Below are 43,647 nucleotides of genomic sequence, written 5' to 3'. Positions count from 1 at the left end.
ATCGTGAGCGAGGATGAGAAGCCCTCGGCGCACGCGAGCCGTAACGCGCCGACGTGCCAGCCTCAGGTCACTTTGGTCCCGTCCCAGCGGACCGTGAATTGGAGCGGCCCGAAGCACTGGGACGCAGCCCGGCTGCCCTGCCGGTACTGCGGTACCAGCACGAACCTGCGCGACATGCAACGGCGCCCTTCGTGCAAGGTCTGCCACGAGGAACACCAGTCTGCGTAAGACGACCAGGCCCGGTCGGGGGACGTGAGCGGAATCCGAACCGCCCCCTACCCGGGCGGGGCAGGGGGCGGCACTCAGGTCAGACGCGGCGGCGGTTCCACCAGTCCAGGAACACCGCGGCAACGACCGCAGCGAGGACCGGTGAGACCAGGGTGACGACCAGCGTTGCCCGCTCGGTCGGGGCCCAGACGATCGTCGCGACCAGGCCGAGCGCCACGACGGAACCGATGATGCCCAGGGCCAGCGTGCGCCGGTTCAGACCGGCGGCATACTGGTAGAGGGCGAGAAGTTGCTTCACGTGCGGTATCTCCTCCACGCTTGCCGACCATCTCGGACTCTGACCTCACGGGAATGGTCGGCTTTGCGTTGCGGCAGCTTGGATTTACTTCGTACCGCGAACCTTCACCAAGGCGCGATGGGTGAGCTGGACAGCCCACTCGACCGCCTCGTCGGAAATGAGCGGGCAGTTGACCACGTACTTGTGGCCCTCCTTGACGTCACGGAACTGGATGAAGTCTGTGGCGAGGTCGGCAACATCCTCCCGGGTCAGCCGCAACGTCAGGCCACAGTTGGCCGGCTTGACGTAGGCGACGGCCCCGTAGCGACGGACACCGTCGTCGCGAACCATCAGGTAGTCGGTCTGGCCGTCTTTCGTGCGCGTCGACCGTCCGGTGACGATCTCAACGCCGCGGAGCCGGTCGAGGTACTGCTTGACCCGGGCCTTACCCTCGTCTGTCCGCCCCCTGTCGTTGATGAAGATGGAGACCTCCATCTCATCCATGTTGGTGCTGGATACCAGGACGTCGGCCGTCTCCTCTGCCGCCGTCTCGACGCTGCCGCTGTCGGCGGCCGTTCCCGTGAGACGCAGGAACTCCGCGATCTCTTCGGGCGTGCCTTCCAGGTACCTCATCAAGCGTCCCTCCCCTATGCGCAACGCGCTACTCGCGTGCGAGTGAGAAGAAGATAGCATCACTCACGCATCAGTAGCGTCACTCACGCGTGAACTATCAACTCACACTTCTACTCACGCGTGAGCGGGTGTAGCGGGACGCGCCTCTCAGGAAACCTGCGATTCTCCGTGCATGGCAGACAGCCTCGCTGGGATATTCGGTCTCTTCCTAGGGGGCGGAACCGGCATGATCACTCTCGACTGGACCCGACGCAGCGACCTCTGCGTACGAGCGATCGCGGCTGCTCCCCGCACGCTCGGGGATGGTCCCGAGAACTGCGGGCCGGGCGCCCTCGCGACGCGCTGCTCCCCGCACCCGCGGAGATGGTCCCCACGCCGGTACGTTCGCTCAGAACGCGCACAACTGCTCCCCGCGCCGGCGGGGATGGCCCGACGTTTCGGCGTGGACGTCGCAGCCGATGTACTGCTCCCCGCGCGCGCGGGGACGGCCCCACCTCCGAGCAGCATGCAGTTCGCGTCGCGAAGCGCTCTTGTGCGCGGCGGAGTTGTGAGCCACCTTGGGCGGGTAGAGACGGATCAGGGCACGGCGTCGTGCCCGGGGGTTGGGGGCGGCTCTTGTCGAACGGGCGTGTGCGGCTCAGTGGCGGAACAGCGTGGCAGACCGATTTCCGGCGGCGGACAACAGGCCGCCCGGTTCTGAGCGCTATGGATATCGCGATGATCCGTCGCTCGTTGAACGGCACGCTCACCGAACTGCAGCGTGCGATCGATCGCTTCGACGTGGCCAAGGCGGCGGATCTCTTCGAGTGGGCCTGGCATCAAGCTTCCCAGGCTCCGCCGCGCGAGACCCGGGAGCAGCGGGCGCAGCTCAGAGATCTCAAGGAGGTGTTGGGTTCACGTCGGTGGCGAGAGGAGGAGCGTCGCCTGGCCGCGCAGAAGCTGACTCCGCGTCTGGTCGAGGGCACGCCCGCGCCTGGTCGGAAACCCACGAAGCGGCCGTCCTCCGCACAGGTTCCCGTCCTACGGCCGAGGACGGTGTGGTCCTCCGACACATCTCGGGTCAGCGTTCCAGCACCAGTGCAGGTGCCGGCGCGGAGGGCGCAGTCAGCACCGGCGGCTCGTGACGCTACGCCTGTGCCCGTTACGGAAGCGCTTCCGGTTCTTAAGGACTTTCGGGCGTCGGTGTATCTGGAACCGGGACGGCTCGCAGAACTCGCGACGGACCTGCGGCCGCTGCTGGAGCAGACCGCTCGGGCCGGAACGGCCACTACTTGGAAGGCGATCCGCAAACGTCTGCCCGCCCTGGCGCGTCTGCACCGCGATGACGAGAGCGTCCTGCTGTGGCTCGTCGACGACGAACGCAATCAGGGAGATCCTCTGCTGTCAGCCCTGGTCACGGTCGGCGACCGGCAGATGCACCCGCGATTCCCCACCATCGCTGAGCAGCTCGGCGCTACCGCCGGACGCTATCCGACGCAGCAGCGCTCCACCTGGAGCTACGAAGTCCTGAAGTCCCATCAGCGCTGGCGCCACCGGCGCTGATGCTGGAAGTCCGCTCCCCACGCACGTGAGGATGACCCCATCGCCATGGGCGCGGTCGCGCTCGCCCTCACCTGCTCCCCACCAGGTGGGGATGGCCCTGGGCGGGTACGGGCGGGCTGGTGCACTCCGCACTTCTCCCCCCATATACGTGGGGATGGCCCCTCCGTGACCGCCGGCCAAGAGGCGCGATTACCTGGCGGGACCAGAACTGTTCGCCGGGTGCTGGGAATAGCCTTGCCGTCACGGCAGGAGAAAGCTGATGGTCGATATGTCAGATTCGGTGAAAGTGCTCGAGAATCGCACCCACTCCTTGTAAAGCTGCAGGTCAGGAAGACTGCTCCCCGCGCGTGCGGGGATGGTCCCGACCAGGTCAAGGTCACCGGCAGCATCGAGATCTGCTCCCCGCGCGTGCGGGGAGGGGTCCCTGCTGCACCGGGGTGGTCACGGTGTAGGACCTCTGCTCCCCGCGCGTGCGGGGATGGTCCCGGGCCCGGCTGGTGGTACGAGCCGAAATTCGACTGCTCCCCGCGCCCGCGGGGATGGTCCCTGGCCGCCGAGCGGTGCGTCGATCGTGTCGGTCTGCTCCCCACGCCCGCGGGGATGGTCCCCGCCACGCAGCGTAAGCCCGACACCCGTTCGGCTGCTCCCCGCGCCTGCGGGGATGATCCCTCGCCGTCCTCGTACGCGGACCGGCGCTTCGGCTGCTCCCCGCGCCTGCGGGGATGGTCCCCGGCAGACCGTGCTGGTCCCGGTGTTCGTCATCTGCTCCCCGCGCCCGCGGAAATGGTCCCGTTCCCGGGCTTCATGCCGGCGGTGACGGTGCCTGCTCCCCGTACCTGCAGGGATGGTCCCCGGTGTCGCGCCGGGGCGACACAGGAGGCGAACTGGTCCCTACCCGCGGGGATGGTCCCCTCGTCCGGTTCGACGTCACGGACGTGGACGGCTGCTCCCCGCGCCCGCGGGGATGGCCCCTGCTCAAGGACGCGGCCCGTATCCGGAAGGTCCTGCTCCTCGCGCGTGCGGGGGTGGTCCCATGGGTCGGCAGATCAACTTGTCTGGCTCCTCCTGCTCCCTGCGCCCGCGGGGGTGGTCCCGCAGTGTCGGCGCTGATCACCATCCTGCGGCGTGCTCCCCGCACCTGTGGGGATGGTCCCGAGGGATTCTCGGCGGCCGACCCGGAGCCGAACTTCTCCCCGCGCGCGTGGGGATGGTCCCTCTCTGCTCCCGTACCTGCGGGGATGGTCCCACCCGACCCAGTCCGAGTACGAACCTGCCCTGCTCCGTGGCCGAGTCGCTGCAGGCCCGCTCACGGACTTCTCTCCGCACCATGGAGTGGGAGCCCGGTGGATTCCCGCGTTCTACAGGTCGAGTACCGCCCACATCCTGCGGCCGTCTTCTGCGGTGTCGGTTCCGCACGAGACCGCGCCCAGGCTGGTCAGTTCCGCAAGGACGGCTGTGTCCGCGACCGCGAGACCTGGCCGGTGGGACAGGGCGACGATCAGCGCCTGCCGGTTCTGGTCCGCGAGGTGTAGGGACACTCGCCGGCCGCCATCGGCGACCGCGGCCCGCATCAACGCCTCCGTCAGGTCGCCCGCAGCTTGGTCGGCCTCTCGGTATCCCCAATCGTGCAGCTGGCGCACGACATTGCTGCAGGCCTTCTTCGGCGACCAGGCAGCTGCCTCGAGCGACCAGTTCGCCGACCGCCGGTTCCGTACCAGCATCCGAGCCCGCGCCGTTCCTTCCAGGCTCGTTTCAGGACGCGGCGGCTGTACAGGTCGCTTCGGCGGTGGTGGAGTCTTCGGCGGGTAGTCCGGTGTGTGATCCAGCACGAGTGCTCCCAGGATCGGCGCGGGTACCCATCGTAGAGGCGCGATTACCTGGCGGGACCAGAACTGTTCGCCGGGTGCTGGGGATAGTCTTGTCGACACGGCAGGAGAAATCTGATGGTCGATATGTCGGATTCGGTGAAAGTGCTCGAGAATCACGCTTTCCCGCTGTAACGCTGCAGGTCAGGAAGTCTGCTCCCCGCGCCCGCGGGGATGGTCCCCTCTTCGAGTGGCTGCACAAGGCGGTCGTCTCCTGCTCCCCGCGCCCGCGGGGATGGTCCCGCCCCGCCGGATTACCGGCGGGGCGTTCTTCGCTGCTCCCTGCGCCCGCGGGGATGGTCCCGACCCGCTACCCACCCGAACGCCTGAAAGGCCCTGCTCCCCGCGCCCGCGGGGATGGTCCCACCGACACGTGGTTTCCGGAGGGGCGTACCAGCTGCTCCCCGCGCCCGCGGGGATGGTCCCAACGGGCATACTCCCGCCCCGGCAAGCGAGACCTGCTCCCCGCGCCCGCGGGGATGGTCCCTGGCCACGCTCATGGACGCGATCCAGGGGACGCTGCTCCCCGCGCCCGCGGGGATGGTCCCGTCCTTCAGCGCATGTCGGTGGCGCTCATGCACTGCTCCCCGCGCCCGCGGGGATGGTCCCGGGCAGGCGCTCGGCCCGACCGTCCTGATCCTCTGCTCCCCGCGCCCGCGGGGATGGTCCCGTCGCGGTGGACGCAGCCTTGACCTTCGCTTCCTGCTCCCCGCGCCCGCGGGGATGGTCCCCATGGCCGATGCCAGAGTCGCCCAGATCGTCGCTGCTTCCCGCGCCCGCGGGGATGGTCCCGTCCGCACCGGCCGGGCCGCGATCCGCGCCGACTGCTCCCCGCGCTCGCGGGGATGGTCCCTCGGCTTCCTCGGTGTCCGAGGGGAGCAACACCTGCTCCCCGCGCCCGCGGGGATGGTCCCACCACGTACGGGATGAGATCGCCATCCGAATGCTGCTCCCCGCGCCCGCGGGGATGGTCCCATCCCCACCAACGCTCACAACTGCCGGGCCCGCTGCTCCCCGCGCCCGCGGGGATGGTCCCCAGCGCAGTTCTTCGGGAGCGAAGGCAGGCGGCTGCTCCCCGCGCGTGCGGGGATGGTCCCGTCATGCCTAACCCCTTTCTGGTCCTTCCAGAATGGCGCCACCCTGTTTACCTAGGGTGTTGCCTGAACTGTGCGTGCGGGCACGGGGTTGCGATGCGGTCGGACGCTGCGGTGGAATCGGGCGGGCTGTGCACCTGAGGCCCCGGCGGGAGGGACTGGTTCATGGACGGTATGACAGCTCTGGACAGCGTGCTGCAGCAGGCGCACATGGTCCGGATAAGTCCGGTGAGCGGGTTCGGCGGGGACGGGGAGATCTGGGTGGACCTCGCCGATCCGGCCGAGATGGGTCAGCTCAGGGCGGCCATGGGCGTGGAATCGCTGGTTGGGTCTCGCTGCATGTGTCTCGGGGACGTCCGCTTCGAGGTGCTCGACCCCGGCGGTGAGCGACTTGCAGACGTTGTCCTGCACCACGGGGCGACGCTGAGGTGGGGGCAGTGGGAGAGCGACGCCGTCCTTGTTGACGGCCTCCTGCTTCTGGCCTGGTTGGACGGCCATGGCATGCCTGGCCCGATGCGGCAGTTCGTGGCCGACCGGCATCGAGCGGAGGAAAGAACGGCGGAGGAGCGCACCTGGCTGGCCGCGATTCCCGCCGGACTCGACGGGGCCGCCGACCGGATCCTCGCCCTCTCCCGGACCGGCGGAGCACCCTCCCCCGAACTGCTCGCGGAACTCACGGACCGACTACAGCTGGCATTCCCTGACCCGTTGGAGCGGGTGCTGGCCCTGCTCGACTGGTACGGCTCCGGCAGCGGGCGGTGCTCCGGCTACCCCGTTCACGAGGGCGTACCTGGCGAGCTTCTTCGCAGGGTTCCGATCGCCGAGCTGCTCGCAGGGCTGGCCGACTCACGGGCTGGAGAGCGGCACGACGCCGGGGCTGTGCGGCATCTCGTGGGCTGGAGGACCCGCCCGCATCAGAAGCGCGATGTTGCCGGCCTGCCCGAACCATTGCGCGCCAGGCTGCTGGCGCACGCCCGCCGTTCCGGAGACTCCGACAAGCAGAGCCGCGCAGAACGGTGGTTGGCACCCTCGCGGGCCTGAGAGCCCTGCCCGAACGCGGATGAGACCGAGCAGCGGGCGGCATCGCGTCGTTGAGACCGGTGCCAGAGATAGCCTTGTCGTCACGGCAGTTGAGAACTGAGGGCCGATTTGTCGGATTCGGTGAAAGTGCTCGAGAATCACGCGTTCCCACTGTAACGCTGCAGGTCAGAAAGTCTGCTCCCCGCGCCCGCGGGGATGGTCCCGGCTCACCCAGCACGTACGGCTGCTGGAAGGCCTGCTCCCCGCGCCCGCGGGGATGGTCCCGCCGCCGTACGGGCACGGGCACGGGCCCCCGGCTGCTCCCCGCGCCCGCGGGGATGGTCCCTCCAGCTTCAGATGCCGGGCCTTCACCGGCCTCTGCTCCCCGCGCCCGCGGGGATGGTCCCCTTGAGGACGATGGCGAAGTAGAGGGCTGCTCCCCGCGCCCGCGGGGATGGTCCCGGCAGCTCCGCGACCGGATCCGGGAACCCGAGCTGCTCCCCGCGCCTGCGGGGATGGTCCCCTGTACGGATCGTCCGACACCTTGCCGAAGTACGGCTCCCCGCGCCCGCGGGGATGGTCCCGCCGAGCAGCTCGGCCCCGTGCTCCACACCGCCTGCTCCCCGCGCCCGCGGGGATGGCCCCGAGCGGTACAACGCCTGCCGGCCGACGCTCTACTGCTCCCCCCGCCTGCGGGGATGGTCCCTACGGGGGTCGCGGCCCGTACGTGTACGCCGACTGCTGCCTGCACCCGCGGGGATGGCCCCCAGTCCGGGCCCCGGCCACACAGCTGCGCGAGCTGCTCCCGGCACCCGCGGGGACGGTCCCCCGTAGGTCGCCAAGCCCCTGCGGAACCTGCTCTGCTACCCACTCGCGCGGGGGTGGAAAAGCCGCCTTCGTCCTCGAAGAGGAGCCAGGCTCCACGTGCGGGGCGTCAGGGTCTCCGCCCGCGTCCCGTGCGGTGCAGTAGACGGGCAGCCCGACGGCGGTCGCCTGGTCGTCGTCGGCATCCGGCAGCGGCCCGCCGTGGCGTTCCCCGTAGTCCCGGGCCAGTCCCGCCATCAGCTCGCCGACACCACGCTCCGGCCCTGCTCGCCGGGGTCGGTCTTCGGCGGCAGCAGCCTGAGAGAGTCGAGCGCCCCGGCGGTGGCCATCATCGTGCGACGGCTGGCCGGCGTCGGTTCGGGCTGCTCCTTTTGCGCGCAGGTGTGGTCCTTACTGCCCCACTCCCAGTAGAGCGTGGGGGTGGTCATCCTGCCGAGTTCACGTTCGCCCACGTCGTGGAGGCGGTGCGCCATCTCGGTGGCACCGGGAGTCAAGGTGCCCTCTACGTACGGCTGTTGCGGTGGCGACTTCGGCGGCGCGGTTGAAGCTGAAAGCCCCATCTCGGCGGCCAGCTTCGAGACTGTGGAGGCGCTGCGCTTGATCTGCCGTGCGATGTCGTTGCGGGACATGCCCTCGGCGTGGTGGCGGCGTACCGCTCGCCGGTCTGTATCAGTGATGGGTCGGCCCATGGGCACGGGCCGCCCCCTCGCCGCGGTGGTCTGGGATTGGTCGCCTCGCGGTGGGGGAATGGTCTCGTGTAGGTCACGACCGCACGCATAGACCGATGGTTCTGTCCAAGCTGCGACACGATGAGCACGTGGAAATTGCGGAGTTGGTGCTCAAGTTCGTGCAGGTTCTCGTGTGGCCGGCTGCCACAGTGACCCTTGTGTTGGGTTTGCGTGCCCCGATCAGCAAGGCCATAGGGCGGCTCTCAAGGCTAGAAACCATGGCCGGAACGGCAGAGTTCGCGGAAGAAGCACGTGATGTACGCGATGAAGCTGAAGAGATCACCGCGACACAAGGGATAAATGAAAACAACGGCGAAGAGGGGCCCGTAGACAACGGCCCGGAGCCGGAGCCACGCCCTGATCCGGACTCGCAGCCGCAGCCAGACCCGGAGCCACGTTCGGACCCGGAGCCACTCCCGGAGCCACGTTCGGACCCGGAGCCCCCTCCGGACCTGGAGCCGCAGCCGCGCCCGGAGCCACGTTCGGAGCAGACCGTAGCGGACAGGATGCTCAACCAGCACTGCTCCACCCCTGAGTGGAGGCGTGCTGGAACTCTTCGCAGCGCTGAAGCAGAGTGGTTGGCGTTGCGTGCGCCTATGGACGCATTCTCCGAGCCTCTAGAGATCGCAGCTGTTTCGCCTTCGGGGGCCGTCCTCACGGCTTGGGCGCGGCTGGAAAAGGTCTGCCTGGGAAGCCGAAGCCTGCATGGATCAACTCCTCGGGGCGGCACCAGCACGCTAATGCGGCAAAGGCTCCGCGCGGCAGGGGCACCCAGCGAGATCTTCGATATCTACGATCGGCTCAGGAGACTGCGTAACAGAGCTGCGCATGACCCCGACACCGTCACATCAGAAGCTGCGGTCGACTTCATTTCGAGCTGTCGGACTATTGCCCGGGTCATCAAAGAAGACCCCGGGTTGTTTTAGGCATGCCGGACCATCCCCGCCCCCGCCGGAATGGTCCCGCGGGCCGGGCCTGGCGCGATGCGAAGAAGACCTGCTCCCCGCGCCCGCAGAGATGGTCCCCGCACCACCCGACGAAACCGCCGGACGCATTTTCGCTCCCCGCACATGCAGGGATGGTCCGGAGACACAAAGTGACCGACGCTCAGCCCTACGCTGCTCCCCGCGCCCACGGGGACGGTCCCTGCGCCCGGGACGCACCGGCCTGCGCTGTGGCCTGCTCCCCGCGCCCGCGGGGATGGTCCCCCTTGTGGAGGAGCAACTCTGACACCCTGGGACTGCTCCCCGCGCCTGCGGGGATGGCCCCGCCTGCTGTCCTGCCTCGGCCTCGCGACCCGGCTGCTCCCCGCACCCGCGGGACTGGTCCCTCCCTGGCCACCGACTGGTCGTCGGTGCTCGTCTGCTCCCCGCACCCGCAGGGATGGTCCCCAGCTCATGCAGCTCGCCCAGCTCGGCGGCGACTGCTCCCCGCGCCCGCGGGGATGATCCGGTGCTGCCCGTCACCCGGGCCGCCACGGTCGTGCTGCTCCCCGCACGTGCGGGATGGTCCCCCTGAGCTGACGAACGCGGACGTGGCGGAGCACTGCGCCCCGCACGTGCGGGGATGGTCCCGGGGGCCGATGGTTGTATCCCATCGGCCCCCACTGCTCCCCGCACCCGCAGGGATGGTCCCGACGACCGGCAGACGGCGTACGCCCTGTTTCGCTGCTCCCCGCACCAGCGGAGATAGCCCCATCTACCGGCACGGCCTCAACGCGAAGCACATCTGCTCCCCGGTCCTCCGTGGGCCCCGACTGGTCCCCGCACCCGCGGGGATGGTCCCCAGGGCGCGCGGTCTGATTCACCGTTCCCAGTCTGCTCCCCGCACCCGCGGGGATGGCCCCTGGTCGCGGATCTCCGTGTTGAACGTGGACCCCTGCTCCCCGCGCCAGCGGGGATGGTCCCCGCGCCGTCGCGACGGCCGCGTAGATGTCGCTCTGCTCCCCGCGCCAGCGGGGATGGTCCCGCGAAGTACGTTGTCAACGACCTTCGTGCGGCCTGCTCCCCGCGCGCGCGAGGTGGCTGCCGCTCGGTTCGGTCACGCGATCACCATCGGGTTGGCGTCGTCGTCCAGCGGGCGCGCGGCGAGTTCGGGCAGCCGGTCCCTCCACGGCGCTGCCACGGCCGTCCCGGTTCGGGCGAGGGCCTGCTCGCGTAGCTGCTTCAGCCGTACCGCCAGCAGGTGCTGCGCGGTGCGCTCTCGGGCAGCGTCACCGGCTTTCGTCGCGGCGGCGACGGCGTCCGCGCCGTCCGGGTTGTGCTGGAACCAGCGCCGTCCCCGCTCGGTCCGGTACGCCTGGGCCGCCTCTGTGTCGGCTTCCTTGGTACGCCCGAGCCGTCCCAGGGCACTGCTGCGGTACTCCGGCAGCGCCGCTTCCACGGTCTGGAGCGCGGTGAAGGCGAGTACGGCGTCGACGCCGGCAGGGTCCGCGTCCAGCTCGCCGGGCTCCATCATCGCCATGACCTCGTCCTGCGCCCTCGTGATATCGGTCAGCAGCGAGGTGCGGACCTCGTCAGTGACGGCGCCGACGGTGCCCGGGTCGGTCAGGTCGGCGGACCAGGTGGCGGCGACCCGCCCGGTCTCCACGATCAGCACCTCGGTCCGGCGCCGGTAGCCACACGCCTCGCACAGCCCGCCGGACCGCTGCTGCCCACAGTCCCCGCACGGCAGGATCCGGCGCGCCGCCTCAGCGGCGGCCGCGGCCTGTCGCTCGCGCTCCGCCTGTTCCGCGGATGCCGCACGAGCCGCAGTACGCTCGGCCTTCTCCGCGCGGGCCCGCTCCGTTCGCCAAACGAAGTCCTGCGCTTCGATGGCAGCCTGCTCCCGCAGTCTGCTCTCAAGGAGCCGCCGGCGCTCGTCCTCGGTGAGGGCAGGCAGATCTCGGTCGATCTGCGCCGCGATCTGCGTTCGCTGAGATCGCCGACTGTGGATCACGTTCCCGCAGCTCGCACAATCGCCGCCGGTGTCCAGACGGATGCCGTCGTCGCAACGCGGGTCCGAGCACGCGGGCCGCCGCACCAGGCCTCGGCTCATCAGCCACCCGTACGGCTCGTTGACCAAGGCCTCGCCGCCGGTCTCGGCCAGGCGGTCCGTGAGCCGGCCGGCCAGCAGCTGCGGCGCTCCCTCGGGCGTCAGCCCCAGACCCGCGAGCTGCGCCAACTCGGCCTTCGCCGCAGCCTCCACCTGGTCCTGCTGCCACCTGGACAGCTGCTTCCACAGCCACACCACCGGCCCCAGAGCCACCCGCAGGCGAAGATCCACAGGCAGGTCCACCCTCCGCTGCTGCTGCGCCTTGTCCCAGCCCACGACCGTCGGCCGGACACCGGCACCAGCACCAGCACCAGCAGCACGCTTCTCACCCCCCTCATCGACCGGGGAAACTTTCGGCTTTTCCCCGCGCAGCGGGCCGCCCTCAGCCACCGCAGACACGGAACCGGCAGCGGAGTCCTCGCCGTCGACGGCCTGGTCCTCGCCCGCGCACGCGCGCTCCGGCGGACGGCCCTGCCCCCCACGGCCTTCGCCGGAAAAGCCACCAGAAAGCCGCAGGGGAACAAGCGGAGTACCCACGTGCGGGTGATCAGCGTGAAGGATTCCCGCAAGGTCGGGGTCGGAACTCTCCTCCTCACCGGCTCCTTCCACGTCGCTGACCTGCGCCGACCCATCAAAGTCAGGGAACTCACCAGGCATTACCGGACCGTCGGGGTCTGAAAAACCGGCCCCCTCATCTTCCGCGCCCTGCTCCTGGACCCCTGTCGCGACCTTGCGGCCGTGCGCGGCGGCCACCGCCGGCACTACCAGCCGACCGCGCTGGTTCAGCCGGGAAGCAGTCCTCGCCCGCGGCCGCAGCACCAACCCCACCTTCTCCAGCCGCTCCAGCACCCGCTCCCCCGCCGACGCCTTGCACCCCAGCAGCCGGGCCAGCGTTGCCGCAGCACGACCACGACCGGTATCCACCGCCCCGCCGCACTGCCGCACCCACCCGTTTTCCCGCGCCTCCAGCACCAGCAGCAGCAGCGCCAACCGGTCCGTCGCCGCCCCCCGCCCCGTACGCGCCCCGAGCAGCCCGGCCGGAGTGACCGACCCGTCCCGGTGAACCCACCCCGGTGCCATCACGGCCTCCAACAGCCGCAAGAACGTCGCGAACTCCTTCTTCGCCAGATTCAGCGGATGCCCCGCCACGCCCTGGCCCGCCCACATCGGCAGCACCCGACACACCAGCCCGTCGTCCTGCCCGAACTCACCCTCGTCCGTCACCACCGAGACCAGCCCGGACTTCTTCAGAGCCGGAACAACCGCCGTAGCCGTACGCGACCTCGACAACCCGATCCACCGGCCCAGCTCCGCCGTACGGATCTCCACCTCCCCCGTCTCCGACGGCGTCCGCGACGCCAGCACCAGCACCGCCAGCCGCACCGCGTCCGCCGCGCCGTTCAAGCCGGCCGTGTCCAGCAGCGCCCGCACCGCGCCACCCAACCGGGCGCGCGCGTCCGGACCGAGCGACAGCGGATGACCCGCCGCAAGCTTCGGGACCGGCCCGGCCGGGACCAACCGCAGCCCACGCCGCGCAGCCCCGCCAACGAAAGTACGGGGGCGCGGGAGCGCGGCCGGTGCCGCCACGGCGCTCACTTACCCACCGCGCCAGCAACTGCCAACGCGCGAAGGACGGGCGGTAAAGCACTCGAAAGGATGAAGCTGCCGCGCCCGTTGAGTAGGAACCCGCTGGTGACCTTGGTCACTCCGGGGCTGTTCCGTGGCGCGAGAACGGGCCGGAAGAGAGGTGTGTGGGCATGCCGATGGTGGCAGGCACGCGAAACGTCGTGCACAATGGCTCCCGTGTTGAAGGGGCTCGCCTCTTGGCACGACGAAGCCCCTTAAAGGGCTTCGGTTTCGTGGAGAAACCTGATGTTGAACCGCTCGGCCAGCTGGCACTGGACGGGCAATCCCTTCGGAGAGCCCTGCAAGGCTCTCCGGTGTCAGAAGGGCGCTCCAGCTGAGGTGACTGCAATCACCTCGCGGCTCGGAGGCCCGGGGCGGCAGACCCGTACGGGTGCCGCCCCAGAAGGACCTACGTCATCCCGTCCCCCTCGTCAGAGGCGCGGTACGGGGCGTTTCCGGACTTAGACAGCACGAACGCCCCGTCGAAGGACCAGCGACCAGCAAGGTCGCTGGTCCCACGGCGGGGTGCGGTGTGTGCGCGTGCGGGTACGGGTACCCTGATCACGTCGCCACCTCCTGGTTCCTAGGAGTGCGCGGCAGGCTCAAAGACCCCTGCTACAAGGTCTTTTGGCCCGAGTGGCCCCTCCCGGCTTGTCCAAGGCCGGTAGATGGGGCCACTCCCATTTGATCTACGTCGACGCCACCTTACCGCTCCGGGGTGCCTCGCTCTTCATTGGCGGCAACGTGTTGGACGTCAAGCATGCCCGGGGGCTGACAAGCCGTCACTGCCCTTACGCGTGCCAGTCCGGGGGAGCTGGGCGTGGCACGCCATCAGGAACTGGCGTGCCACATGCCGGGGCGAAGGATGTCTTCCCACACCTCCAACGGGCCTTCGTCGTCGGAGTAGACAGTGCGGAGCACCAGCACGGGTACGGGTACGTCCGGGGGAACGTCGATGCCGAATTCGGCGAGTTCTTGAGTGGCGGCGAACCGGGCGGCGCTCTTCTGCGGACCGGCCGTTAGCTGCTGCCCCGTGCGTTCGGCGTAGAGGTCGTGACGGAACTTCGGCATGGGCCCCGGATCTAGAAGCTCAGGTAGGGCGGCCAACGCACGCATGTGAATGCAGTTGAGGGCCAAGGTGATCGCCCGCTCGCCTCGCATGAAGGTGCGGCTGCGGATCACGATCTCGTCGTACAACTCGACTCCGAGGAGTGCCGAGATTTCTGTATCCGCACAGGAGCGAATCACCGATTGCGCGTTCACATAGGTCTCGCCCGGCGTAAGCGGCTGTCCAGTTCGGCGGAGCCGTTCTAGGCGGGCCGCGCCTGTAACAACAGTCTCAGGCGAGTCGCCCGGGCCGAGAACGACCGTGCCGCTCCCGAAGACCATCCGAACAAGCCCTTCTGCCTCCAGTGCTTGGTAGGCCCGATGAACGGTCGCGGTGGCCCCCTTGCCGGCGGCTACTTGCGCTTGCACCGAAGGAAGCCGCTGATCAGGGGCGTAGTGCCCCTCATTGATCTGCGCTGCGATCTCGTCAGCGATCTGTCGCCACTTCGGCGGCTGCTTGGACGAAGGCATGGCGACTCCTCTTGTTGATGCCTCCAGTGAACACGATTCTAGAAGGGTTGACAACCCTTCTAGAAGGGTTCATTGTCTAAGTCGTACCACCGCGAAACAGCAGGGGTCACCGTCTCTTCGGCGCATGCGACAGCGGGCCGGAACCTTCGGTCTCCTGCGCACCACCAACCGAAAAGCGCAGTACCGCACAGAGCTATGTGGATGCCCGCCTCAAGGGACGGGTTGCCGGGTGACGAATGACGAGGTCCCCGTGCCGGCTCGTGTGGTCGCTCTGACAGCAGTTGCGCTGCCCGTCCTCCACGGCCCCTCGTAAGCCCGTGGAGGGCGGAGAACGCAACCAAGTCCGAACCCGAGCTTCTTCCTCGTTGACCAGGGAGTACCTGATGCGTCCCAGCCGTCGGCCCGCCCTCAAGGCGAGCGAGATCCCGCCCCAGAACCTCAACCTCCGCGACGGCGAGCGCCACTCCATCGTCTGCCCCGACTGCGACACGTGGCACCCGCTCTACCGCAAGATGATCAAAACCCACCACCTGGACCGCGAGGTCCGCGGCGGCCGCGCTCCCCGCTGCCCCGGCAGTGCGCAGCTGATCGACATGGACATCAGCGTCGAGCAGTGGGGCGAGAGGATGCTCGCCGCCGACAGCACAGCGACGGGCCGCCGCTCCGCCCGCCAGCACTACAAGCCGCTGGCACAGCCGCCCGTCCCGATCTACCGCCTCGCCGACCGGGGACCGCAGGGCACGCCGACCCTGCACCGCCTGCTCCCGCTGCTGGAACGCGCTCGCCACGCCGTCGACCAGCACCGCGTTGCCTGCTCCCTCTGTGGGGCCGGCGGAAGGTGCGACGCGGGGCGTGCCCTGGAGGTCCGGCTTGCTGAGACGGACGCCTCCTGCACGATCGCCCGCGAGCAGCTGAAGCACCAGGAGCGTCGGCGGTTCGACCGCGCGGCCGCCCCGAAGCGCCAGTCCGCGTGGGCCGCCGTACTCCCGGCGGTGCAGGACGCCGACACCCGCCGTTCGGTCGTTCCCGTTCCGCCCGCCCGGCCCGAGGCGCCCGCCCAGGCCGAGGTCCCCAGCGTGCCGACGGAGCCGGAGAACCTCGAGGCGTACGACCGGCGGCAGGCCGAGCTGGGCAAGCAGTACGCGCAGCGGAAGACCATGGCGGCTCTGCCTGCCTGACCCGCACTTGCGACGAACGACCGAGGCCCCGGCCGACCCCACGCGAGGGGGTCGGCCGGGGCCTCGGCTGCTCGTACAGCAGTCGACTCCCCGAAGGGGGAGTGAACGGCGACAGCCCCAGGGATTGCGCCCCCGGGGCTGTCCAGGACCTGAACTGGAGGACCTGATGCACAGCATGACACGCACGACCCCCGCCCTGACGGGCGGCGTCTGCCCCACCTGCCAGCTCATCATGGAGGCCTGCACCTGCACCGGCGTTTCGCAGCTGCTGACCGCGCTGGCCCCACGTGCGGGCGTGGCCGACGAGATCGGCGACCTGGACGACCGGAGCGGCGACGACGGCCGCGGATACGAGCGCGACGAGACCGAACGCTTTCACCAGCTGGTCCGTCAGCTGACGGCCGAGGGCGACGACTTGGCGGCCGCCGTCGGCCGCCAGGCCCGCCGGACGTTCGCGGAGATGGCCCCGGGCCAGTCCCGGCAGCCGGTGCTCCACCTGACCCGTCCACTGACCTTCACCCCGACACTCCCGGCCGGGCCGACGGCGGGCGGGCAGTGCGACAACTGGCAGGGCACGGGCGGCAGGACCGTCGACACCAGCGCCGACGGGGTGACCCGCCAGCACTGGCAGTCCTGCGGCCCGTGCGGCGGAACGGGGGTGGCCCGATGAGCACTGCGATCACGAGCCTGACCGACGCCGAGCGCGCCGAGCTCTCCCGGAAGAACGCCGAGCAGAACAAGCAGTCGGAGAGCAACCGCCGCTGATCCCGGCTCAGCCTGTCGCCTCCACCCCCGGAAGCACGGGCGCGGAGGCGGCGGAGAGCGCCGGGACCACCCATCGCTCCGGCCCAACGGCCGCCACCACACGCGAGCGGCCCCGGGGACGCACCCCCGGGGCCGCTCTGTACGGACCTACACGGAGGCCCTGATGAACTCTCTCATCGTGAACGCCGTCTACGCGCCCGCCGCGGACCTGCCGGTCAACACCAACTGGCGGATTCGCGCGATGTGCCGGGACGAGGACCCCGACCTGTTCTTCCCCATCGGCACCACCGGCCCGGCCCTGGCCCAGGCCGAGGAAGCCAAGGCCGTGTGCCGTACCTGCCCGGTCATGGAGGCCTGCCTGGACTGGGCGCTGGAGTCCGGCCAGGACCACGGGGTGTGGGGCGGCGCCGACGAGGACGACCGTCGCACCCTTAAGCGGCGGGCCGCGCGCCTGCGCCTCAAGGAGCAGAAGGCCGCCGCGTGACGAAGCGCAGCCTGTACGACCTCTACATGGACGCCGCCGTAGCCGTCCGGGAGCACGACGCCGCCTGCACCACGTGTTCGCCGGAGCGCCGCTGCGCGCCGGGCCGGCGTTTGTACGGCGATCTCGTCCGGCTCGAGGACGACTACCTCGCTCAGCAGAAGATCAGGCGCACCTGACCGCACCGCTCGCCCGCCCCTCATCGAGGAGAGCCCCATGGAAAGCTGCCGCCCCGCCCTTCCGATCACCAGCCCCGCCGTGCTGCCGGACTCGCTGTGCCAGCACACCCCGAAGTGCCCGAGCGCCGAGAGCCCTGACCGGGAGGCCGCGAAGGTCATCGCTGCCCACGCGGTGCAGGGCTGGAGCCTGTTGTGCAACGCAGTTCTGCTCTTCGAGGACACCGGCGAGGTTCTCCCCGACGGTCAGATCGTCGCCCCGCATCGGCCCACCGACACCCCGGCCTTCACGGCCTGAAAGGAATCCGCACCATGTCCAGCCAGATCACCGAGCTGCTCCTCACCGACGGCAGCACCTTCCGCAGGGGCGATCACGCCCCGCACCGCACGATCCAGACCGGCCACCAGGCCGACATCCCCGTCATCGTCCGCAGCATCGAGGACACCGGGAGCCGGATCGAGGTCCGGCTCAGCAAGGGCTACAGCCTCCAGTTCCCCGCCGCCCGCATCGACCGCCTGGTTCTTCAGGCCAACGCCTGACCCTCCCCCGGGCCGTCTGAACCACCCCCTGTTCGAGCCCTGCTGGGCCACTCCGCGTTTCGTTTCCACCCGGCTTGCGTTTCGTCTCCGCCCGGCAGCGTTTCGGGAGCACCGGCCGCCCGGGGACGGGCGGCCGGTGCTCCCGCCGCGCTGGACCGGTCGGAGACGGAGCTCCGGACCACGAGCGGCAAGCCCGCAAGCCCCGTTTCGGTTCCACCGCACCCCGTTTCGGGAGCAGCCGCCCGCGTTTCGGTGGCAGCGCCCGCCGTTTCGTTCCCGCCCTGAATCCCTCATTCCGGAGGCCCTGATGACGATCACCGAGTGGCCGCGTACCGCGGCCGGACCCGACCCCGTTTCGCCCGCACCGACTGCCGTTTCGGTAACACCCGGCGCTGTTTCGGAGACGCCGGATTTCGTTTCGGGGACGCAGAAGCGGAATCCGGACGAGACCGGCTCCGTCCCGCCCCGGCAGCGGCTGACGGGTATCCAGAAGCTCGCGGTCGGCGGGATCGTGGCCGCTGCGCTGATCCTCGCCGGCATCGGCCTCTACCTGTCGTTCGCGCACGTCGCGAGCTTCGCGCACAAGGAGCTCCGCTTCGGGTCGCTCGACAAGGGCAAGCTGTTCGCCGTCGGTGTCGACGTCGGGATCATGGTGATGATCGCGGTCGACCTGCTGATGGCCTGGCTCAAGCGGCCCATCACCTGGGTCCGCTACCCGGTATGGCTCCTGACCAGCGCAACTGTCGTCCTCAACGCGGCCTCGGCGGTGCCGAAGGACCGGGCGTGGACGCTGGTGGACTACGTCGCCGCGTTCGCGCACGGTGTCGTTCCGGTCCTGTTCATCATGATCGTGGAGGTCGGCCGGGACGCGATCGACCGGATCGTGCGCCCCGGCCGAGCCGAGCGTGATGCGATCCCGCTGATCCGCTGGGTCCTCGCCCCCATCGCCACACCCCGGATCTACCGCCGGATGCGGCTGTGGGGAGTGGCCTCCTACCCCGAGATGGTCCGCCGCGAGCAGGACCTTCTCGCGTACGAGCAGTGGCTCAAGCGCAAGTACGACGGCGACCTGTCCAAGGCCACCGACGACGAGCGGCTGCCGATGAAGATGGCGCCCTACGGCTACACCGTCCGCGAGGCACTCGCCATGCCTGACCAGCAGGAAGCCGAAGCGGAGAAGCGGGAGGAAGAGGCCGAGCGGCGGCGCCTGGAGGCGACGACCCGCCAGGAGCTCGCCGAGAAGCGGGCCGAGGCCGAGCGCCTGGAAGCTGACGGCCAGCTCGAATCGGTCCGGGCACGGGTGGAGGGCGAGAAGGGGATGGCCCGCGCGCACTCCAAGGCCCAGATCAGCGCCGCCGAGCGGGCTGCCGAGCTGAACGAGACGGCGCTGGAGACCGCTGTTCAGGCCGAGGCCCGTACACGAGTGGCCGAGGCCGAGCGTAAGGAGGCAGCAGCCCGCGAGGCCAGGGCCGACGCTGATCTCCGTACGGCCGAGCTGGAGCGCGCGGCAGCCGAGAAGCGGAAGGAGGCGGCGGAGAACGACCGGGTCGCCGCCGCCGAAGCGCAGGCGGTCGAGACCCAGGGCATCGCCGAAGCCCGCAAGGCCACGGCCGAAGCCGACCAGGCCGCTGCCGAAATCGAAGCGGCTGCTGCCGAAACGCGGCGGGCCGCTGCCGAAACGGCCCGCCTGGAGACCGAGGAGATCGAGCGGAAGGCGCGCGCCGCCACCGGTATTGAGCAGGCCCGCAAGGCTGCCGCCGAAACGGCGAAGGCCGCTGCCGAAACGCGGCGGGCCGCTGCCGAAATCGAGCGGGCCGCGGTCGAAGCCGAGGACATCGCGCGGCTGAAGCCGCGCGAGCGGGGGCTGCGCAAGGTCGCCCGGATGATCCTCGCCGTCGGCGGCGACGCCGAACGGCTGCCGCTCGCCGACATCCAGCACGAGCTGCTGCTCAACTCCCCCGGAACCGCCTCCGAGTACCGCGCCGAAGCAGCCCTGCTGCTCGCCGACGGCTACGTACCGGGGCAGTGACCTGCACAAACGAGCTGTTCGACGGTTCCACCGGCCCCCGAGACGAAGACAGCGCCTCGGGGACGCGGTGAAGGCGCCGTAACGCCACGACAAAGCCTCCCAGATCGCCCCCGCCCCAGAAGGAGAACCCCCTCATGGATATCAACGCCCTGTTCACGGACGAGGGCCTGCGGGCCTTCACCGCGACCGTCCGCGACCAGCACGTTCGTGACGCCCAGCAGTACGGGCAGATCGCGGACATCGTGCGCCGCCGCCTGGAGCAGACGCCGATCGAGGGCGACCGCTGGATGGCCAAGAGGCTGCGGGCCTGGAAGGTCGCGCGGCAGCTCAAGGCCATGCAGAGGGCGTCCGGTGAGGCCGCGAGCAAGGCGGAGGCCCTGTATGCGACCTACGTCAACGAGGTCCTGGAGCTCCCGCAGCGCCGGGCGGTCGCGGAGGCCAAGAAGCTGGAGCGCAAGAACGGCCGCCAGGCCGCCGTCGGCGCGGCCGTCGCGGGCTCGCTGAACCGGACGGTGACCGCGCTCAACACCCCCCAGGAGCAGCCCGCGGGCACGGTTCCGCAGGCCAGGCCGGCGGAGTTCGTGACTCCGGAGAGCCCCTTCGGGCAGTGGCCGATGGCGGCCGGTGGTGAGCGTCCGACCAGCACGATCAACGACTACTTCGCCAAGGGAGAAGGGCAGTGACGACGCCTCGGCAGACGCAAAACCGCGCGAAGCACTGGAACGGACGGATCGCGGAAGCCCGGAGCGACCAGGAGCGGGCCGGGGTCTGGTACGACGCGTGCCGGACCCTGGCCCGCCAGGCGGAGCGCGACGGCAAGCCGGATGTGTGGCGCAAGCTCACCGCCACACTGCACGACTTCTACAAGCACAACGGAGGGTGACGAAGTTCTTCTTCTTCACCGCCTCCTACTCGCTGCCCGGAGCACCCCAAGGCGCGCGCGTGTCGTGCGCGCGCGAGAGTGCCCCAGGCGGTGACCGTCTGTCAACTCCGAGAGGGAGACGTCATGGCCGACGACGACGGCCCCAACAATGTGATCAACTTCCCCCGCGTGGGCTACACCGCCCCCGCCGACCCCCCGGCGGAACCCCTCGCGCAGGTCCCCGCCGACGTGCCGTTCGCGGCCTCCGCGGACCCCGCCCCGGCCACTGCGGAGCCGTTTGCACTCGCGACGCGGACCGACCCGATGGATGTCATCGCGGCCCTTCCGGACCCCGGTCAGAGTGCGCCGTTCGCTCCCGCGCCGGGGGCCGTCGCGGCTCCCGCCGGTGCGGGTGCGGTGGTCCCGGCGACCTTCCGTTCGGAGGGTTCCCCGGCGGCATCGCCGCCGGGCCTGGGGTCGCTGTCCCTGGCGGCGATCCTCGCGGTATCCCTCGCGGCGATGCGCGGTATTCACTCCAGCATCGCGGCGGGCCGGGCCAGCAGGGAGCAGCGTGAGGCGGTCGCGAAGACCGCGGGCAGCGGCAGGGGGGGCTCCTCCAAGGGCGGTGCGAAGAAGCAGGTGCCGTCCGGGCCCGAGTACGGCCGCAAGGCCCTCCAGAGCGGCTCTGGCGGCTCGTCGGGGCGGTCTGGCGCCGGTGGTCCGGGCCGGTCCGGGCGGGGCGGCAGCGGGACCCACAGCGGCTCCGGTGGAGGGCGGCGCGGCGGGTCGACGACCAAGTCACCCAGCGGCTCCGGCAGCGGTGCCGGAGGCGGGCGCGGACGCGGTCCTGGCGGCGGTTCGGGCTCCGGCTCGGGCGGCGGCCGTACCAACTCGCCCAACAAGAACGGCTCCGGGATCACCCCGCTCAAGCGCAACTCCCAGGGCGGCGGCCACAGCCTCAAGAAGAACCACAACCCCGGAACGGGCGGAGGATCGGGCGGCCCGGGAGGCTCCGGCTCCGGCAAAGGCCCGAACAACGGCAGCGGGGGCGGCGGGAAGAACCGCGGCCCCGGCGGTGGGTCCGGGGCCTCCGGCGGTGGTTCCCTCCGGAACCGCAAGCGCGGCCCCGGCAGCACCGGGGCCGGAGCCGGCGGTTCCTCGGGTGGCACGCAGAAGAAGAACGGGGCGGGAACCGGCAAGGGCACGGGCGGGAAGACCACACCGACCACGAAGGCCCCCACCACGAAGGGCACGGGATCCGGCAAGGGTGCGGGTGGGAAGACCACGCCCGGAGCGACCAGCCCGAAGGGGCCGGGTACCGGCAAGGGAACAGGGGCCGGCCCTAAGAGCGGCACGAAGAAGTCGCCGCGCGGGACGACCGGCCCGGCCGGGATCCTGCGCAAGAAGCCCGGCTCCACCACGGCGGGCACCGGCCCGAAGACGAAGCCGAAGGGCAAGGGCGGCGGCGCGGGCGCCACCACCGCGCCCGGCAGCAAGCGCGGCGGCGGGAAGAAGGGCAAGACCCGCTCCGGCAAGGGCGGGACCGGCCCGGCCTCGGTGCCCAAGGCGCCGGGCGGGAAGTCCCGAAAGGGCAAGAAGGTCACGCTCACGCCGGGGATCGCACACGGCACCATGGCGGCGTCGGACTCCTACGGCTGCCGCTGCCGCAAATGCCGTCGCTTCGACCGCGAGTACGGCAAGAAGATGGACGCGGCCCGCAAGTCCGCCGCCCGGGGCCGGACCACCTTCGGCGAGGCCGTGCACGAGACCGCCGAGAAGCGGCTCAAGCTCCGCCGCAAGAAGCTCGGCCCGCCCATCGTCACGAAGGTCAAGGTCAGGAAGCCGAAAAAGAAGTCCGGCCCGAAGACCAAGACCACCAAGCCCGGCACCACCAAGCCCGCCGGCCCCGCCGGGAAGGCACCCTCCGGGCCCGCGGCGAAGGCACCGTCGGGTCCGGCCGCGAAGGCCCCGGCCCGCCGTACCCCCTGGTCCACGGCCAAGGCGCGGGCCCGCAAACGCGCCCGGATGCGCACCACCACGGTCCCCGCGCCGACGACCGGCACCACCACCACCCCGCCCGTGCCACCGGTCCCGCCCGGTCCTCCGGCAGCTACTCCGGCCCCGGCCGGCGCGGCTGCCGCGCCCGGCGGGGCGGCCCCCGCCCCATCACCGCCGCCGGGGGCACCTGGTCCTGCGGCAGTGACCCCGGCCCCGCCCGCCGCACCTGCCGGACCCAGTACGGGTCCGGTCCCGGTGGGCGGGGGCACGGTGCCGGGCACCGGTCAGCAGCGCCTGACGCCGTTCGAGGCGATGGGCATGGCGACGGCGGTGCCCGCCCAGGCCGGGCCGATCACGGTCGAGCGGGCCGACTCCCCCGAGCCCAGCCCGGCGACGTCCGGCGCGGGCGGCCCCGCCGACAACCCGAGCACGAAGGAGAACAGCGTGAGCACTGCCCCCGACACCCGCGACAGCTGGCTGGCCCAGTGGGGCAGCGGCGGCATCGCGGACATGGACGCCCAGCACGAGACGGAGGTGACCCTCGACGACTCCCTCGACGTCCTCGAGGAGCTCACCGCTCAGTCGTTCAAGGCACATGAGACCTGCAGCAAGCTCTCCATGAAGGCCCGGCAGATCCGGTACGAGCTCGAGGACCTCGCCGTCGACCTGCGCTCCACGCACAACGTCATCGGCCGCCTGACCGGCGCCGCGATGGCGAAACTCGCGGAGTCCATGGAGCTGCTGGCCCGCAAGGCCGACGAGATGGCCGCCAAGTCCCTGATGGCCGCCGAGCTCTCCGAGAGTGCGGAGAACGCCATGTTCGACGCCTACCGGCCGCTCCAGCAGGCCACCGAGGACACCGGCCTGGCCGTCCCCGCCGCCCGCGTCCACAACCAGAACTGAGAGGAGATCAGCACGTGAGCGACAACCTCCCGGCCATCCCGGGCATGAACCACGGCGTCGCCAGCAGCACCGGCGGTACGGGCGGCCCCCTCGGCTTCCTCGCCCTCGCGGGCCGGACCGCGAAGCTCGCCGCCTCCGCCCTCTTCCTCAAGGAGGGCATGCACCTGCTCCGCTCCCACATGCAGGCCAACTCCACCGCAGCCCTGCGCCTGGCGGAGATGTGCGGCCAGGCCGAAGTCGAGCCCCGCTTCACCTCGATGATCGAGGACGTCTCCACCGCGCTCACCGGCGTCGCGGAGGCCTCCGGCGACATGGTGAACGCCGCCGACTCCGTCGACAACGACGCCCGCGGCTTCAACAACGCCCACGAGAGCGAGTACCGCCCCGGCTACGAAGCCTCCAACGGCTCCGGAGTCCAACAGGCCAAGCCCGGCTTCTACCGGCGCACCGGCCGCCGCCACTAACCCCAACCCACCCACCGCAGCAAGGGGCCGCGCCCACACCGGGCACGGCCCCTCGCTGCACCCTGCCCAGATACGGAGGCTGCGTTGAGCACCACCGACCAGGCCGCACCGGCCGTCGACACCACCAAGTCCGTCCCCGGCCACGTCATCTACCGGCGCGTCCTGGCCGAACGCACCTCCTACGCCCTCGCCGCCGCCGGGATGGCTGTCGGCCCGCAGCTGGACGACAGTGCCTGGTCCTACCTCGCCTCCGGCGGCATCGGGCTGGGCACCCTGGCCTGGCTGTACGCGAAGACGAAGAACACCGAGGGCCAGGGCCTGAGTGCCATCACCCGGGCGCAGCGCGCGATCCCCTTCCTCACGGCCGCCGGCACCTACGTGGCGAACCTGATCACCCCCGGCTTCAACTGGTGGGAGATCGTCGACGCCGCTGCCTGGGCCGGTCTGATGGGCTGGATGGCGCCGCTCACCCGCAGCGCCGGCCTGGTCCTGGAGCTCACCGAGCACCAGGTGCAGCCCGGCACCGGCCTTGCTCCCCGGGAGCTGACGTACACCGAGTTCCTCGCCGCGAAGTGGCAGCAGGCCACCGGCGACGGCACCCGGCTCGTCTCCATCGCCCCGTACCGCACCGACCGGCCCGACTTCGAAGCCGTCGTCGTCGCCCAGGCAGGGAAGGCCGTACCCACCTTCACTGACGTGCAGCTCGCCGCCGCGTTCGACTTCCCAGTCGGCACGGTGAAGATGCGACCCGTTCAGGGCTCGGGGCCCGGCCGGATGCGAGTGGTCGCCCGCCCCACCTCCGAGGATACCGAGGCCGTAGCCGAAGGCATCCGGGGTCTGTGGGAGACCGCGGTCGCCGCCCCGGGCAAGGCCGCCCCCGGCGTCGACCTGATCGACCACCGGACCGAGAAGGACCGCATCGTCCTCCTGGTCGCCTCCCCGCCGGGCAAGACGATCTACCTGCCGCACACGGCGATCTGCTCCGCCTTCGGCATCGACGACCCCTCCCGCCTCGTCATCGAGACCGACGGCATCCGCCAGGGCGTCGTCTCCGTCTACAAGACCAACCCGCTGATGAAGGTCCGCAAGGCCACCGTCGAAGACCTGACGATGGACTCCAAAGGGCGGGTCACCATCGGCGTCTGCCACGACGGCAAGCCCGCCCGGATGCGCCTGTGGGACCCGGGCCAGGGAGCGCTGCGCGGCATCACCGCCGGCGTCACCGGCGCGGGCAAGTCCGTTCTCCAGAACCTGATCCTCGCCGCGGAGAAGCGCTCCGGCGTCGTCTCCTGGGTCGGCGACGTCCAGGGCGGCATGTCCCTGCCGGAGGCGGAAGGCAAGGTCGACTGGTTCGCCAAGGGCCCGGTCGAAACGCTGCTGATGCTCACGGCCGCGCACGCGGTCATGAAGTACCGCGAGCGGATCTCCAACGAGATGGGGCGCGGCGACTTCGCGCTGGGCAAGCCGTGGCCGCTCATCAACATCACGCTGGACGAGATCAACCGGCTGCTGTCCCACCCGGACGAAGCGATGCGCAAGGCCACCGCCTACCTCATCGCCGACATCCAGAAGACCGGCCGCAAGGTCGGCATCGGCATCCGGCTCGCCGTGCAGTCCCTGCACCTCAAGGACCTCGGCGATGACGACGCGATCCGCCAGCAGGGCAAGGTCGGCGCCCTGTTCCTCATGCGCACCGCGAGTTCGTCCACCAAGGAGATGGGCCTGGACGGCATCGCCCCGGCCGGGTTCCAGATGGAGAACATCCCCGCCCGGATCTACGAGAACGGCCAGATCGAAGCGCTGTTCTCCGGCAAGGACGACGAGGACGGCGAGTCCACGGCCGGGATGGCGTACATGTTCCTCGACGGCCGGGCGAAGTTCATGCGCACCTTCTTCGCCGAGAAAGTCGACGGGGTCTACCCCGACCTCATCGCCCTGTACGGCGAAGAGCCGGCCAACGGACTCACCAGGGGCGAGGCGGAGGCCGTCCAGGCCAAGGTCGGCCTCTACGACGTGCGGCACACCAACCCGTACGCCGACTGCGACACCCTCGCCCAGGCCTTCTCCGACGCCCCAGGCAGCACCCCGGCCGCCGCCACCCCGGCCCCCGCAACCGGGACCAACGACGGCGACGGCGGCGACACCTCGGCCGCGCCTGTCCCGTTCGGCGGGCCGTTCGCGGACATCCTGTTCGGCCTCGACAACGACCCCGGCGAGGAGCCCGGCCTCCAGGACCAGATTCTCGACCTCCTCGCGGACGGGCCCAAGCCTCTCAAGGAGCTGCGCGCCGCGCTGCCGGACTTCCAGCCCTCCAGCGTCAGCAACGCCTGCTCCCAGCTCAAGGCGAAGGGCCTGGCCACCACGCGCAAGCGCGGCGTCTGGCAGCTCACCGATAACTGACCCGCACCTGCACCCACCAGCCCCGACTCACCGAAGGAAACGAACCGTGGCCTTGTCGATCTCCCTGGTCGTCCTGCTCGGCATCATCGTCCTCATCCTCGTACGCACCGGCTACCAGCGGATCATGCCGGGCATCGCCGTCTGCCTGTTCGGCTTCTTCCTCGCCAGCACCGGCATCGCCCCCACGGTCAACAGCGCGATCCCCTCCCTCACCGGCTGGATCAGCAGCTTCTGACCAGCCCGATCCCCCCGCCCGTACGCGAAGGAGAGCCCGATGAACAACCGCCCCCTGGTCCTGGTCGTCGACGACGGTGCCGACGTCCTCGCGGCCAGCCCCGAGGCCCGCGCGCTCGTCACCGAGCTGCTGCTCACCGGCCGCCGCAACGGCCTCGTTGTCCGCACCGAGGACCGCTGGCCGCTGACGCAGTACCCGACGCCCGACGCCCTCGACGAGGCCGCCGCCGACCCGCAGTAGCACCGCCCCGCTCCCCCACCCCCTGCGCCCTCCCCACCCACCCGGCGGGGAGGGCGCCCCTCTGCCCCCGGAGATCACCGTGGACTTCGAGCCCATCACCCGCCCGCTCACCGACGCCGAAGCCCGCGCCGAGGCCGAGCGGATCATCACCCAGTCCTTCCAGCCCGAGACGCCGCCCGTGCGGCACTTCCCGACGTCGTTCCGCGACAACACCGAGGTCCCGCCGTACGGCGACACCCCGCCCGTCCATCAGGACGACAAGCGGATCGTCCCGGCCTGGGCCGCCGGGATCGCGGTCGCCTCCATCGGCGTCGGCACCGGGATCACCGGAATCGGCTGCGGGGCCTGGCTCGTACTCCAGGGCCTGGCCTCCGTCACGCTCTACGGCGTCCTGATGGTCACCCTGCCCTTCGCGGGACTCGCGATGGTCGCCACCGCCATCGGCGGCGCGGTCAGCAAGGCCCGCCAGTCGGTGTCCAAGACGGTCTACGAGGGCCCGGTCGTGCAGAACACGCAGATCAACAACACCAGCAACCAGCGGGGGATGTTCTCCCGCACCCGCAACGACGTCCGCTGAACTCCGGGCGCCCTGCCTCGCATCCGACACCGCCCGCCAGCCGGGCCTCGGGTGCGGGACAGGCCGTCCGGCCTCACCGGTCAGTCGTAGTCGATCCAAATCCGGCCGTAGTCATCGACCTCGGCACCCCGGATCTGCCCGTCCACGATCGCCCGGTCGATCGTCACCTCGACCTCGTAGTCGACGTCGATCCACAGCACACCGTCGTCGTCGGTGAACGCGGGCCAGATCGTGTCGTCCGTGTCGATGACCTGGTCGAAGACGATCTCCACCGGCTCATCCCGGGTGAACCACCCCATCGCAGCCGCCCCCTTCACCTCTGTCGATTCCGTCGCTCACCCACAGCTTGGCCCACTCGCACGCTCCGTGAACCCCGCATCACCAACAAGGAGTTGCTCCGTGCAGAACGACAACGCGCCCCGCACCGACCGCCAGGAGCTCGCCCACCTCCCCGTGCCCCTCCCGAAACCGCAGACCAAGGACCGGCCGTTCGCGGCGCTCCGTACTTGGTGGGACAAGGCGTGGGAAGACGACGGCGTTCTGAACCTGATGTGGATGGACATCCTCAACGTCCCCCAGGACGGGCTGCGGCACATGGCCCCCTGGATCAGGGCCGTCCTGATGCTGACCGCAGCGTCCTTCGTCCTGCTGGTGGTGGCGGCCGTCGGCGAAGCCGCCCTCCAGACGCTGCACCAGCTGCTCACCGCCGTGCCCACAGTGCAGGTCGGCGTCGACACCTCCGACAGCGTCCTCGCCATCGTCGACCAGCCGGTCCGCACCTACATCGCCCAGCACTCCGCCGGCCTCCCGATCGCCGCCTCCACCGTCTACACGCTGTGGCTGGCCACCGGCATCGCTGCCCTGGTCCTCGGCTACTTCACCCGCAGCAACGCGCTGCGCGCGATGTGGACCGCGTGGGGCGCGGCCACGGTGTTCATGGTCTGGACGGACACCCCGGACACCAGCCGCACCATCGCCGTCGCCCTGACGGCCCTGGCCTGGACGCTCCTGTCCGCGCTCGCGCTGAACGGCCTGACCCTGCGCCGCACCGTCGGCCGCCCCGCCAACCCCGCGAAGACCCCCACCCGGCCCGACGTCCACATCCACATGCCCGCCCCGGCCGTCGACCAGCACAGCAACTGCCCCTTCCGGGACTGACCTCCGGTCGCTCCGCCTGGCCCTCGCCCACCCCGGTGGGCGAGGGCCGGACAGGCCGACCGGCCTGACCCACACCGAGAAGGGATGCACCCCATGACCGTCGAAACTCGCGACGAGACGATCCGCTACACCGCCGACGTCGTCCTCCTCGCCGTCGGCCACGTCCTGCTCATCCAGCGCCGCTGGTACCCGCACGCCGGATCCTGGGCCCTTCCGGGCGGCCACGTGGACGCCGGGGAGACGTCCCTCCAGGCCGCCGTACGCGAGCTGAAGGAGGAGACCGGCATCACCGTCCCCGTCGACGCCCTGGGTCAGGTCGGTGCGTTCGACGCCCCCGGCCGCGACCCGCGCGGCCGCTACGTCACCGTCGCCTACACCGCGACTCTCCCCGAGCCCGACGCCCCAACCCCGCTGGACGACGCGGCCGACGCCCGCTGGTGGCCGCTGACCGATCTCCCGCCCCTGGCGTTCGACCACGCCGACATCCTCACCGCCAGCACCCGCTGACCCGGCCACCTGCCCGGCCCTCACCCTCTTCCGGATCATCCGGGCGGTGAGGACCGGCCAGGCCGCCCGGCCTGCACCCCAACACACCCTCGCAGGGAGCTTTGCCATGCCCATTCGCACCCTCACCGCCGCCCGTCCCGGTCCCGTCCTGGTCGATGCCCAGCTCCTCGGGGCGGCGGGGACCATCACCGTCCGCACCGCACACGACCGGACGACGGCGGAGATCACCCTCCGCACCGCTGATGAGACCGGGCCCCTGGCCGACGCGGTCGCCAACGCCCGCCTTGACGCGGACAGCACCGCCCTCACCGCCCACGTCCAGGCCGCCGGCCGAGCAGACACCAACGTGGACAGCGGTGTCCTCGTCGGCGGCAACAAGTACGGCGTCGTGCAGAACGTCCGCAACAACTACGGATCGATGATCGCGGTGTCCGGCGGTGACCTCAACATCGGGCCTGGCGGGCTCACCTTCAACGGGCAGTCCCGGCTGGTGTCCGGCTCGACGATCGAGATCCTCGCCCTGGTCCCCGAGGGCAGCTCGCTCACCGCCCGGACCCAGTCCGCCGACGTCACCGCCTACGCCACCCTCGCCACCGTGCAGGTGGCCACCGAGTCCGGGAACATCACCGCCGCGCACACCACCGACATCACCGCCACCAGCCAGGCCGGTGACATCCACCTCGGCCGCACCGACGTCGCCCGCGCCACCACCCAGGCCGGGGACGTCACCGTGAACGACTTCGGCGGCACCGCCCACCTGAAGAGCGTCTCGGGCGACCTGCGCCTCCACGCCGCCGCCGGAGGCGACGTCACCGCGAACACCGTGGCCGGTGACGTCACCATCACCGCCACCGACCGCGCCATCGACGACGGCCTGGACATCCGGGCCCACAGCCGGCCGGCGACGTACGGCTTCCCCGCACCAGCCCGCACCACACCCGTGGCCCCCGCCGCCGCCAGCCCTGACCAACCACTCAGCCCGTCGGGGCCGGGCCACGCTCCCTGCGCGCCCCGGTCCCCGCCAGGCACCCCGGAACCCTGGAGGAACCAACTCGTGCTCGCTCCCCGCCCGCGCCGCCGAACCGGACGGCCCCGCCCGCAGCGCCCCGGGCCCCGCTACCCGCTGCCCCCGCAGCGCTTACCGGGCTCCTGGAGCCGGTGATGCCGCGCACCCGCCGCAAGCGCCCCAACAAGGTGGCGCGGGTGCCGCGCAGCGACGCGACCCTGCCCGAGTTCGATCGTGGCGCCGTACCCGAAGGCCTCCTCACGAGACGGGCTCTTCGGGAGATGGGCCTGAGCCCCGGCGACAACGAGGGCCCGGTCGCGATCCTGCGATGCCGCCTGTGCGCGACCCGGCCCAACTGGTCGTGCCGCCACCCGACCCGGGGGTTCCTGCTCCGGGTCGATCTGGCCCGGCCCAAGCGCACGCCGACGCTGGCCCAGGAGCTGGCACTGGACCGCGCCATCGCCGCAAGTGGCTTTGTTCACGAGTCGCGACAGCGTTTGTTCAGCAGCTCGGGAGGCACCCGGATCCGTTCACGGCCGTTGTTCACGAGAACGGGAGGCACCTGGAGGCGGGGGTTCCCTGTTCGAACAGGGTCAGGTCAGACGTAGGCCAGAAGGGGGCACCAGCCGTGCTCGGGCCGCGGCGCGTACCTCGGACGTCTCCATCGGATCATCGCGCAGCAGGACGATCCGTCCCATGGTCTCCGGGCCCGCGGGTGCAGAGGCGATTCCCAGTAGGCGCGCCGTCTCCTCACAGTCCCAGAGGGACTCGGTGTACACGTAGTCCAGGCCGTCCCTGTTGATGGCGGCGAGTGCCTCCAGGTACGCGGTCCGCTCATAAGAGTGCGGGGTGTGCAGCCAGAAGCGCCGCAGGTAGGGCACTGCGTCGGCGGCGTCGACTCCGAACCGGGCCAGGCGCCGGGCCGTCCGGTCGGGGCCGCACCAGGTCCGCGCCGTCCATTGCTGTGCGAGTTCTTCTACGAGTCCCGGCAGTGCCTCGGGCCCGGGGTGTTCGGCCAGGATGTCGGCTCCCAGCTGGGCCAGCCAGGGGCGTTCGTCCTGCGCCCAGCCGTGGGCTGCGGGTACGGCGGCGGTGCCGAGGCGCTCAACGGCCCGCCTGAGCCGGGGCAGAGGTCGGCGGCCGTCCGGGGTGCCGAGCGAGGGGATCAGCGGGATCAGTTCTGCAGAGGGCTCTCTGCTGTTCAGCGCACGCAGTGCCTCGACCTTCGTGGCGTTTTCCGTACGGGGGTCGGTGAGCAGGGGGAGGAGGTCTGCGGTCCTGAGCCCGGTCAGTGACGGCCGCGTTGAGGACGGCCGGCTCTGTACTTCGATCCCGAACCTCGTCCACGGCTCGGAGAACCACGGAAGCTCCGCTTCTCCGCTGATCCGAGCGCGCGCGATGTCACCGAGGTCTTCCCACCACTCTGCCGGCCATCCAGCTGATACCGACTCCAGCACACGGACCCAGTGCGCGCCTCTCCGGACATACGCCCGAAGCCCCTCCCGGGCCTCGTCCGATCCTGCAAGAGCCAGCAGCTCCAGTACCTCACAGGCCCGCAAGCAGGACTCCTCGTCCCCCGTCAGCAGGTCCACGACCGGCGCCGGGGACAGCTCCAGGTCCCGGACCAGCCGCGCCAGGTACAAAGACCGATCGTCGGTCCCGTCCCATCGCCAGTCACGGCGGATCCCGTCGTACACGAACGCAGCGGCACCCTGCGGGTCCTGGAGCGCGCGTACCGCGCCCAGGCCACGCCCCCGTTGCAGCATGCCCTCGACGGAATCGGGGTGGGCGTATGTCGTCTCATACTCATCGCTCATCACCTGGAACCTTGCCCGACTCGGTCACCACCCCGCCAGGCGATATCGATCGGGTCCCACCGGACAGCGCTCTGGTCGCACACGCCCAGTCCACGACGAGGCGGGGTGCTGTCGGAACCCGTGAACAATCCGCCTCAGCGCCGGCGGCTCTGTGCCGCCCGATCCAGTGACGAACTGCTGCCCGTTCTCGTGAACAGAGCCACCGCAAGGAGCACCTGCCCGAAGTGCGCGCGCCGGTACGTCTACTGCCTGCCTCTGCGCACCGTCGGTTCCTGCGACCCGTGCGCCCAGGGCTACGAACCCAGCTCCGACACCTACTTCACCTCCACGGCTCCGGTGACTCACCGGCTCGCCGCCTGAACGCCCGTCCCCACAGGAGTGAACCGAATGACCGAGATCCTCACCGCACCCGCCACCGGCTCCCCGCTGGCGCTGCTGTTCGACATCGCCGCCAGCACTGCACAGCTCTGCGCCGGCCTCGTCCAGGACGAAGAGCGCGACCTGGCGGAGACCGCGGCCGCCGACCATATCTACACCGCCTACTCCGACACCCTCGGCCGGGCCGTGGACCACGACACGTGGACCGGCTTCCCCGCCCTGCGCGACAACAACGTCCAGCCCAGCGCGGTAGCGCACCTCGACGGCGGGCTGTGGCTGCACCACACGATCACCGCCGACGCCGACTACCGCGACGCCCTCACCCTCCTCGTGCCCTGCGCCTGCGGCCACGGTTACGTCCCCACGCTCCTCGAGGACGAGAGGGACCTCCTGGAGCTCCTGACGGAGCTGCGCGCCACCGGCGGCCGCGCCGTCCACAGCGACGACACCGGCGGCCCGTACTGCGACAGCATCCCGGCCACCTGAACGCCCCTCCGCCCCAGGCCGCACAGGCAGGGGCGGAGGCGCACACGGGGACGGCCGCAGCATCGGCAAAGAGGCCGGCCGCCCCCACTCCCCCTTCACCCGCATTCGAGATCAGGAGACCCACCAGCATGCCCCACCGCCTCACCACCGAGCGCCTGGCCCTCTTCGCCACCCTCCTGACGACCTTCGGCGAGCTGCACCCGGCCTGTGACCACTGGGCCCAGGGCAGCAAGACCGCGTCCCGGAAGCGCATGTACGGCGAGGACCTGGTCCACGCCGACGGCACCCCCGCCACGCCGGACTCGACCCGACCGGCCATGACCACCAGCACCCTCGGCAGGCGCGCGGTCGCCTGCCACGTCGCCTCGTACACCGCCGTCCAGCTGGCCGCGACGATCGGCATCACCCGCGCCTTCGGCTACCGGGTCACCCCGGCGGCGCTCCTCGCCGGAGCGGCCATCAACGTCACGACCCACGCCGCGATCGACCGCGGAGCGCTGCTGCTGTGGCTGGCGAAGAAGACCGGGAAGACCGGCTACATCGAGCACTGCCAGGCCGTCCGTATGGACGACGACGGCACGCTCACCCGCGAGGTGAACGGGCCCGGCACCTCCTGGATGGAACTCGACGCGTCGCTCCACCGAGCGATCGGGATCGGCGCGGCCGCTGTCACCACCTGGCTCACCACCCGCCCCGGCACCCGCTGACATGGCGAACCAGAAGGCGACGAATCCGCCCCGCGGCGAGTGCACGCAGTGCTGGTACCACGCCTACGCCAGCCGTCAGGCCCACGCCGCTCTCGGCCCGCGTGAGGACTGCCCGCAGTGCGTGGACCACATGATCAACGGCCACCCCGACCACATGGTCGTCCGCTGACGACCCCGCACAACGCCGCCGACCCACTCACCCATCACGCCGGGCAGCACCCCGATCCCCGCTGCCCGGCGCCCCTTTCTCCTGAGGAGATCCGCATGACTGAGCTCATCTACCCTCCGATGCCCGAGAACAGTCTGGTGGTCCTCATCGGCCCTTCCGGTGCTGGGAAGTCCACGTTCGCGCGCACCTGGCCCGCCTCGCAGGTCCTGTCCCTGGACGCACTGCGCGAGGTCGTCAGCGACGACGCCGGGGACCAGGGTGCGACCGGTGACGCGGTCGCCGCCCTGCACCTGCTCCTGGAGGCAAGGATGCGCCGCGGCCTGTTCACGGTCGTCGACGCCACCAACGTCACCCGGGAAGCCAGGGAGCCCTTGGTCGCCGCAGCCAAGCGGCACAACATGGTGCCGATCGCGGTCATGGTCACCACGCCTGCGAGCGTCTGCATCGAGCGGCAGGGCTCACGGCCGGCGAACCGCATGGTGCCCGAGGCCACGATCATCAAGCAGCGCCAGGACATGGTCAACTCGCACCAGACCTTTTCCCTGGGGAAAGAGGGTTTCGCGACCGCCTTCTCCGACCGCTTCGACCGGCTCCTGCCGTTCCTCGAACGGCGGAGCGCCGCCCGGCAGGCCGACCTCGGCCTCGACGGCGGCGACGGTCTCGGTGATCTGAACCTGGTGGCCCGGACGTTCGGCAAGGAGATCGTGCCGCTGTGGCGGTGGAAGCCCGGCTCGAACATCGCCGGCGGTGACCGGGTCGCGGAGATCCGCCTCGGCCAGCAGTACCTCACCCTCGCCCTGCGCACCGACATCGACGGCGAGGGCGACATCGGGTTCGACGTCGCCGTGCCGTGCCCGCACGACGACGAATGCACCGGTAGGGCCTGGGCGCCCGCCTACAGCATCACCTGCCTGTTCCGCGCGCTGAACGGCGACCTGGACGACGACGAGGACATCATCTGCACCGTCCACGGCCCCAACCACGCCGACGACCAGGACGACGAGGACACCCCCGGCCTCGATGTGGGCGACCTCGAAGCGGTCCACGGCTGACGGACTCTCCGTGCCGCCCCGGCCCCCGGCTCACTGCCCGGGGCCGGGGCGGTCGCGGTGGTCCCTCAACCGCCGCGACCCGAGAGGAGATGGACGTCATGCCCCAGCCCCCGTACTACGAGGTCGACGTCCCCATACGGAACACCGAGGCACCCGGCCTGGAAGGCGTGCACGTGTTCACCGGCTGGGCGGACAGCCGCGCCGCCGCCGTCCAGGCCGCCCATGCCGCCTACGACGCGGCCCGTACCGCAGCGGAGGCCGGACGCGAGATCCCCCACGGGCGCGCGGACGGCTGGTGCTGCTGCGGATACCGGCCCGGCTGGGAACTCGACTGGTCTGCCGCCACGGCCGGCCCCTGGACGAGCCCGTACAGCTGGCTCAACTCCACGACCTACGAGCTGTAGCTCCACCCCGGGACGGACGCCACGACGTCCAAATCAGCCGCCCGTCCCGGGCCACCCATCCCGTACTAGACGAGAGGGAGCCCTCAGTATGAACTCCGCCGTGCGCTTACCGGGCCGGATCAGCCCGCACGCCCTCCTGTTCACCACCGCCGCCGTTCCGCTGACCGGCTGGGCGGTCCACGCCGTCGCCCTGCACAAGAAGCTCGCGGCGACGAAGCGCGACCCGCTGACCGGGCTGCTGCGCCGCGACACTTACACCGCCCGCGCCCGCCGCATCCTGGCCCGCCACGGCGAGTCCGCGGCTGTGGTGATGGTCGACGCCGACCGCTTCAAGGCCGTGAACGACACCCTGGGCCACGCGGCCGGAGACACGGTCCTCGCCGCGTTCGGCTTCCGGCTCACCGCCTGGGCGGGCCCCCGCTCCGCGGTCGGCCGCCTCGGAGGCGACGAGTTCGCCGTGGTCCTGGAGCTGACCTCCGGCCGCCGCGAACAGCGCCTGGAGCAGCTGGTCCGGATGCTGCACACCCCGGTCACCCTGGACGACGGCCGCACCGTGGCCGTCGCCGCCTCCGTCGGCGCCGCGACGCCGGACGTGCTCGGCACCCGCGACCTGTCCGCCCTGCAGAGGGCCGCCGACGCCGCGCTGTACGCGGGAAAGCACTCCGGCCGTGCCGTTCTCGCGACGGTGGAACAGACCAAGGTGCCGTCCATCAACGGGCGCCGGGCCGGCCGCCCGGGCACCACCGGGTGGGGGCGAGCCGCATGAGCGTCGCACTCCTTCCCGAGGGCGACTGGATCCGGGGCATCAGCATCAAGCAACCCTGGGCGGCCGCGATCCTGACCGGCGCGAAGAGCATCGAGAACCGACCCCGGCCGTGGCGGACCGGCTGGGTACTCCTGCACGCGAGCCAGCAGATCGACCGCCCCGCCCTGCGCCTCCCGCTCGTCGCCCGCACGATCCGCGACCGCCAGCTGGTCACCGGCGCGGTGGTCGGCATCGCCCGGATCACCGACTGCCACCAGGACCCCGAAGGGTCCCCGCTCTGCTCCCCCTGGGCGCACCCGGAGGCCTGGCACCTCGAACTCGCCGACGTCCAGCAGCTCCCCCTGCCCGTCCCCGCACGCGGGCAGCTCGGCCCGTGGAAACCGACCGAGGACCTGGTCGACCAGGTCCTCCAGCAGCTGCCCGACTTCAGGCCGTGACCCGCGCCCGAGCCAAGAAGGCGTCGGTGGAGCCGGGCTTGATCCCGGCCCCCGGCGGCCTCCTCGACTGGCGCGACGCCAGCCACTTCGACCGCTGGCAGGACCGCCCCTGCAACCTGTGCGACCAGCCAACACCGATGCGCTCCCACACGGGAGAGCCGGTCCACAAGAGCTGCGCCGAAAAGTGGATCGCGGCGAACCCCACCGAGGCCCGCCTCGGCCGGTTCGCCTCCGACGCCCAGGCCGGACGCCGCCGCGCCGACGACCACGCCTGACCGGCAGCACCGAACTCACCAGGGTGAACCGGTCACCTCACCACGAACCCGCCCCGAGTCGTGACCCCGTACGAACTCCCGCGGTGAGCAAACCGGTGACCGCACCCCGGTTTCCTCAGCACACGCACCCACCGCCACGAGAACGCAACCCCCGCGACCCTACTCCTGAACTCCTCCCCCGGAGGTCCCTCATGAGCACCAGCCACCAGGACCACGCCTATCCCGAACCCGCAGCCCACCCGAACTGGTCCAGCCGCCACAAGCCCCGGCCCCTCACCCCGGCCCAGCAGAAGCAGAACCGAGACGCCCTCCTCCGCGCCCAGCACACCCCCCGCCCCCGCCACACCCGCAAGACCACCACGAAGGCCACCCGATGAACCCCATCACCCTCGACGGATACCTCGACACGGCCCCGGAACCCGGCCCCCACACCGCAGCCGCCCACTTCGACCTGATCCGCCTCCCCGACCACCTCGACACCACCGAACCGGACTCCTGCGCGCAGGTCTTCGCCTGCACCACCGAAACCCCCGCCGCCACCGAGCTGATCCTGCACCGGGCCCAGCTCGGAGACCTCCTGCTCATCTCCGGCACCGTCACGGAGACCGGCTCCCCCGGCACTCCCCCGCATCTGCGCGTCCACGCGATCGACGTCCTCGACACCGCGCCGCTCACCACCCTGGGAGCCACAGTGCTGGAGCGCTACGGCACCTACGTCCTCGTGTTCGACGCCGACCACGACGAGATCCCCGTCTTCACCACCACCGGCCGCTGGGTCGGCGAAGCCGCCACCCCCAGCACGATCGGCCACCTCATCCACGCCTTCGAGAACACCAACCAGCCCTGAAGACCACGCCCTCCCCCAGCCCGCCGGCCGCACACGATCCCGCGCCACCGAACCCGACCCCAGACCAAGGACGCTCATGCTCACCTTCTTCAACCAGTTCCCCCAGCGGATCTCCGACGTCACCACCCAACTCACCACCCACGGCATCCCGCTCACCGCCCCCACCACCCCGGCCCCTCCCCCGGACCCCGATGCCCCCTGGGCCAACAGCCGGCCCGCCCCACCGGTCGACCGCACCACCCTCGCCTGGTGCACCGCAGCCCAGATGCTGAGCACCCACCACCGCACCCCCCTCAGCACCCAGGTCCTCTCCGCCGACGCCCTGATCCGCGAGCTCGGAGTCCGCGGCCTCGCACAGCTCCACACCGACCTCCACGACGGCGCGCCCATCGACTACCGCTTCACCCGCTGCCCGTACTGCTCCGGCTGCGGCGAAGACCCCCTCCTCCCGTACTGCGCGGAACTCGGCTGTCCCCCGCAGTACGAGTTCATCGGCCACGACCACATCTGCCCGGTCTGCATGGGCGCCGACTACCAGCCCGACTGGTTCGGTGAGGAGCGCATCATCGAACTCGACCACCTAGTCGACGCCCCCGTCCTCGCGTGTACCGCACGGTTCTCCCGGCTCAGGCAGAGGGTCCGCCGCCTCACGCGTCGTTGAGGGGAGCAGGAGAACGCATCAGGCCCCGTAGGTCCCACGGCGTGGGACCTACGGGGCCTTTTGTGTTTTCTGGGCGGATCGCGCACTCGCCTCGCTGGAAGGTGCCGGCCTACCCCTGCGGCAAGCAGTAGCGCTCCTCCTGAGGCTGCCTGCCGCCGATCGTGCTGCCGAGCAGGAGATGCTCGCACAGCTCAGCGCGGACGCGGTAGGTCCGAGATCTGTGCCCCTGGATGCGCGTTGGTCGGGCCCGCACCCGCTGCGGATCAAAAGGTGCTTTCCGAAGAAAAGCCGTCCTCTTGGAGAAAAGCGAACGCCTGGAAGGGGTCTCAGGCGGGCGATCTCAAGAAGCCTGGGGTGAAGGGATGCGGCGTCGCCTCTCAGGTCGTTAGCTGGCCGTACAGCCAGTTTGCCCCTCCTGGAGAGGGAGTTGACTCACCCTTTTGGCCGCGAGAGAGGCTGCTGCGACTGAGTGCTGTACCTGGCCTCTTAGCGCCGTAGTTGGCCTGTCGGAGTGTTCTGTTGCCCTGCGCAGTCTTCGTCCGGCACATTGCCCCCGCAGCGCGGGGCCACAGCACCGCCTTCGAGCCGGGTCACCGTAAGGTGCAGCGTGACCGGACGGAGCTGTGGTCGGCGGCGTTCAGTAGCGAGGTGCAACCGGTCGGTGGGTCCGGCGGCTCGGCGCGTTGTCGTAGGCATGCGCGATCATGCCGTCATCGGGCGTGAGGCCACGGGGAGAGGTTTCGTTGAATGCTCTGGTGAGGGACTTGGGCTGCCCGGACCGGTGCGTCGCGGCGGCGGAGGTACTGGTCAGCGGCGGAGAGGTGGCGGCGGAGGCCATCGTGCGTGAGCTGGCGGATGAGCTGTCGCCGGTGCAGTGGCTGGATGCCGTGCCCGTGCTCCAGCGCATCGGGGACGCGGCGTTCGACCGCCTGGTCCAGGAGCTCCTCGACGCGTCCACGGCGGAGGCCAAGGACAGGGTCGGCCTCGCGTTCACATGGCTGGGCGCGGGTTTTCTGGGCCAGTACATCACGGCGATGTCTCATACCTCGGCGTTCGTCCGCTGCCGGGCGGTGGCCGGGATACGGCTCTGTGATGGGGTCGGCGTGTCGACGATCCCTGCTTTGTTGCCGTTGCTCGGCGACCCCGACCCTGAGGTCGCCCAACAGGCGCAGGACACCTTGGTGATCCGTGGCAAGGAGATCGAAGCCAGCCCTGTTCCTCTGCTCCAGCAGATCCGGCGGGCGGGGCCCGGCCGACAGCGTGCCCGGGCGCTGACTGTCCTCGCGGCGCTCGGCGGGGAGACCGTGCTGCCCGCGCAGGACGTGGCGGCAATCGAGCGCCTCATCCGCGTGAAGCTCCCGGATGACCAGCCGATGGCATCGTGGGCCTGCTGGAATCACTGGATCGCGGTGCCGAGCGGGGATCAGGCCGGGATCATCAGCATCCTGGGCCTCACAGACCCGAGACCGGTGACCTTCGCGCTCGGCAACGACATCGTGGACTCCGACGGACACGACGCCGAACAGGGGAGCCACGGGCGCTTCACCAGGGTCTTCGTCACCCCCGAACTCGACGGCTGGACCTTCGTGCTCGGCGCGTGGTGCGACCCCTGCGACGCGGAACGGAGCGAGGACGTCCTGAAGCTCTGCACCCGCCTCAGCTCACGCTACGGACGCGCCGAGGCGTACTACTACGGCGCTCAAGGCGATGGCTCCGCTTGGCTCGTCACCGAGCACGGCAAGGTGCTCCGACGGTACAGCGAGACCGGCGACGGCGAGGACCATCTGCTCACCCTGGGCGATCCCCTTACGTTCGAACAGAAACGCAGAGAAGAGCTCGGCCTCCAGCCCGTATGGGACGCAGCGCTGGAATCCGAGGACGACGCCGACGAATGGCAATGGGCAGCATTCGAACTCGCACCCCAGATCGCCCAGCATCTCGGGACCAGCCCCCTCCGCATCGGCTCGGAGACCACCTCACGCGGCGTCGGCGTCATCGCCCTCACCCCCTACGGAGTTGCCCACCGGGTGCCAACAGGCACGTACTGCATCTGAAGAATCTGCCGACCGTGGACCACGTCGGCCCTCTCGCGCCCGGCGTCCCCGTGGCGCAAGACTGAGCCCGCAGTTGGCCAGACGGGCAATCTCGAGCACTCGGTCACAGCGGCTGGGGATCTGCTAGCCAACCGCAGCGGTTGACGTGACTGAGCGTCTGAGCTGGCGGCGTTCACCGGCCGAGGACCAGTGGGCTCTGGGGGCGTCGGCCTCGAAGCTGATGCGGCGCTCGTGTTGAGGCGGCCTTGCACGAGTGGCTGGAGTACCTCGTCGGCTGGGCATCACCGGTTCCCGACCGGTCCGCCGGCCGTAGTGCTGGACGAGGGCGAACGACATGGCGTCCGCCCAGTGGTCTGCCAGCACGCTGGAGTTGACCGCAGCTGTCTGGTTGGCCGAGGTGAGCGTTGATGCCAGCCGTTCCGTTCGCAAGGTCCGCTGATAACGGCGTTATCAGCGGCTGGCCGGTGGATTGCGGTACTTCGGCTTTGTCCAGCATAGTTGGCCAGTCTCCCTGAAGCGTGCGCGGTTTCAGCGCCGTTTGACCGGATGGGCGGCTGGTGCTCTGTAGCTGGTCAGCGGGTGGAGCTCTCGGCTGGGGGCCACGGTCCCTCGAAGGCGGGCCCGCAGTCGTTCGGCAGGTGGGCGATGACCAGCGCGGCTGCCTCATTCGGTGTGAGTGAGTCGCCCAGGACACGCGGAGATGCGCCCAGCGGCGCGTACACGATGCACGATTGCGCGTCGCCGACGATGAACGGCAGATCGTTGCTCCAGGGGAAGTGCGTGTTGCGGTGAAGGGTGAGTGCCCCGTGGCTCGGAAACGGGAACAAGGCCCGCAGCCGAGGTTCTGCGTAGGCGGCCTCGATGACTGCGGGCTCTCCCCGTCGCGCCGTGGGATGCCTCTCGAGCATGAGCCGCCACGTCTTCTCGACTACCGTCTCCTCAGCCATCTCGTGATCATGACGTCTGTACTCGGTGAGGACAACCGCTCCATCTTGATGGTCGAACTGTGATGAGACAGGTCGGCAGTTCTGAGTCTGGGCTGGCGCTGGTCCTGGTCTGCTTGATGCGGCTGCGGGTGTCAGAAGCGCGTAGTCCGGCGGGTGCTGTGGTGTCAGGCTCCGGGCGCGCCACGCGGGTTGAGCAGGTGGGTTGGTCCCTTTTCGGTATTGGTTAGTAAGCTGACCTCATGGTCACTCCAAGTACTGCAGGAGACAGAGAGAAGGTCGTCTCCAAGCTGCCGTCCTGGCTGCGCCAGGACCTCAAGGTCCGTGCCGCTGAACTCGGCATCGACATCCAGGATGCCGTGTCCGCCGGCATCACCGCCTGGCGCGCATCAGCGTCCGGCGACTGCCCTGCTGTCGACACCTCAGGTTCCAGCTCCTTCTCCACCTGGCTGCCGCCGGGGCAGTGGGAAGAGCTCAAGAGCACCTGCAATGAGCGCGACGGCATGCCGTTCGTTCAAGGCCTCGCCCAGTCGGTGCAGACCTGGCTGAGGGCCAACCCCTCCCCCAGACACCGTCCTGTCACCGGCATCGTCCAGCGCAAGGTCGTCATAAACCAGAAGGGCGGGGTGGGGAAAACGGCGGTTGCTGCAGGTGTGGCACAGGCGCTGGCCGAGGACGGCATGCGCGTGCTGCTGGTGGACTACGACCCCCAAGGGCACCTCAGCGACCAGCTCGGTGTGGAGCAGCTCCCCCCGGGAACGGACAGCTTGGTGCTGCACATGTGCGGCGAAGGCAAGGGCCAGCTGAAGGACCTGGTCGTCACGCTGGAGTCACCTCGCTTCGAGAAGCGCCTTCATGTGCTGCCGGCCTGCCCGGACGGCTTCCTTCTCGACGCGAAGATCGCGGTCGCGCGGATGCGGAACAAGGAAGCCGCGCTGGAGCGGGCCCTGCAGCCACTGGAGAAGGACTTCGACGCGATCGTGATCGACTGCCCGCCGAGCCTGGGCATGGCGACCGACGCCGCGATCTACTACGGGCGGCGCCGCCAGGGAGAAGCCGAGGGGATCTCCGGCATGGTCATCCCCGTTCTGGCGGAGGACTCGTCGGCGACGGCCTACGCGATGCTGGCCGATCAGATCGAGTCCCTGCGCGAGGACCTGAATTTGGAGATCGAGTACCTCGGGATCGTGGTCAACCTCTACGACAGCCGACGTGGCGTCGTCGCCACATCCTCCCTCCGGGAGTGGAGGAACCTCGGGGACCCGAGGGTGCTCGCGGTGATCGGCGACCTCAAGGAACAGCGAGAAGCCGTACGGAAGCGGATGCCGCTGCTGGAACACGCCCCGCACTGTGACCAGTCGACGGGCATGCGGGAGATCGCGAGGCAGATTTCATGAGTTCCAAGGAAGACCAGCTGGGCGCATCGTCGTCGTTCGCCCGGGCCGGGAAGGCCCGCAGTGTCCGGCGCCAGCTGACCGACCAGGCTTTCGGAACCGTCGACCCCAATGAACTCCCGCTCGCCGAGATCAGCGCCAACCCCGACAACCCCCGCGAGACCCTGGGCGATGTCTCCGGCATGGCCGCCAGCCTCAGCGAGATCGGGCAGATCCAGTCGATCACCATCGCGTCCGTCGAGGCATACCTCCGGGACCGTCCGGAGCGCGCCTCGGAGCTTGAGCCCGGAGCGAGCTTCGTCGTCGTGGACGGGCACCGGCGCCTGGCTGGTGCCCGGGCTGCGGGGCTCGCGACGATAAAGGTCACCGTCGACGACGCGCGGGTCACCACGGACGAGGCTCTCCTGGAGTCCGCGTTCGTCGCGAACGCTCAGCGGGAGAACCTCTCCGATCTGGAAGAAGCCGCGGCGCTGAAGACCTTGGTGGCGTTCTACGGATCCCAGCACAAGGCAGCCAAGAGGCTCGGCGTCACCCAGCCCTACATCTCACAGCGCCTGTCCCTGCTGGAACTGACTCCCGAGCTCCAGGCAGATCTGGAGGCAGGCCGGCGCAAGGTCGAGCACGTGCGCGGGCTGGCCAAGCACGCTCCGCAGGAACAGCGCGCCGTGGCGGACGCTCGGGCTGAACAGGCCGCCGCGAAGAAGGGGAAGCGGAGTTCGCCTGCTTCTCCCCCGCCCGCTGATAACGCCGTTATCGCCCCCGAGCAGCCGCAGGCACAGACTCAGCGGGACTCCCCTGCCGATAGCGCCGTTATCAGCAAGCCCACCGAGGCACCCGAGGCACGAACGCCAACGGCCGAACAGCCGGAGCCGACGACTGATAACGCCGTAATCAGTCCCGCCACGGACCAGACCTCCCCGGAGCACCTCCCGTGGCACAACCCGCACGCGCTGAACAAGCTGGCCCGCCAGCACATGACCGCTGAGGACCGGCGCACCCTCGCCAAACTCCTCACCCAGGAGTGAGGCCACGCGGAAGCGTCCCTGCCGTGCCGACGAAGCACGGCAGGGACGCTCACCGCCCACCGGCCCGCACCCCCGAACACCCCCACAACTTGCTCCACAAGGAGGCTCCCGCGTGGCCGCGATGCAGCTGACACGCACGCACCGCATACTCATCGGGGTCGTCATCGCCGGTGCGGTGCTCATCGCCGCGATCGGTTTCGCGGGGTCCTACGCCGCCGTGCGCGAGCTCGCGGAGGACAAGGGCTTCGGGAGGTTCTCCCTGG

45 protein-coding genes and 1 CRISPR repeat array are annotated in these 43,647 nt (G+C 70.4%); of the genes, 36 read left to right on the top strand and 9 right to left on the bottom strand.

Annotated elements, in window-relative coordinates; genetic code table 11:
- Nucleotides 1-307: 307 nt before the first annotated feature.
- A complete protein-coding gene (locus IE272_RS37635; RefSeq protein WP_190010207.1) occupies nucleotides 308-526 on the bottom strand; it encodes a hypothetical protein in 219 nt (72 codons plus the stop codon).
- Nucleotides 527-610: 84 nt separating this feature from the next.
- A complete protein-coding gene (locus IE272_RS39015; protein WP_229898078.1) occupies nucleotides 611-1,138 on the bottom strand; it encodes a hypothetical protein in 528 nt (175 codons plus the stop codon).
- 705 nt (nucleotides 1,139-1,843) lie between these two features.
- Between IE272_RS39015 and IE272_RS37625 the strand changes: the two genes are divergently transcribed.
- On the top strand, nucleotides 1,844-2,680 hold the full coding sequence (locus tag IE272_RS37625) for a hypothetical protein (RefSeq protein ID WP_190010205.1): 837 nt from the start codon (nucleotides 1,844-1,846) through the stop codon (nucleotides 2,678-2,680).
- A 1,358-nt stretch (nucleotides 2,681-4,038) separates the two neighbouring features.
- Here IE272_RS37625 and IE272_RS39010 read toward each other — a convergent pair.
- Nucleotides 4,039-4,401, bottom strand: coding sequence for a hypothetical protein (locus IE272_RS39010; RefSeq protein WP_229898076.1), 363 nt, complete (start codon nucleotides 4,399-4,401; stop codon nucleotides 4,039-4,041).
- A 296-nt stretch (nucleotides 4,402-4,697) separates the two neighbouring features.
- Nucleotides 4,698-5,642: direct repeats of the CRISPR family, unit length 29 nt; unit sequence CTGCTCCCCGCGCCCGCGGGGATGGTCCC.
- Between the two features lie 162 nt (nucleotides 5,643-5,804).
- Here IE272_RS39010 and IE272_RS37615 point away from each other — a divergent pair.
- Nucleotides 5,805-6,680 (top strand): hypothetical protein, encoded by an 876-nt coding sequence (locus tag IE272_RS37615; RefSeq protein WP_190010203.1) that lies wholly within the window; start codon nucleotides 5,805-5,807, stop codon nucleotides 6,678-6,680.
- Nucleotides 6,681-7,720: 1,040 nt separating this feature from the next.
- Here IE272_RS37615 and IE272_RS37610 read toward each other — a convergent pair.
- The 3 genes from IE272_RS37610 to IE272_RS37600 all read right to left on the bottom strand — a co-directional run bounded on the left by IE272_RS37610 (nucleotide 7,721) and on the right by IE272_RS37600 (nucleotide 14,449).
- Nucleotides 7,721-8,113: a helix-turn-helix domain-containing protein gene (locus IE272_RS37610; protein ID WP_229898074.1), complete on the bottom strand. Its 393-nt coding sequence runs from the start codon at nucleotides 8,111-8,113 to the stop codon at nucleotides 7,721-7,723.
- 2,139 nt (nucleotides 8,114-10,252) lie between these two features.
- Complete coding sequence (locus IE272_RS37605) at nucleotides 10,253-12,676, bottom strand: hypothetical protein (RefSeq protein WP_229898072.1); 2,424 nt, start codon at nucleotides 12,674-12,676, stop codon at nucleotides 10,253-10,255.
- 1,026 nt (nucleotides 12,677-13,702) lie between these two features.
- Nucleotides 13,703-14,449, bottom strand: coding sequence for a GntR family transcriptional regulator (locus IE272_RS37600; RefSeq protein WP_190010201.1), 747 nt, complete (start codon nucleotides 14,447-14,449; stop codon nucleotides 13,703-13,705).
- Between the two features lie 383 nt (nucleotides 14,450-14,832).
- Between IE272_RS37600 and IE272_RS37595 the strand changes: the two genes are divergently transcribed.
- The 15 genes from IE272_RS37595 to IE272_RS37525 all read left to right on the top strand — a co-directional run bounded on the left by IE272_RS37595 (nucleotide 14,833) and on the right by IE272_RS37525 (nucleotide 27,297).
- A complete protein-coding gene (locus tag IE272_RS37595; RefSeq protein WP_190010200.1) occupies nucleotides 14,833-15,627 on the top strand; it encodes a hypothetical protein in 795 nt (264 codons plus the stop codon).
- Between the two features lie 175 nt (nucleotides 15,628-15,802).
- Complete coding sequence (locus IE272_RS37590) at nucleotides 15,803-16,297, top strand: hypothetical protein (RefSeq protein WP_190010198.1); 495 nt, start codon at nucleotides 15,803-15,805, stop codon at nucleotides 16,295-16,297.
- 258 nt (nucleotides 16,298-16,555) lie between these two features.
- Nucleotides 16,556-16,876, top strand: a complete 321-nt coding sequence (locus IE272_RS37585; protein WP_190010196.1) for a WhiB family transcriptional regulator — start codon at nucleotides 16,556-16,558, stop codon at nucleotides 16,874-16,876.
- The gene (locus IE272_RS37580; RefSeq protein WP_190010194.1) at nucleotides 16,873-17,052 is read left to right on the top strand and encodes a hypothetical protein; all 180 of its coding nucleotides are present in this window, start codon (nucleotides 16,873-16,875) and stop codon (nucleotides 17,050-17,052) included. Before IE272_RS37585 ends, IE272_RS37580 begins: the two co-directional genes overlap by 4 nt.
- 94 nt (nucleotides 17,053-17,146) lie before the next feature.
- The gene (locus IE272_RS37575; RefSeq protein WP_308433897.1) at nucleotides 17,147-17,347 is read left to right on the top strand and encodes a DUF5999 family protein; all 201 of its coding nucleotides are present in this window, start codon (nucleotides 17,147-17,149) and stop codon (nucleotides 17,345-17,347) included.
- A gap of 14 nt (nucleotides 17,348-17,361) precedes the next feature.
- Nucleotides 17,362-17,589, top strand: coding sequence for a hypothetical protein (locus tag IE272_RS37570; RefSeq protein WP_190010190.1), 228 nt, complete (start codon nucleotides 17,362-17,364; stop codon nucleotides 17,587-17,589).
- 307 nt (nucleotides 17,590-17,896) lie between these two features.
- Nucleotides 17,897-19,618 (top strand): DUF2637 domain-containing protein, encoded by a 1,722-nt coding sequence (locus tag IE272_RS37565; RefSeq protein WP_190010188.1) that lies wholly within the window; start codon nucleotides 17,897-17,899, stop codon nucleotides 19,616-19,618.
- Nucleotides 19,619-19,752: 134 nt separating this feature from the next.
- Complete coding sequence (locus IE272_RS37560; RefSeq protein ID WP_190010186.1) at nucleotides 19,753-20,301, top strand: TraA-like protein; 549 nt, start codon at nucleotides 19,753-19,755, stop codon at nucleotides 20,299-20,301.
- The gene (locus IE272_RS37555; protein WP_190010184.1) at nucleotides 20,298-20,501 is read left to right on the top strand and encodes a hypothetical protein; all 204 of its coding nucleotides are present in this window, start codon (nucleotides 20,298-20,300) and stop codon (nucleotides 20,499-20,501) included. The genes IE272_RS37560 and IE272_RS37555 overlap by 4 nt, the downstream gene beginning before the upstream one ends.
- A 123-nt stretch (nucleotides 20,502-20,624) precedes the next feature.
- Nucleotides 20,625-23,381, top strand: a complete 2,757-nt coding sequence (locus IE272_RS37550) for a hypothetical protein (RefSeq protein ID WP_190010182.1) — start codon at nucleotides 20,625-20,627, stop codon at nucleotides 23,379-23,381.
- 14 nt (nucleotides 23,382-23,395) lie between these two features.
- Entirely contained in the window at nucleotides 23,396-23,845 is a 450-nt protein-coding gene (locus IE272_RS37545) for a conjugal transfer protein TraB (protein ID WP_190010179.1), read from the top strand.
- An 84-nt stretch (nucleotides 23,846-23,929) separates the two neighbouring features.
- Nucleotides 23,930-26,245, top strand: a complete 2,316-nt coding sequence (locus IE272_RS37540; RefSeq protein WP_190010177.1) for a winged helix-turn-helix transcriptional regulator — start codon at nucleotides 23,930-23,932, stop codon at nucleotides 26,243-26,245.
- Between the two features lie 46 nt (nucleotides 26,246-26,291).
- On the top strand, nucleotides 26,292-26,480 hold the full coding sequence (locus tag IE272_RS37535) for a hypothetical protein (RefSeq protein ID WP_190010175.1): 189 nt from the start codon (nucleotides 26,292-26,294) through the stop codon (nucleotides 26,478-26,480).
- 39 nt (nucleotides 26,481-26,519) lie between these two features.
- Nucleotides 26,520-26,720, top strand: a complete 201-nt coding sequence (locus tag IE272_RS37530; RefSeq protein ID WP_190010173.1) for a hypothetical protein — start codon at nucleotides 26,520-26,522, stop codon at nucleotides 26,718-26,720.
- A 79-nt stretch (nucleotides 26,721-26,799) separates the two neighbouring features.
- Complete coding sequence (locus IE272_RS37525; protein WP_190010171.1) at nucleotides 26,800-27,297, top strand: hypothetical protein; 498 nt, start codon at nucleotides 26,800-26,802, stop codon at nucleotides 27,295-27,297.
- Nucleotides 27,298-27,377: 80 nt separating this feature from the next.
- Here IE272_RS37525 and IE272_RS37520 read toward each other — a convergent pair whose 3' ends face one another.
- Nucleotides 27,378-27,596 (bottom strand): hypothetical protein, encoded by a 219-nt coding sequence (locus IE272_RS37520; protein WP_032769742.1) that lies wholly within the window; start codon nucleotides 27,594-27,596, stop codon nucleotides 27,378-27,380.
- Nucleotides 27,597-27,696: 100 nt separating this feature from the next.
- Here IE272_RS37520 and IE272_RS37515 point away from each other — a divergent pair, with 100 nt between their 5' ends.
- The 3 genes from IE272_RS37515 (at nucleotide 27,697) to IE272_RS37505 (ending at nucleotide 30,124) form a co-directional block, all read left to right on the top strand.
- Entirely contained in the window at nucleotides 27,697-28,455 is a 759-nt protein-coding gene (locus IE272_RS37515) for a hypothetical protein (RefSeq protein ID WP_190010169.1), read from the top strand.
- 93 nt (nucleotides 28,456-28,548) lie between these two features.
- A complete protein-coding gene (locus IE272_RS37510; RefSeq protein ID WP_190010166.1) occupies nucleotides 28,549-28,962 on the top strand; it encodes an NUDIX domain-containing protein in 414 nt (137 codons plus the stop codon).
- Nucleotides 28,963-29,068: 106 nt separating this feature from the next.
- The gene (locus tag IE272_RS37505) at nucleotides 29,069-30,124 is read left to right on the top strand and encodes a DUF4097 family beta strand repeat-containing protein (RefSeq protein WP_190010164.1); all 1,056 of its coding nucleotides are present in this window, start codon (nucleotides 29,069-29,071) and stop codon (nucleotides 30,122-30,124) included.
- 437 nt (nucleotides 30,125-30,561) lie between these two features.
- On the opposite strand, the gene IE272_RS37500 is transcribed toward IE272_RS37505, so the two are convergent.
- Nucleotides 30,562-31,785: a hypothetical protein gene (locus IE272_RS37500; RefSeq protein WP_190010162.1), complete on the bottom strand. Its 1,224-nt coding sequence runs from the start codon at nucleotides 31,783-31,785 to the stop codon at nucleotides 30,562-30,564.
- Nucleotides 31,786-31,905: 120 nt separating this feature from the next.
- Between IE272_RS37500 and IE272_RS37495 the strand changes: the two genes are divergently transcribed.
- From IE272_RS37495 to IE272_RS37435, 13 genes are all read left to right on the top strand, one after another.
- Nucleotides 31,906-32,145 carry a hypothetical protein gene (locus IE272_RS37495; RefSeq protein WP_190010160.1) on the top strand — a complete coding sequence of 80 codons (240 nt, stop codon included), beginning with the start codon at nucleotides 31,906-31,908 and terminating at the stop codon, nucleotides 32,143-32,145.
- A gap of 27 nt (nucleotides 32,146-32,172) precedes the next feature.
- Nucleotides 32,173-32,649, top strand: a complete 477-nt coding sequence (locus IE272_RS37490) for a hypothetical protein (protein ID WP_190010158.1) — start codon at nucleotides 32,173-32,175, stop codon at nucleotides 32,647-32,649.
- A gap of 128 nt (nucleotides 32,650-32,777) precedes the next feature.
- Entirely contained in the window at nucleotides 32,778-33,356 is a 579-nt protein-coding gene (locus IE272_RS37485) for a hypothetical protein (protein WP_190010156.1), read from the top strand.
- A 1-nt stretch (nucleotide 33,357) separates the two neighbouring features.
- Nucleotides 33,358-33,525, top strand: coding sequence for a pRL2-8 (locus IE272_RS37480; RefSeq protein WP_190010154.1), 168 nt, complete (start codon nucleotides 33,358-33,360; stop codon nucleotides 33,523-33,525).
- A gap of 95 nt (nucleotides 33,526-33,620) precedes the next feature.
- Nucleotides 33,621-34,577, top strand: coding sequence for an ATP-binding protein (locus IE272_RS37475; protein WP_190010153.1), 957 nt, complete (start codon nucleotides 33,621-33,623; stop codon nucleotides 34,575-34,577).
- A 98-nt stretch (nucleotides 34,578-34,675) separates the two neighbouring features.
- Entirely contained in the window at nucleotides 34,676-34,981 is a 306-nt protein-coding gene (locus IE272_RS37470; protein ID WP_229898070.1) for a hypothetical protein, read from the top strand.
- A gap of 88 nt (nucleotides 34,982-35,069) precedes the next feature.
- Nucleotides 35,070-35,747: a diguanylate cyclase domain-containing protein gene (locus tag IE272_RS37465; RefSeq protein ID WP_190010148.1), complete on the top strand. Its 678-nt coding sequence runs from the start codon at nucleotides 35,070-35,072 to the stop codon at nucleotides 35,745-35,747.
- Entirely contained in the window at nucleotides 35,744-36,184 is a 441-nt protein-coding gene (locus tag IE272_RS37460; RefSeq protein ID WP_190010146.1) for an ASCH domain-containing protein, read from the top strand. Before IE272_RS37465 ends, IE272_RS37460 begins: the two co-directional genes overlap by 4 nt.
- The gene (locus IE272_RS37455; protein ID WP_190010144.1) at nucleotides 36,181-36,459 is read left to right on the top strand and encodes a hypothetical protein; all 279 of its coding nucleotides are present in this window, start codon (nucleotides 36,181-36,183) and stop codon (nucleotides 36,457-36,459) included. Before IE272_RS37460 ends, IE272_RS37455 begins: the two co-directional genes overlap by 4 nt.
- Nucleotides 36,460-36,650: 191 nt before the next feature.
- Complete coding sequence (locus IE272_RS37450) at nucleotides 36,651-36,836, top strand: hypothetical protein (protein ID WP_190010142.1); 186 nt, start codon at nucleotides 36,651-36,653, stop codon at nucleotides 36,834-36,836.
- Nucleotides 36,833-37,306: a hypothetical protein gene (locus IE272_RS37445; protein ID WP_190010140.1), complete on the top strand. Its 474-nt coding sequence runs from the start codon at nucleotides 36,833-36,835 to the stop codon at nucleotides 37,304-37,306. The genes IE272_RS37450 and IE272_RS37445 overlap by 4 nt, the downstream gene beginning before the upstream one ends.
- Nucleotides 37,307-37,382: 76 nt before the next feature.
- Nucleotides 37,383-37,967, top strand: a complete 585-nt coding sequence (locus IE272_RS37440; protein ID WP_190010138.1) for a hypothetical protein — start codon at nucleotides 37,383-37,385, stop codon at nucleotides 37,965-37,967.
- An 839-nt stretch (nucleotides 37,968-38,806) separates the two neighbouring features.
- On the top strand, nucleotides 38,807-40,021 hold the full coding sequence (locus IE272_RS37435; RefSeq protein ID WP_229898068.1) for a hypothetical protein: 1,215 nt from the start codon (nucleotides 38,807-38,809) through the stop codon (nucleotides 40,019-40,021).
- A gap of 572 nt (nucleotides 40,022-40,593) precedes the next feature.
- On the opposite strand, the gene IE272_RS37430 is transcribed toward IE272_RS37435, so the two are convergent.
- Nucleotides 40,594-40,968, bottom strand: a complete 375-nt coding sequence (locus IE272_RS37430) for a DUF6193 family natural product biosynthesis protein (protein WP_190010136.1) — start codon at nucleotides 40,966-40,968, stop codon at nucleotides 40,594-40,596.
- Between the two features lie 239 nt (nucleotides 40,969-41,207).
- Between IE272_RS37430 and IE272_RS37425 the strand changes: the two genes are divergently transcribed.
- The 3 genes from IE272_RS37425 to IE272_RS37415 form a co-directional block, all read left to right on the top strand.
- Nucleotides 41,208-42,362, top strand: a complete 1,155-nt coding sequence (locus IE272_RS37425) for a ParA family protein (RefSeq protein WP_190010134.1) — start codon at nucleotides 41,208-41,210, stop codon at nucleotides 42,360-42,362.
- Nucleotides 42,359-43,384, top strand: coding sequence for a ParB/RepB/Spo0J family partition protein (locus IE272_RS37420; protein WP_190010132.1), 1,026 nt, complete (start codon nucleotides 42,359-42,361; stop codon nucleotides 43,382-43,384). Before IE272_RS37425 ends, IE272_RS37420 begins: the two co-directional genes overlap by 4 nt.
- Nucleotides 43,385-43,496: 112 nt before the next feature.
- On the top strand, nucleotides 43,497-43,647 hold a 151-nt coding region (locus IE272_RS37415; protein ID WP_190009068.1), incomplete at its 3' end, for a DUF2637 domain-containing protein.

Source organism: Streptomyces anulatus, from assembly GCF_014650675.1.
Taxonomy (GTDB): domain Bacteria; phylum Actinomycetota; class Actinomycetes; order Streptomycetales; family Streptomycetaceae; genus Streptomyces; species Streptomyces anulatus.
Note: the sequence above shows the minus strand (reverse complement) of the source record. Positions and strands in the feature narration are given on the sequence as shown.

What these genes read in the sequence shown, in the direction of transcription:
- IE272_RS37505 (WP_190010164.1), top strand. Translation starts at nt 29,069, where the DNA reads ATGCCCATTCGCACCCTCACCGCCGCCCGTCCCGGTCCCGTCCTGGTC.
- IE272_RS37560 (WP_190010186.1), top strand. Translation starts at nt 19,753, where the DNA reads ATGGATATCAACGCCCTGTTCACGGACGAGGGCCTGCGGGCCTTCACC.
- IE272_RS37475 (WP_190010153.1), top strand. Translation starts at nt 33,621, where the DNA reads ATGACTGAGCTCATCTACCCTCCGATGCCCGAGAACAGTCTGGTGGTC.
- IE272_RS37585 (WP_190010196.1), top strand. Translation starts at nt 16,556, where the DNA reads ATGAACTCTCTCATCGTGAACGCCGTCTACGCGCCCGCCGCGGACCTG.
- IE272_RS37570 (WP_190010190.1), top strand. Translation starts at nt 17,362, where the DNA reads ATGTCCAGCCAGATCACCGAGCTGCTCCTCACCGACGGCAGCACCTTC.
- IE272_RS37530 (WP_190010173.1), top strand. Translation starts at nt 26,520, where the DNA reads ATGAACAACCGCCCCCTGGTCCTGGTCGTCGACGACGGTGCCGACGTC.
- IE272_RS37615 (WP_190010203.1), top strand. Translation starts at nt 5,805, where the DNA reads ATGGACGGTATGACAGCTCTGGACAGCGTGCTGCAGCAGGCGCACATG.
- IE272_RS37485 (WP_190010156.1), top strand. Translation starts at nt 32,778, where the DNA reads ATGCCCCACCGCCTCACCACCGAGCGCCTGGCCCTCTTCGCCACCCTC.
- IE272_RS37565 (WP_190010188.1), top strand. Translation starts at nt 17,897, where the DNA reads ATGACGATCACCGAGTGGCCGCGTACCGCGGCCGGACCCGACCCCGTT.
- IE272_RS37510 (WP_190010166.1), top strand. Translation starts at nt 28,549, where the DNA reads ATGACCGTCGAAACTCGCGACGAGACGATCCGCTACACCGCCGACGTC.
- IE272_RS37420 (WP_190010132.1), top strand. Translation starts at nt 42,359, where the DNA reads ATGAGTTCCAAGGAAGACCAGCTGGGCGCATCGTCGTCGTTCGCCCGG.
- IE272_RS37450 (WP_190010142.1), top strand. Translation starts at nt 36,651, where the DNA reads ATGAGCACCAGCCACCAGGACCACGCCTATCCCGAACCCGCAGCCCAC.
- IE272_RS37440 (WP_190010138.1), top strand. Translation starts at nt 37,383, where the DNA reads ATGCTCACCTTCTTCAACCAGTTCCCCCAGCGGATCTCCGACGTCACC.
- IE272_RS37600 (WP_190010201.1), bottom strand. Translation starts at nt 14,449, where the DNA reads ATGCCTTCGTCCAAGCAGCCGCCGAAGTGGCGACAGATCGCTGACGAG.
- IE272_RS37460 (WP_190010146.1), top strand. Translation starts at nt 35,744, where the DNA reads ATGAGCGTCGCACTCCTTCCCGAGGGCGACTGGATCCGGGGCATCAGC.
- IE272_RS37590 (WP_190010198.1), top strand. Translation starts at nt 15,803, where the DNA reads ATGACACGCACGACCCCCGCCCTGACGGGCGGCGTCTGCCCCACCTGC.
- IE272_RS37500 (WP_190010162.1), bottom strand. Translation starts at nt 31,785, where the DNA reads ATGAGCGATGAGTATGAGACGACATACGCCCACCCCGATTCCGTCGAG.
- IE272_RS37625 (WP_190010205.1), top strand. Translation starts at nt 1,844, where the DNA reads ATGGATATCGCGATGATCCGTCGCTCGTTGAACGGCACGCTCACCGAA.
- IE272_RS37550 (WP_190010182.1), top strand. Translation starts at nt 20,625, where the DNA reads ATGGCCGACGACGACGGCCCCAACAATGTGATCAACTTCCCCCGCGTG.
- IE272_RS37470 (WP_229898070.1), top strand. Translation starts at nt 34,676, where the DNA reads ATGCCCCAGCCCCCGTACTACGAGGTCGACGTCCCCATACGGAACACC.
- IE272_RS37425 (WP_190010134.1), top strand. Translation starts at nt 41,208, where the DNA reads ATGGTCACTCCAAGTACTGCAGGAGACAGAGAGAAGGTCGTCTCCAAG.
- IE272_RS37490 (WP_190010158.1), top strand. Translation starts at nt 32,173, where the DNA reads ATGACCGAGATCCTCACCGCACCCGCCACCGGCTCCCCGCTGGCGCTG.
- IE272_RS37520 (WP_032769742.1), bottom strand. Translation starts at nt 27,596, where the DNA reads ATGGGGTGGTTCACCCGGGATGAGCCGGTGGAGATCGTCTTCGACCAG.
- IE272_RS37610 (WP_229898074.1), bottom strand. Translation starts at nt 8,113, where the DNA reads ATGTCCCGCAACGACATCGCACGGCAGATCAAGCGCAGCGCCTCCACA.
- IE272_RS37595 (WP_190010200.1), top strand. Translation starts at nt 14,833, where the DNA reads ATGCGTCCCAGCCGTCGGCCCGCCCTCAAGGCGAGCGAGATCCCGCCC.
- IE272_RS39015 (WP_229898078.1), bottom strand. Translation starts at nt 1,138, where the DNA reads ATGAGGTACCTGGAAGGCACGCCCGAAGAGATCGCGGAGTTCCTGCGT.
- IE272_RS37445 (WP_190010140.1), top strand. Translation starts at nt 36,833, where the DNA reads ATGAACCCCATCACCCTCGACGGATACCTCGACACGGCCCCGGAACCC.
- IE272_RS39010 (WP_229898076.1), bottom strand. Translation starts at nt 4,401, where the DNA reads ATGCTGGTACGGAACCGGCGGTCGGCGAACTGGTCGCTCGAGGCAGCT.
- IE272_RS37430 (WP_190010136.1), bottom strand. Translation starts at nt 40,968, where the DNA reads ATGGCTGAGGAGACGGTAGTCGAGAAGACGTGGCGGCTCATGCTCGAG.
- IE272_RS37465 (WP_190010148.1), top strand. Translation starts at nt 35,070, where the DNA reads ATGAACTCCGCCGTGCGCTTACCGGGCCGGATCAGCCCGCACGCCCTC.
- IE272_RS37480 (WP_190010154.1), top strand. Translation starts at nt 33,358, where the DNA reads ATGGCGAACCAGAAGGCGACGAATCCGCCCCGCGGCGAGTGCACGCAG.